This is a genomic window from Hyphobacterium indicum (assembly GCF_003129605.1).
In the GTDB taxonomy this organism is placed as follows: Bacteria; Pseudomonadota; Alphaproteobacteria; order Caulobacterales; family Maricaulaceae; genus Hyphobacterium; species Hyphobacterium indicum.
Genome location: NZ_QBDX01000004.1, coordinates 1,131,283 through 1,185,235, shown reverse-complemented (window position 1 = coordinate 1,185,235; position 53,953 = coordinate 1,131,283). Strand labels below are relative to the sequence as shown.

Sequence of the window (53,953 nt, the reverse complement as noted above, 5' to 3'; positions counted from 1 at the left end):
CCCTGCGCCTCAAGCGCGGTGAAGTGGCCGGTCTGCTCGGCCCCAATGGCGCCGGCAAGACCACCTGTTTCTACATGATCACCGGCCTGATCGAAGCGGATTACGGCCGTATCCTGCTGGACGGCGAGGATATCACCCGCCTGCCCATGTATCAGCGTGCCCGGCTCGGCATCGGCTATCTGCCACAGGAAGCCTCGATCTTCCGGGGCCTGTCGGTGAAAGACAATATCATGGCGGTTGCCGAGATCGTCGAGCCGGACAAGACAACCCGCAAGGAAACGGTCGCCCAGCTGATGGAAGAATTGCGGATTTCGCATCTCGCCGATGCCGCGGCCCTGTCGCTTTCGGGTGGCGAACGCCGCCGCGTCGAGATTGCCCGGGCCCTGGCCACGCGGCCATCCTTCATGCTGCTGGACGAACCCTTTGCCGGGATTGATCCGCTTGCCATTACCGATATCCGTGACCTGATCCGCTTTCTCAAGAATCGCGGCATCGGCATTCTGATCACCGACCACAATGTCCGCGAGACGCTGGAAATCACCGACCGTGCCACCATCATCCATGAAGGCGAAGTGCTGTTCGAGGGATCGCCCTCGGCGATCCGCGCCGACCCTGATGTGCGCCGCGTTTATCTCGGTGAAAGTTTTGGCTGATTAACTCCAGGTCTGATTCATCGGACTGGAGGCATCCCGTTGGCGGGACTTCATCAGAAACTGGAAATGCGGCAGGGCCAGTCACTGGTCATGACGCCGCAATTGCAGCAGGCGATCAAGCTACTGCAATTGTCGAATATCGAATTGTCGGCCTTTGTCGAGGAAGAGCTGGAGCGCAATCCGCTGCTGGAGCGGGATGAGCGCTCCGACGAGCCTGAAGCGGTGGAACTGAAGGCAGCGGACAGCCGCAAGGAGCTGGAACTCGACGGCTCGGCCCATGCCGAAGCCAATGACGCTGTTGATGTTGATGCCGATGTTCTCAATTCGACGGATTCGAAATCCGACATGGCCGGGATGGATGCCGGCATGTCATCGGCCTCCTGGTCCGGGGCCAACAAGGGCGGTTCCTTTGATGGCGGCGATTATGACGCAGCGGCCAATTCCTCGCGCGAGAAATCGCTGGCCGAACATCTGCATGATCAATTGTCGCTGGCCGGGGCCGACCCTGTTACACGCCTGATTGCCGCACATCTGATCGATCTTGCCGATGATGACGGCTATATGCGCTCCGATCTGGACGAGGTGGCCGAGCGCCTCGGCGTGAAAACCGGCAATGTCGCGGCGGCGCTCGACATGATCCAGGGATTTGAACCGGCCGGCATCATGGCGCGGGATCTGTCCGAATGCCTGGCCCTGCAGTTAAAGGACCGCAACCGTCTGGATCCGGCGATGGCGAAATTGCTGGATCATCTCGACCGGCTGGCCAAGCATGATTATGCCGCACTGCAATCCATCTGCGGTGTCGATGCCGAAGATCTCGACGACATGATTGCCGAACTGCGCTCGCTGACGCCGAAGCCGGGCCTCGCCTATGGTGCCGACAATAGCCGGGCGATCGAGCCGGATGTCTTCGTGCGGGAAAATCCGGACGGGAGCTGGCGCATCGAGCTCAATACCGACACGCTGCCGCGGGTTCTGGTCAATCAGTCCTACGCCGCCGAAATCAGCGCAGCGGCGCGGTCCGAGGAAGACAAGACCTTCATCACCGATTGCGCCCAGAATGCGAGCTGGCTGGTGAAATCGCTGGACCAGCGCGCACGGACGATTCTGAAAGTCGCGTCCGAAATCGTGCGCCAGCAGGACCTTTTCCTCGCCAAGGGCGTCGCCTTTCTGCGGCCGCTGAACCTGAAGACGGTCGCGGACGCCATAGAAATGCACGAATCCACCGTCAGCCGCGTGACCTCGAACAAATATGTTGCCACGCCGCGCGGCCTGTTCGAGCTGAAATATTTCTTCACCTCCTCGATTCCCTCATCTGGCGGGGGCGAGGCACATTCGGCCGAGGCGGTGCGCTATCGCATCAAGGCCCTGATCGACGGCGAGACGCTGGACGAGATCATGTCCGATGATGCGCTGGTCGAACGGCTGCGCGATGAAGGAATAGATATTGCCCGACGGACCGTGGCGAAATATCGTGAAGCCATGAATATTCCGTCGTCCATACAGCGGCGGCGGATGCTGAAAAGGGCCAGCTGACATCCCTTTTTGCGGTGTGATTGACATTTCAGATCGCGCCAATAGGTTCCGCCCGCTCTCGCCGGGAGGCAGATTTCCCGCCGGGTGCCCCGTATGCTAGGGTCGTTTAACGATGCAAATTCAGATCGTCTCCAAGGGTATTGATGTCTCCGGCGCGCTGCAGGAAGAAATCTCCGGCCGTGTCGAGGACGGTGTGTCCAAATATTTCAGCCGGCCGAGCGAAGCCTATGTGGCGGTTTCGCGCGAAGGATCAGGCTTCAGGGTCACCGTCTCCCTGCACTTGCCGTCCGGCGTGATGCTGCAGGCCCAGGGCGATGACAATGATGCCTACAAGGCAGCTGACAAAGCCGCGGACCACCTGGAAAAGCGCCTGCGCCGTTACAAGCGCAAGCTGAAGAACCACCATAACGAGAACAAGTCCGAGCTGCCCGCCGAGACCACGCCGATCACGGTGTTCCAGGGTCAGCCGGATACCGATTTCGATGATGATGACGAGGCCGAACTGCACGGCAGCGAGCCGGTTATTGTCGCCGAAACCCCCGGGGAAATGCGGGCCATGACGGCCAGCATGGCTGTGCTGGAGCTGGAAGCGGCCGGAGCGCCCTTCCTGATCTTCCGCAATATTGCGCATAATGGCGTGAATATCGTGTACCGGCGGCCCGACGGGCATGTCGGCTGGATCGATCCGGATCGCGATAAATCCCGCTAGCCCTTTGAAGCCTTTCGGGCTAGAGCGCGAATTGCGTATGCCCGAACCGAAACCGGACCCTTGTCATGGCCTTATCCGACCTACTGTCGGCCGATTCAATTCTGGGAAGTCTGAGCGCGACCAACCGCAAGCAGGCGCTACAGATCATGAGCGAGGCCGCTGCGGCCAAGCTCGACATTGATTCCCGCCTTATTTTCGATGCCGTGATGGAACGCGAACGGCTCGGCTCGACCGGCGTCGGCGATGGCGTTGCCATTCCGCATGCCCGTCTGGAAGGACTGGATCGTGTTTTCGGCCTGTTTGCGCGGCTCAAGACGCCGATCGATTTTGATGCCATAGATGGCCGGCCGGTGGATCTGATCTTCCTGCTTCTGGCGCCTGAAACCTCGAGCGCCGAACATCTGAAAGCGCTGGCACGGATATCGCGGATTTTCCGGCGCGAGGATTTGCGGTCGCATTTGCGCGCCACGGATACGCGCGACGGCATGATTGCCCTTCTGACACTTCAGGACGAAAGCAACGCGGCCTGATTCAAGGCGCGGCGCGGCCTCGACAGCCTTCGCTCGAATTCAATGTGCGGCTTGCCAGCCTCTGCTGCGCTGAAGCTTCGCAGGCCACCTCTTCGCCTGTGCCGCCTTCGGGCGGGCGAAGCCACCCGAAGCCGGAGGCGAAGGGTGGTGGAGCCAGGCGGAATCGAACCGCCGACCTCGTCATTGCGAACGACGCGCTCTCCCAACTGAGCTATGGCCCCGACCGATTGGGAGCAGATTCCCTAGAACCGGCGTCTGTTGGCGTCAACCTCGCCATCATCAGGGACCGGGCTTGCCACCGGCAGGCACACCGGAGATTGTGTTCGTCAGCCAGCGGATTGAATGTTACGGTTTTCGCGGAACGCAGCGGGGAGGCGATGATGGAAACCGCACTTACGGGGCTGGTCAGTTCAGGATTCATGCCGCATGGCATGTGCTTTCTGTGGACGCCCTGGATATTATGGACCCATGTCACCGCCGACATCGTTACCGGGCTGGCCTATTTTTCCATTCCTGTCGTCATGGCGCTGTTTGCCATCGGCCGGCCGGATGCGCGGTACAAACCGACACTCTATCTGTTCATCGCCTTCATTCTGCTTTGCGGGGCAACGCATTTTCTGTCCGTGGTGGTGATCTGGACCCCGGTTTATGAAATCCAGGGTGTGCTGAAAGCGCTGACGGCCATCGCCTCACTGATCACGGCGATCGTGCTGTGGCCGCTCCTGCCCAAAGCCCTGGCGGTTCCCACGACCGAACAATTGCAGGCCAAGAATCTGGAACTGGCCGGAGAGGTGGAAAGGCGGCGGTCGGCGGAGGCGGAGCTGACCGCTCTGACGCGGTCGCTGGAAGCCCGCGTCGAGGAACGCACGCAGGAACTGACCCAGACCAATGCCGCGCTCCGGCAGTATGCCGCCACCGCCTCGCACGACCTGCAAGCGCCGCTACGGCATATCTCGATGTTCGCCCAGCTGCTGGAGCGGGAAGCCTCCGCTGAAATGAGTGACGGTGCCCGTGAAATGGTCGGCAATATCGTGGCCAGCACTTTCCGTATGCGGCGGATGATCGAAAGCCTGCTCGAATATTCTAAGCTCGTGGATCACGACTTGCGGGCCGAGGCGCTGGCGCTTGACGGGATCGTGAAAACGGCGCTCGCCGATCTGGGTCCGGATATCAAGGCCACGGGAGCGCGCGTCGAAACGGCGCTGACGGCGGATGCGATTGCGGGTGATCGCGAGCTGATCCTGCGCCTGTTCGACAATCTCATCGACAATGCACTGAAATACCGCTCCGATGCAGCACCGGTGATCCGCATTTCGAGTCAGGTTTCTGGAAACCATATACAGGTTTCTGTCGAGGATAACGGCATCGGAATTGATGAAAAATTCTCCGTCAGGGTTTTCGAAATGCTGAAACGCCTGCATGCTGAAAGCGATATTCCGGGGACGGGTATCGGGCTTTCACTCTGCCAACGGATCGTGGAGAGCCACGGTGGAAAGATCTGGGTTGACAACACTTACCGGGAGGGTGCGCGCTTCTGTTTCACCCTGCCGCTGGCAAAAGGAATGACGACATGAATTCCAAGAAGGTCGGAAAAACACCGGACAAACCCTTCCGCGTTCTGGTAGTGGATGATGATCACCAGGATGCCTATTTCGTCACGTCGGCCCTGAAGGAGGCCGGTGTGGAGGAAACCGAAATTGTCATGTCCGGTGCAGCGGCACTGAAGACGATCCGCGAGGCACGGCATGATCTGGTGATTCTCGACCTCAATCTTCCCGGCATTTCCGGCCGCGATGTGCTGAGTGAAGTGCGCAATGGCGACACGCCTATGAATACACCCATTGTCGTCCTGTCCGCCTCGGCGCAGCGCATGGATATCGAGGATTGCTATGCGCTACGTGCCAATGCCTATGTCGTCAAACCCTATGATCTCGGGGAATATGACGAGATTGCGCGCGGCGTGCGGGATTTCTGGAAGGATATCTGCCGCCTCCCCGGCGCCCTGCCCGCGGTATGACGGCGCAGGCTTGCCGCCGCGCCCCGAAAACGGATAGAGCAGGCGCAGAAACGCTGCCGGAGACGTCCTTGTGAACCTGTCATTCATCGATGCGCTGATTGTCTATTTTGTCGACCCGGTTCTGGGTCTCTTCATTTTCATCCTGATCGCCGCGATCATCCTGAGCTGGCTGATCAGCTTCAAGATCGTCAATCCCTACAATCCGGTCGTCGGATCCCTCTGGCGCATGACCTCCATGCTGACCGAGCCGGTCTTGCGGCCGATACGGTCCATTCTGCCAAACCTTGGCGGTTTCGATTTTTCCCCGCTGGTTGTCATTCTTCTGATCCAGTTCATCCGCGGATGGCTGTTGCCACAGATCATGACCGCCTTCTGATGACCGCCCGGCGGACGCCGGACGGGTTTGATCTTCCGGTCCGGCTGACACCGGGTGCCCGGCGGGACAGGCTTGATGGCTGGGATACGGATGCGGACGGGCAGCCTGTCTTCCGGGCGCACGTCCGCGCCATACCGGAAAACGGCAAAGCCAATACCGCCCTTGTCAAACTGCTCGCCAAACGGCTCGGAATCGGTAAAACCCGGCTGCATGTGGTCCGGGGCCAGACCAGCCGGATCAAAACCATTTCGGTGGATTGCGATGCGGCCGAAGCCGATTCACTGATCGCGAAACTGACGGAGGCGGAGACATGACAGCCCGGATCATAGACGGAAAAACCATTGCCGCCGGTATGGATGAGCGGGTTGCTGGCGCTGCCGCGCAACTGGAGAAGCTGCTGGGCCGCAAGCCCGGTCTGGCCGTGGTGCTGATCGGCGAGGATCCGGCCAGCGAAGTGTATGTCCGCAACAAGGTCCGCCGCGCAAAGGCGGCGGGTATGGAGTCAACCGAGATCCGCAAGCCGGCCTCCATCAGCCAGGCCGAGATTGTCGGAATCGTCGCGCAACTGAATGCCAACCCAGCGGTGGACGGCATTCTCGTCCAGATGCCGCTGCCCGATCACATTGATGCCGGTGTGGTCATCAACACGATTGATCCGGACAAGGATGTGGACGGGCTGACCGCGGTCAGCGCCGGCCGCCTTCTGGCCGGAGAGCCCGGCTTGCGGCCGTGCACGCCGGCGGGTTGCGTGTGGCTGGCCGAGCAGGCGATGGGCGATCTGTCCGGGAAATCCGCGCTGATCATCGGCCGTTCGATCCTGGTCGGCAAACCGGCCGCGCTGCTCTTCCTGGAGAAGCACTGCACCGTGACGATGGCCCATTCCCGGACCACGAATCTGCCCGAACTGGCGCGCAGTGCCGATATTCTTGTGGCCGCGATCGGCCGGCCGGAAATGATTCCCGGCGACTGGATCAAGCCCGGCGCCTGCGTGCTGGATGTCGGCATCAACCGGATCGACGCGCCCGGGCGCGGCCCGGGCCAGACCCGCCTGGTGGGCGATGTGGCCTTCGATGCCGCGTCGCAGATTGCCGGCTGGATCACGCCGGTGCCGGGCGGGATCGGCCCGATGACAATTGCCATGCTGCTCAGAAACACGATCACGGCCGCGGCGCGCCGGGCGGGGCTGGACGCGGCAGAAATCGTCTGATCCGCGCGTCATAAAGACCGCGTTAAGGAAATCGGGCGCACAAGGTGCGGGTCAAAAAAAGAGGCTGACCATGACCGCGTTGAATGTGCTTCACGTCGAAGATGATTTTGCCGATGCGCTGCTGGTCCAGAATACGGTCTTTGAATCCGGGGATTATGATATCGGATTTGAAGTGGTCCGCGATCTGCGCGAAGCGCGCCGCAAGCTGAAAAACAAGAATTATGATCTGGTTCTGCTGGATTTGCGGCTGCCGGATTCGGTCAATCCCGATGACACGCTGACGACGATGCAGTCGCTGTGCCCGGTCACACCCATTGTCGTTCTGTCCGGTTCTGTCCGGGTTGATAACGGAACCGTACCGGAAGGTATCAACCGGCTCGACAAGAACGAATATCTCTGCGGGCGGGCCGCCGCTGGCAGCAAGCCACTGGCGCAGGTCTTGCGCCTTTCGGCCTCCAATGACGACTTTGAAGCCATCTGATCGCTGAAACCGGCGCAGGTTTTGCGCTGTCTGAACCGTTCTTTATCGAAGCGGTTCAAAATGATCCATGCTGACACTTATGGCGTAGACGCGCTTTCGTGCGCCGATCTGGCCGACTGGCGCGCTCTGGCGCAGGGGCCGTTTGCCTCGCCGCTGCTGCAGCCGGAGTTCGCCGGCCTCGTCGCCCAAGTGCGCGATGATGTGCGGGTCTCGGTTTTCCGCAAGGGCCAGGAACGGCCCGGCTTTCTCGCCTACCACAAGCGGCCGGGGCGCCTCGCGCGATCCCTCGCCGCTCCCTTCGGTGATGTCCAGGCGCTGGTGTCGGCGGCGGATTTCATGGCGACCGGTCCGGAGGCGCTGAAAGCGGCCGGGCTGCGGGCTTTTCAGTTCGATGCATTGCTTGATCCCTATGGAGTCTTCGGAAGCGCTGATGGTGATGTCCATGACGCGCATGTGATTGCGCCGGGCCCGGATGCGGATGCTTTTCTGGAGCAACAGCGGGCGCTTCACGCAAAACGCTTCAAGAATCACCGCCGTCTGGCGCGCCAGATGGAGCGGGATTGCGGCCCGGCCCGCTTCACTGCGCCGGACAGGGATGGTGAGGCGCTGACACAGCTGATGGGTTGGAAACAGGCGCAATTCCGGCAAACCGGCCGGCATGATGTGCTCGCTGCGGACTGGGTGCAGGCCCTGATGCGGCTCACACACGAAACCACTCGCGGCGGGGTGCGCGGCCTGTTGGTCAGCCTGCGGGTCAATGACCGGATTGTCGCCGGGCTGTTCGGTGTACGCAGTGACACGGTCTTCAATCCCTGGATTGCCGCCTATGACCCCGCCTATGCCGCCTGGTCCCCTGGACAACAGGTACTGCATGAGCTGATCGCTGCCATGCCGGCTCTGGGGCTGGAGCGCTGCGATATCGGCGCCGATCATGACCACTACAAGAAGTATTATGCGGCTGATGCTCTGCCGGTGAAAAGCACACTCGTGACCGCCCCCGGACGCGATCTGGGGATTACGCGCGTGCGTTCGCTGTTGTGGTCAGCGGCCCGCTATACGCCGGCCGCGCCGCTGGCGTCGAAAATACACCGCCGGCTTAACCAGATTTCAGCGGTTGAGCTGGATACTGGTCACCGTATTTCCGGCTTGGTCCGTGCCGTCACCCGGAGGACAAGGCCAGCCGCAGGGTAAGCGACATGTCTATGCAGGTTTCCGTCATCATCCCGACCTTCCGCCGTCCCGACGGCTTGCGGCGCGCGGCAGACAGTATTCTGGCCCAGGCCAATCCCTGCGGACTGGATATCGAGCTGATCATTGTCGACAATGATCCCGAGGGATCGGCGATAGCGCAAGGGCAGGCGATCGCAAAGGAAGCCGCCCTCCCGGTGACCGTCGTTCACATGCCTTCGCCCGGGGTGGCCAATGCCCGTAATGCGGGACTTGCTGCCAGTTCGGGCGAGCTGATCGCATTTCTGGACGATGATGAAGAGGCGCCCGGCACCTGGCTCTGCGAGCTGGTAGGGAGTTTGCGGTTTTATGACGCCGATGCGGTATTCGGCCCGGTACGGACCCGCCTGCCGGACAGTGTGACCACGCATCGCGAATACTATTCGCAGTTTTTTTCGCGGTCAGGGCCGGAGGAGAGCGGCCATATCGATCATTATTATGGTTGCGGCAATTCACTGATCCGGCGCGCGGCCCTGCCATCGGCCCAGCCCTTCGATGCGGCCCGCAATGATATCGGCGGGGAAGACGATCTGCTGTTTGCGCAGATGCAGGCCCGCGGCGCAGTGTTTGCGTGGTCGGCTGAAGCCTGGGTCTGGGAGGATCCGCTAAGCCATCGCGCGAGCCTGAATTACACGCTCAGGCGGGCTTTTGCCTATGGACAGGGGCCGAGTGCAGCCTGTGCCTCGCGCCGGCCGGTGAATCTGCCGGGCATTGTCTTCTGGATGTGTGTGGGCGCCGCTCAGGCCCTTGTTTACGGGAGTGCCGCAGCGGTCCTGTGGGCCATCGGTGCGCCGCGGCGTGCGCGCATGCTCGACAAGGCGGTGCGTGGTCTTGGAAAAGTGTTCTGGGGCGGTCCGTTCAGCCTCGGCTTTTACGGTTCGGCGGCCCTGGGCCGTCAAGCAGCGGCGTCCTGACCGCCAATGGCGTTGAGCATGGTCTCGATATTTGAAAGCTTGGCGCGCTGGGTGTCGGCGCGGGCTTCTTCGAGGCCGGCTTCGGACCGGATCAGGCGCACCGCTTTCTGCTGGGCAGCGGCGGCGCACTTGCCGGCCGGAATGGCCTGGCAGGTTACCAGTTTCAGAAGTGAGGCGGCGCGATCAAGCACAGGTTGATCGCTGTTGGCAATCGTGTCCAGCAAGCCGGAGCGGTCCAGAACCTTCTGCCCCAGCGCATCAAATGCTTGCGAGAGACCGGCCTTGTCCTCTTCGGGATAATTGCCCTTCAGCGCCCTGACCTGAAACCCGGTGAGCCGGTGCAAGCGGTCAATCGCCCGGCCTTCACCGGATACGAACCAGCCTTCCGTCTTGTGATTGCCCAGCGCCGCCCGGATGTATCCCGCGAGCTTTTTCTTGTTCTGCGCGCCGACGATGTTTTCTTCCAGCGCCAGGAGTTTCTCGATCTCGTGGTCCGGATTGCGGCACTGATCAAGATAATCACCGATGGTTTCGGGCGTCAGCAGACGCGCAGAGCGTTTTGAAAACGCATCCTGAAGGGCATCAACCGACAGATCCGGCCCCTGGGCCATGACCAGTTGCTGCGCCAGCTTCCGGGCCAGCTTCACCTCTTCCAGAACATCCTTGGGCCGCATACGGCGTGGCCGCCGCAGCCGCTCCAGCAAGGCGATGGCGATCGTGGTGCGGCAGGCGGGCAGAACGCCCGATTTCATCAGCCGCGTGAGGGTGCGGGCGTCGGCCGGGGCGTCAGCGAGGCTTTCAGCCTCCGCGGCCCCGACAAACATGTCGGAGAGGCGTTGTACCTCGTCCCCGAGCTCGGGAGCCGATCCAATGAGCGCCATCAGGCCGGAGTCGAAATTCAGGATTTCGGACAGGAAGATATCGAGCTGCTCGCAGCCGATTGTCCGGGCTTTCTCCGCCGCCGGCAACTCGCCGGCGAATTCCATCAGGACAGCGAGCTTCTTGCCAAAGCCGCGCTCGTCGGAGAGGCGGTCGGCCAGGGCGGCGCGGATCTTGTAAGGTGATTTCTCGTCAGCAAAATCCTCGACCAGCGAGGCATAGGTCCGGTATTTCGAAAATCTTGGAAGGCGGCCGGATTTCCCGTCCTTGTAGATGCGGTCAAACGCCTTCTGGGCCAGTTCATGCAGCTGTTTCACATAGGCGTGCACGGTGGAATCGCCCTCGCGCGCGCTGGCGACCGCGACCTTCTGGATGGCGTGCTGAAGCTCGGTGCCGCCGCTTTCCAGATCTTCTGCCTGTTCGGGGCTGTGCATCAGCTCCATCGGCGTGACCTGCTTGCGGACAAACCACTCGTTCAGGACGCGGCTCATCGTGTCGCGGGCCGACGGGTTGGTCAGGTCATCCGGTGACAGGCAGGGCAGTGTGCCATCCCCGGTTTTTTCCTTTTCGGCCTCGAACCTCTCTGCGCCCTCCTCCCAGATGGTGAAAGAGCGGAAAGCCCGCGTGGCCTCATCGAAACGCTCCTTGGACACGCGAACCGACCCCGTCGGCGTCGCCTCGAGGATTTTCTGCGCGAATTCAATGGCATCTTCACGTTCCGGGCGGGCCTCGACCAACGCCCAGCCGGCCTTGCGGTGCTTCTTGACGAAGACCTCGTAATGAACCTTGGCTGCCGCCATCAGGCGCACTCCATGCAATCAGGCGGAAACAATGCCACTGAAACATTTAAGGCGCGGTGAACCCTAACGCTTTCGCTTCGCGTCAAGCTTGTCTAAGGTTTGGCAAAACGGGAATGAGGAGGCGCGTTCATGGCCACAATTGCGCTGGTCGATGACGACGAGAATATCATCACTTCGGTATCCATTTTTCTGGAAGGCGAAGGCTACAAGGTGCGGACGTTCAATGACGGGGCCACCGCGCTGGAATCCCTGACCGATGATCCGGCGGATCTGGGGGTATTCGACATCAAGATGCCGCGCATGGATGGCCTGGAATTGCTGCGCCGCCTGCGGCAGTCCTCCAACATGCCGGTGATTTTCCTGACCTCGAAGGATGACGAGTTCGACGAGGCGCTCGGCCTCAATCTCGGTGCCGATGACTATATCACAAAACCCTTCTCCCAGCGTCTTCTGGGCGAAAGGGTCAAGGCCGTTCTGCGCCGCGCCCGGCCGGATCCCGTGGGGGATCCGGGCAAGCCCGGCGGCGAGTCCAAGCCGATCATGCGCGGCCGCCTGTCACTCGATCCCAACCGCCATTCCTGTTCGTGGGAAGGCGAGCCGGTACGGTTGACCGTGACCGAATTCCTGATCCTGCAATCCCTGGCGCAACGCCCCGGCTATGTGAAAAGCCGCGACGCGCTGATGGATGCGGCCTATGATGATCAGATCTATGTCGACGACCGGACCATCGACAGCCATATCAAGCGTGTCCGCAAGAAATTCAGAGAAGTCGACAAGACGTTCGACGCCATTGAGACGCTTTATGGTGTTGGATACCGTTACAAGGAGAGCTAGCCGGACGCTCCGTTCGGTCCGCGGGGGCTCCTTTTCCCGCCTGGCGTGGATCATTCTCGCCTCCAATGGCCTGGCCCTGCTGGTCCTGATCGTCGGCATGCTGGCTGTGTCCGAAACCCGGCGCGGACTCGTCAATGCCAAGGTTGAAGCGCTCCGCGTTGAAGGCGAGCTGATCGCCAATGTGATGGCGGAAGGTGCGGCCGAAAGCGATCCGTCTCCCCGCCTGCTGGATGGCGATGCGCGGCTGATCCTCCGTGATCTCTACCTGCCGGACGATGTGCGCGCGCGCATCTATAACAAGGCGGCGCAAATTGTGGCCGACAGCCATTTGCTGGCGAACCGGTTTGATGTCACCGAGCTGCCGCCGCCGGGAGAGATGCTGCCCGGCGATTTTGCCGAGGATGCGCGCAGCCTGCTCTCGCGCCTGATGGACGGGTTTGGCGGCTGGTTCCGGACCGAGGAGGAGCGCGCCGCGCTAGACCGCACGCTAGAAGAGGAAATCGCCGGGGCAATTGGTGGGGAAACCATTGCCGGCGTGCGGCGGCAACCGGATGGCTCGCGCGTGGTCTCGGTGTCCGTGCCGATCCAGCCGGTCCGCGCCGTGGTCGGTGTGGTGACGCTGGAATCCTTCGATCTCGACGAGATCATCGCCAGCGAACGCCGGGCTTTGTTTCCCTTTATCCTGCTGGCCGCGCTGGTGAGCATTCTGTCATCACTGGCGCTGACCGTGTTTATCGCCCGCCCGATCCGGCGGCTGGCGAAAGCGGCGCGGCGCGTGCGCCGGGCCAAGGGACGGCGGGTGGAAATGCCGTCCCTGGCCGGGCGCCGGGACGAGATCGGCGAGCTCGGCGAGGCGATGCGGGAGATGACGGCAGCGCTGTATGACCGCATGGACGCGATCGAGCAATTTGCGGCCGATGTCGCGCACGAGCTGAAAAACCCGCTGACCTCGATCCGGTCGGCCGCGGAAATCCTGCCCCGGGCGAAAACCGCTGACCAACGCGAACGGCTGCTGGCGGTGATCGCTTCGGATGTGCGGCGCATGGACCGGCTGATCACCGATATCTCCCGCGCCTCCCGGCTGGATGCCGAATTGTCGCGCGAGGATGTGGGCCAGGTCGATCTGGTGCAATTGATGCGCGACACGGTCAGTGCCTACGAGGCCTCGCGGGCGGACGAGCCGGAACTGGTCTTTACCTCGACCCTGGATCAAGCCTTTGTGGAAGGCCGGGCCGTGCCGCTGGGACAGGTCATCCGCAATCTCATCGACAATGCCATCACCTTCTCGCCCGCGGACGGAAAGATCCGCATCGCGCTCAGCCTGTCAGAGGCCGGGCTGGTGAAAATCACCGTCGATGATGACGGCCCCGGAATCCCGCCAGACAATCTGGAAACCATTTTCAAGCGCTTCTACACCGAGCGGCCGGCCGGGGCGGAATTCGGGGCGCATTCCGGCCTGGGTCTGGCCATTGCGCGCCAGATTGTCAGCGTGCATGGCGGCGATTTGCGCGCCGGAAACCGGCTTGACACGCAGGGCCGCGTGGCCGGCGCCCGCTTTACCCTGACCCTGCCGCGCGCTGCGCAAATGTGACGCTTGCGTGAAAAAACCGCTTTCCGCCAGCCCGACTCCACGATTTAATCAAGCCTTCCAGAGGTGAGGCATGATCGGTTTTCTGATCGTTACACATGGCAATCTCGCGCGCGAATTTGTCGCTGCGACCGAGCATGTCGTCGGTCCGCTGGCGCAATGCGAAGCAATGTGTATCGGCCCCGACGATGATCTGGAAGAGCGCCGGAATGACATCCGCGACCGTATCAAGGCGCTGAATTCCGGTAGCGGCGTCTTGATTCTGACGGACATGTTCGGCGGCACGCCGTCCAATCTGGCCATTTCCCAGATGGTGCCCGGACAGGTCGAGGTGCTGGCGGGAATCAATCTGCCGATGATGATCAAGCTGGCGGAATCGCGCAGTACGCTGCCGCTGGACGCGCTTGCCGAAGCCGGTGAAGCCGCGGGTCAGCGCTATGTCGCGCGGGCGGTGAAAGTGCTTGAAGGCTCGGCCAAATAGTGCCGGTATCGAAAACGGTCCGGATTACCAATCAGCGCGGCCTGCACGCCCGGGCCTCTGCCAAATTCGTCGATATGGCGGCCGGGTTTGCTGCCGTCATCCATGTCCGCCGCGGCGAAGAGACGGTGGAAGCCTCCTCGATCATGGATTTGCTGATGCTCGCCGCCGGGCCGGGCACGGACATCACCATCATTGCCGACGGTGCCGAAGCCGGGCCCGCCCTTGAAGCGCTGGTTCAGCTGGTCGAGGACAAATTCTACGAATCCGTCTGACGCGGTGTTTCGCTGTCTTCCGCTTCGGGCGCTTCCGGTCCGGAGGGTTCCGGTGACATGAAGGGGTCGGAGACATCGTCGCTGGCCGCCGCATTGCTGACGGAGGCCGGAGGTGTCACCGGAGCCGCATCCGGCGCATCGGGGGCATCCGGAGCCTCTTCGGCATCGGCAATCTCGCGCGACGACATCAGCGTTTCACGCCCGGCGGAGTCCGCGGCAGCAAAGGCATGAACATCTTCCGGCGCAGGTGTGTCGGCGGCAGGTTCTGTCGACGCGGCCGGGGTTTGCGGCTCGGGCGTGGGTGCCTGCATGGCGGACGCGGTGGCCGTGGCCGGTGTATCCGGCGTTTCAGGGCCGGTATCGGCGGCCGCTTCGCTGGCAGGTGCCTGTGCCTGTGGTTCTGCCGGTGCCGGTTCCGGCGCCTGCATGGCGGATGCGGTCGCTGTGGCAGCCGCATCACCGGATTCGGCCGCGCCATTGACCGCACGGTTCGCGAGCGGCGGGGGCGGCGGCATGACCATGTCACGATCTGACGTCTCGTCCACGCCCAGCTCCTCCGGGGTCGAACGCAGGGACGGGGCCGGAGCCGGATCGCCGTCCTCCGCATCAGCGCGGGCCGCTGCGAGATCGTCATCGCTGGGCAGATCATCGGCCTCGGCGGGTATGGTGTCTGCCTCCGTTGGCGCATCTTCATCCGCCGACGCGGCTGCGGTTGCAAGCGCGGCTCCGGCGGCAACAGGCGCTGCGACTGTCTCGGCCGGCGGGTGGCGGAGAATATTCTCGCTCAAACGGGCGATACGCCCTTCGAGGCGGCCGGAATCGCGGGTGCGATTGATAAAGCCGCCGACACAGAAGAGCAGCGCCACACCGCCAAGGGCCAGCATGGCCGGAACCAGGGGCGCGGCAGCATTCAGCGCCAGGCCGGTGGCAATCGCTGCCGCGGCATAGACCGGTGCCCAGAGGATACGCCAGGACCGGGCCAGATAGGTAAGAAGGGCCAGAAATGTCAGCGGCAGGGCAAAGGCCAGGGTCTGAGCCGGCAACCAAGACGGCAGGCCGGCCTGTTCCACGAGGCCGGTAAAACCGGGAATGGCGGCGGCGAGGTCAAATCCCGGCAGTGCGGGGATCATGTCCACTGCGAAGGCAAAGAGATTGATATCGGGAAGCGAGGCAAAAATGCCGGGATCGACTTCCAGCATGAACAGGCGGATGTCCGGCCAGGCCAGAGCGATCGCTGTGACCATGAATAACAGCATGGCCATCCACCAGTTGAGCGACCGTGTGATGCCGCTGCGGGCCAGAACTGTCGTGGCGTCCGGCGCCGTGCGGGTCCAGGCACTGCGGTCATGATTGATCACCGCGACCGGGCGGGATCCATGATCCGGTCCGCTTTGCGCGCGCAGGACGGTGACGGTTTCTCCGGATTCCAGTGGCGTGTCAGGACGGGACAGGCGCATGGTGTGCGTGGCCCCGTCCGCATCGCGGATTTCATGTTCGCCACGGCGCGGCCCGTCTCCGGCGGTGACGCCCGGAGAGGCATAAAAATCAATACGTTTGCGGCCAAAACCGAGGCTGGCGTGCGCCCCTGGAATACTCGACATAACCCCACCCCTTAATACAACTCTGCGCGGCGTTTCCGCTCTGCGCCATGGCCCAGAAACACGGCCCTGCCGGAACTATACAAGATTTGGGCCGCAAGAGTCATGGGCGTCACAGAAACTTTGTCTGCGGCCGGTCAGCCCCTGCATTGTGCCCGGCGGTTCTGCATGCTAACGGGCAGCGCATTGCTGTCCCCTGTCCGGCCGGGAGTCCCCGCCCCGGAGGGCCCAAGCTCTCCCGATCATCCTGATGGAAGGACCTTTTATGTCTGATTACCAAGTCAAAGACCTGTCCCTGGCCAAATGGGGCCGTACCGAAATCGACATGGCGGAAATCGAAATGCCGGGCCTGATGGCGCTGCGCGAGGAATATGGCGCCGCGCAGCCGCTGAAAGGCGCGCGTATTGCCGGATCGCTGCACATGACCATCCAGACCGCCGTGCTGATCGAAACCCTGACAGCGCTGGGCGCGGAAGTGCGCTGGGCATCCTGCAACATCTTCTCGACTCAGGACCATGCCGCGGCCGCGATTGCCGAAACCGGCGTTCCGGTGTTTGCGCACAAGGGCGAGACGCTGGAAGAATACTGGGATTTCGCCGACAGGATCTTCACCTGGCCGAATGGTGAAACCGCCAACATGATCCTTGATGATGGCGGCGATGCGACGCTGTATCTGATCCTCGGCGAGAAAGCGGAAAACGATCCGTCCCTCCTTGGCGAGCCAAAATCGGACGAGGAAAAATATCTCTTCGCCCAGATCCGGAAGCGGATTGCCGAGACACCGGGCTGGTTTGCCAAGGCCAAGGCTGCGATCAAGGGTGTGTCGGAAGAAACCACGACCGGCGTGATGCGGCTGTACCAGATGCAGAAGCGCGGCGAACTGCCCTTCCCGGCGATCAATGTGAATGACTCGGTGACCAAATCGAAATTCGACAACCGCTATGGCTGCCGCGAAAGCCTGGTGGATGCCATCCGCCGCGGCACCGATGTGATGATGGCCGGCAAGACCGCCCTGGTCTGCGGTTATGGCGATGTCGGCAAGGGCTCGGCGGAATCGCTGGCGCAGGCCGGCGCCCGCGTGGCCGTCACCGAAGTCGATCCGATCTGCGCGCTACAGGCCTGCATGGACGGGTTTGCGGTCGTGCGCGTCGAGGATGTCGTCAATGATTGCGATATCTTCGTCACCGCGACCGGCAACAAGGACGTTCTGACCGTCGATCACATGCGCGCCATGAAGGATATGGCGATCGTCTGCAATATCGGCCATTTCGATAACGAGATCCAGGTCGAAGCCTTGCGCAATTTCCAGTGGACCAATGTGAAGCCGCAGGTCGATCTGGTTCAATTCCCGGAAGGCAACCGGATCATCCTGCTCTCTGAAGGCCGTCTGGTGAATCTGGGCAATGCCAACGGTCACCCCTCTTTCGTGATGTCGGCCTCCTTCACCAACCAGACGCTGGCGCAGATCGAGTTGTGGCAGCGTGGTGCGGACTACAAGAACGAGGTCTATATCCTGCCCAAGCATCTGGATGAAAAGGTCGCCGCCCTGCATCTGCCCAAGCTGGGCGCACGGCTGACCGAGCTCTCATCCGAGCAGGCCGGTTATATCGGCGTCGAGCCGCAAGGCCCGTTCAAGGCCGAGCATTACCGCTACTAGGCGGTTTGGCCCAACTGCACGAGAGGCGCCCCGGACCCGTTCCGGGGCGTTTTCTTTTTGGCAAATGGCGCTAGCGTGCCGGTATGATCATCCGTCTTGCCAGCCTGTGCACCCTATTCGCCCTTGCCGCCTGTTCTTCCGTGGCCTCTCTGCCCGGGACTGGCCGGCTGGATCCGCGCTCGGACCCCTTCATGCCGTCCCAGCCCTTTCCGGTGCCCGCCAATGTGGAACGGCTGATCGGGCCGGAGGATTGTCAGGGTGCGCAGCTGGCGGCCCGCGAATTCGCCATGCCGGACTATCCGGCGCGGGCGTATTCCCGCGGGCTGCAGGGCTGGGTGGTGGTCCGCTTTCACGTTTATGACACCGGCCGTCCGCATCGTGTGCGGTCTGCCGAATCGGTGCCCGCCGGCCATTTCGATGCTGCGGCGGTGCGCGCGGTCGAGGACTGGCGCTTCCGTGAGTTGCCGGACGGGCAGGCGCTGTCGAACTGCGTTGTGCTGTTCGAGTTTCGCAATGGCACGGTTCGCGTTAGATAGCGTCCATGTCGAATGATGACTTTACCCGGCTGCTGGATGAAATTCCGCTGCTTTACAAGGTCCGCGCCTTTGCCGACGGCCTTTCCGATGCCCGCCTGTTCATGCGGCTGGGCGATCCGCTGGACAGGCGCGAGCGTGATCTGACCCGCACCTATCTCGATGGTCTGGGCTTTCCGCATGCCGAACCGGGGCTGCTGACCAATTGGGACGATGCTGCGAGCGCCGCCGAGGCCGTGGATTTCAATCCGGAAGGCTGGGAGGCCGAGGAAATGCTGCGCGCCGGGCTGATTTCCGAAGCCATGCAGCGGCTGGACGAGGACGGCATCCAGACGGTGCTGGAATATGTCGGGCTGAAAGCCGGCGAGGCGGCACAGGATGCGGTCGCCTATTCGGCCTCGCTGGGGGATATGCGCGACGAGGCCGTGCTGAATGCGGCCGCGGGGTCCGTGGTGCAGGCGGCCAATGGCGCCGCGCTGGTGATCATGGCGGAAGCCGAGGATGATGATCCGCCGCATCCCTTTCTCGCGCGCTGGCGGCTGTTTGTGCGCGGGCGCTGGCCGGTCGGACTGGCCGGGCTGACCTATAATATTCTGTGATTGGACGGACTTATGACCACGCTTTCGATTGCCAGCTGGAATGTGAACTCTGTGCGCCTGCGCGCCGTGCCGCTGATCGCGCCTTTCGTGGCCGCCTGCCAGCCGGATGTGCTGTGCCTGCAGGAGATCAAGTGCCAGAGCCATGAATTCCCGGAAAAAGCCTTCCGCGAAATGGGCTATGAGCATTTTCATGTGCGCGGGCAGAAAGGCATGCATGGCGTGGCCATTGCCTCGAAATATCCGCTGCAGGATCTGGGCGATGAAGCGATCTGCCCGCGCGAGGAAGCGCGGCATCAGCGCGTCGGTGTGCAAGGCATCGAGCTTCACAATTTCTATATTCCGGCCGGCGGGGACGAGCCGGATATCGAAATCAATCCGCGCTTTGCCCACAAGATGGATTTCCTGGCCTGCACGCGGGATTATTTCGCCGCGCGCGACACGAAGAATGACAAGATCGTCATTCTCGGCGATTTCAACATCGCTCCGCGCGAACATGATGTCTGGTCACACAAACAGCTTCTGAAAGTGGTCTCGCACACGCCGGGCGAGGTCGAGGCGCTGAATGCCATTCTGGCGGCGGGCGATTTCATTGATGTCGCGCGGGAAGTCATTCCCGAGCCGGAAAAGATCTACACCTGGTGGAGCTATCGCGCGAAAGATTACCGCGCCTCCAACCGGGGCCGGCGACTGGACCATATCTGGGTGACGCCGCCCCTGAAGGATGCGGCGCTGGCGCGCGGCCGGGACGGTTTCCGGATCTACGAGCCGGAGCGTGGCCGCGAAAAGCCGTCCGACCATGTGCCGGTCGTCCTGGATCTGGTGCTTTAGCTCTGCAGCCTGTAGCCGCCGCTTTCGGTAATCAGCAGGCGCGAGCGGGCCGGGTCGGGCTCGATCTTCTGGCGCAAACGATAGATATGGGTTTCCAGCGTGTGGGTGGTGACATTGGGGTTATAGCCCCAGACCTCATGTAACAACTCCTCCCGCGAGACCGGCTTGCCGCCCGAACGATAGAGGTATTTGAGGATATTGGTTTCCTTTTCCGTCAGGCGGATCTTCTTCTCGTCTGCCGTGATCAGAAGCTTCATGGACGGTTTGAATTCGTACGGCCCGATCTGGAAGACGGCATCCTCGCTCTGTTCGTGACTGCGCAGGTGCGCGCGGACGCGGGCGAGCAGGACAGAAAACTTGAACGGCTTGGTGACATAGTCATTGGCGCCGGATTCGAGACCGAGGATCTGGTCGGCATCGGTATTCTGCCCGGTCAGCATGATGACCGGGGCGGTCACGCCATTCTTGCGCATCAGGCGGCAGGCTTCGCGCCCGTCCATGTCGGGCAGGTCAACGTCCAGCAGAACAATATCCACCCGTTCATCGCGGGCGATATTTATGCCTTTGGTCGCATTGTCCGCATCCCGGACCGTGAATTCGTCATGAAACCCGAATTGTTCGATGAGGGTTTCGCGGAGATCGTCGTCGTCATCGACGCACAGAATCGTTTTTTTCACACTCATAGTCTGATCATGCCATTTTTTGTACGGGAGGCAATTCCTGCCGGGCGGCTGAAATTTCCCGGCAGGAATGACCGGACCGGCGTTCACGGTCAAGCACACAATCGCGTGTGCAAGGCGTCATCGATGCGTGAAAAATGGCCGCATTTTTGCATGGTTAACGCCTGACATGTCCGGTCCTGTGCGGGCTGCGGCATGACACCTCCGTGGTGGGGGAGGCGACCGGGACGCTGCCTTGGGTGCGCTTGCACCTGTCGGCGTCCCGCGCCGACCGCTGGACTTGTGCGCCAAATTCCGGAATTCCTGCCTGCATGACCCGTTTCACCGTGACATCCGATGGCCGGTTTTCGGCACCTGACGCCTTCTGCCGCGCCGCGCTCGGCAAGGGCGGCGTCAAACCGGAGGCCGGCAAGGTGGAAGGGGATGGGGCGACCCCGCTTGGCACATATGTGCTGCGCCGTGTGCTTTACCGGGCGGATCGTGGCGCGGCTCCGGAGACCACGCTGCCGGTGCGTCCGATCCGGCCCGATGATGGCTGGTGTGATGCGCCGGATGATCCCGCCTATAACCGGCCCGTGCGCCTGCCCTATCCGGCGTCTTGCGAGGAAATGACACGCGCGGACGGACTTTACGACGTCGTGGTCGTGCTGTCGCATAATGATGATCCGCCGGTTCCGGGGCGCGGCTCCGCCATCTTCCTGCATTGCGCGCGGCCGGATTATGCGCCGACCGAGGGGTGTGTGGCGCTGGCGAAAGCCGATCTGGAAGCCGTGCTGAAAGGCGCGGCACCCGGCGATACACTCGAGATCAGGCGGTAGGCCGCTCGCCGAACAGGGCGGAGCCGACGCGCACGCTGGTGGCGCCGAATTTCACCGCGGTCTCGAAATCCCCGCTCATCCCCATGGAGAGTTTTTCGATGCCATTGGCCGCCGCAAGGTCTGCGAGCAGGGCAAAATGCGGTCCGGCGGGGTCTTCGACCGGCGGAATGCACATCAACCCCTCGATTTTGAAGCCATAATCCTCGCGCATCTGCTTCAGAAAGTCCGCGACGGCGGGCGGGGCAATGCCGGCCTTCTGGTCTTCCTCGCCGGTATTGACCTGGACATAGAGGCGCGGCTGCCTGCCCAGCTTTTCCATTGCCTTTTTCAAGGCCCCGGCGAGCTTGATCCGGTCAAGCGTCTCGATCACGTCAAACAGGGCGACCGCCGCTTCCGCCTTGTTGGTTTGCAACGGGCCAATGAGGCGCAATTCGAGATCGGGAAAATCTGACCGGCGTTCCGCCCAGCGGCCCTGCGCCTCCTGCACCCGGTTCTCGCCAAAGACGCGGTGACCGGCGGCAAGGGCGGCCCGGATGCGGCTGTCCGGCTGTTTCTTGGAGACGCCGGTCAGTGTGACCGATGACGGGTCACGGCCTGCGGATTCCGCGGCCATGGCGATCCGCTTCAGGATTTCATTCCGGCGGGCGGCAAATTCGTTTACGGATGTGGTCATGTCCTCCCGCACCTATTCCCAAGCGATGCTGCTGGCAAGGCTGGCCGCCAGATGGCCCGGTGTTCCGGGCGTGCTGCCGCCGCTGATTGCCCTGACCGATCCCGAGCGGACGCCGGATGTCGCCGCTTTTGCCAATAGCCTGCCGGATGGCTGCGCGCTGATCTACCGGCATTTCGGCCGCCCGGAGCGGTTCTCCGAAGCCGCCCGTCTGGCCGGGATTGCGCGGGAAAAACGGCTGGTGCTTCTGATCGCCGCGGATCCGGACCTGGCGGACGCCTGTGATGCCGACGGCGTGCACTGGCCGGCGCGGCTGGCCGGACCGGCGCGAAAATGGCGGCGGGGACGGACCGGTCAGATCATGACGATGTCGGCGCATAACCGGCGCGAACTTACCCTGGCCGCAAAAGCGGGGGCGGATGCGGCAGTATTATCGCCGGTGTTTGCAACCCGGAGCCATGCGGGTGACACGGCACTCGGCGTGCACCGCGCCCGCGGGCTGGCCCGGGCGTGCGCAATCCCCGTCTATGCGCTGGGCGGCATAACGGCAGACACGGCAAAGAATCTGTCAGGATCAGGATTTGCGGGTGTGGCCGCGATCGGCGGGCTGAAACGCTAGAAACGCCAGCCGGTTTCGAACTTGACTTCCGGTGCGCGCTCATCGATCTGCGGGCCCGTCACCAGATTGTCCGGATTGGAGAAGCGGATCGACCCGCCAAAGCGGAAGCGGTCATTGAGATCGACATAGACGCCGGCATCAATGGAATCGAATTCCCGGCGCTGCTCGTCATTGCGGTCAAAGCCGAGGGTGAAGCCCCAGCCATTGCCGGGGCTGAATTCAACCTGATTGTCCGGGAAGTCGAGATTGACGCCAGGCGCCACATTGGAATCCAGCGTGTAGGTCTCATACCAGGCCTGGGCATCGGCATCGCTGGAGGCGCTGACCGCATCCTGGAACGCAAAAGCGCCCGGCGCGGAGGCAACACACCCCGCGACCGCAGCAGCGATCGTCCATGATTTCAACACCTGGCTCATGCCATAAAGCCCCTCATTACCCTGCCAATATAGCCAATCTCGCGCAAAAGGCGAAGGGCTGAATCTCAGGGTTACAACGTTTTAAGGCGCCTCCCTGGTCCGGTCAGTGCCGGAATGTCAGCTCAAGGAAGGCTCCCGTGCCATTTTCACTATTGTTTACAGCGCCTTGTGGAGAAAGCGCCGTGAAATCACGATTTGTTGAGTGTAATCCAAAGGTCACAGTGTGATGGTCGCCGACAAGCCGGGAGAGGGTAAATTGCAGTGCAGTTTCCGATTCCTGCAGATAATCATCCCTGGATGTGGCGGCTTCCGCACCGAAGCTCCAGTCGCCCACATCATAGCGCGCCGCCGCCGCGAGTGCCTGATAGCGTCCGTCTGACACCGCATTGTCGGCCCACAGGCCGGAGACGCCGAAGGACAGCCCGTCCCGCGACCAGCGGACTTGTGCGCCAAGGGCGGAATAATTGTCCTGAAACTCCACTGATAGCGGTTCTCCGGTGACGACATTCAGCGCCGCTTCAATCCGTCCGGTCCCGGCGAATGTGTGATCGAAACTCGCCCCCGCCTCGAACACGTTTTCGAGGCTGGATGATCCGGCCCCGCCCGGGTGGGCATCCGCCAGGCAGATATCGACCCCGCAAAAGCGGGCTTGCGGCGCAAAGGAGGCCGAGGCTCTCAATCCGATGATACGCGGTGTGGAATAGACCAGAGACGGGCCAAATCCGGCGCCGGTATTGGCGGTGCGCGTCATCACCTGGCGGCCCAGCCCCAGGGGCCCGCCATCCAGGCGGACAAAGGCGGAACCGGTGGGCAGAGTGATGGCTTCCACCTGAGCTGCGCCCGGTGTCAGGCCCAGCCGCCATTCTCCCCAGCCGGCTTTCAGAAAAACATTCAGCCGTTCTGCCGCAAAGGCCTTGCGGCCGGAAGCAGCCGCGCCGCCACGATACCGGCCGGTGGCGAGCGAGCGCTGCGGGACCGTCAGAACCGGGCCGGCGGCATTCGCGAATCCCTCGCGCGCGATATCGCTCTGGGCGTGCAGGCCGAGCTCCAGCCCCCAGCGCCAGCCATTGCCGGAAATCGCTTCCCATTCGAATCGTGTGTCGAGATCGGCGAGGATGTTGCCGCCGTAATTTCCGCCGCCAGCCACCAGGGCTGCATCGGTACGCAGGCTGACCTCAACCGCAGCAAAGCGGTCCGGGCCGGTATCGGAATTCTGCAGAGAATGCGCCGGCGCGGCCGCGAGGACTGCAGAAAGCGCGGAGAATATTATCGCGCTCTTGGTCTGCGTCATTGTGCCTCTCGCGGCCCCGCCGGTCGGCCCCGTCCCCCCGGACGAGACGCCAATCCACACCGGGGGCACCGGTATCGTCAAGCGGATGGCGCGGCAAATATGGCAAGAAAAAGGCAGATGTGACGCGAAAGCCACGATGGCGGAATCCCGGCCCGCAATGAAACAGGTGTCGCCCATGGCTGGCCATGCGCGTTTCGCATGGTATAGAACACGTCGCCGTCGGGCCAACGGGCCTGATTTGCCACACTGTTTCTCATGGAGACCGAGAGATGACGTTCAGCCGCTCCCTAACCTTGCCGGTTCTTGCGCTTTCCATGCTTGCGCTCGCGGCCTGTTCCTCGTCCCGTGGCGCCAATACGGATGGCGAAAACCGCGGCGGACTGCGGCTGCCCGGCTTTTCGAACGCGGCCAGCGACCAGCGTCCGGCGGGCATTGGCGTCAACAGTTTTCTGTGGCGCGCCAGCCTTGATACGATCAGCTTCATGCCGCTGGATCAGGTCGATCCTTTCGGCGGCGTGATCATCACCGACTGGTATGCGAATCCAGAACTGCCGAGCGAACGTTTCCAGGTGACGGTCTATATCCTCGACACGCGGTTGCGCGGCGATGCGCTGTCCGTGCGGGTCTTCCGCCAGGAACGCAATGAAGCCGGCGAATGGAATGATGCCTCGGTGACGCCGCAGACCGCGATCGATATCGAGAATGCGATCCTGACGCGGGCCCGGCAACTGCGCATTTCCACGCTCGACAACTAATCTTTTCGCCCGCGCGGAGCGCGGGTCCGGGACTTTTCCATGAGCCGATACAATCCCAGAGAGGCCGAGCCGAGATGGCAGAGCGTCTGGGCCGATCAGGGCGTGGACCACGCCGCACGCGAAGCGACTGACCGGCCGAAATACTATGTCCTCGAGATGTTTCCCTATCCGTCAGGGAAAATCCATGTCGGCCATTCCCGCAATTATGCGATGGGCGATGTGGTGGCGCGCTATAAACGCGCAAAGGGATTTGATGTCCTGCATCCGATGGGCTGGGATGCGTTCGGCCTGCCCGCGGAAAACGCCGCGCGCGAGCGCAATGTGCATCCGCGTGACTGGACGCTGAAGAATATCGAGGTGATGCGCGGCCAGCTGAAACGGCTGGGCCTGGCGCTGGACTGGGATCGTGAAATCGCGACCTGCGAGCCGGACTATTACAAGCACCAGCAGGCGATCTTCCTGAAATTCCTTGAAAAAGGCCTGGTCGAACGGCGCAAGGCGAAGGTCAACTGGGATCCGGTCGACAATACCGTTCTGGCCAATGAGCAGGTGATTGACGGCAAGGGGTGGCGGTCCGGCGCGCCGGTGGTGCAGCGCGAGCTCGACCAGTGGTTCCTGAAGATCACCGATTATGCCGACAGCCTGCTGGACGGGCTGGACCAGCTCGACCGCTGGCCGGACAAGGTGCGGCTGATGCAGGCCAACTGGATCGGCCGGTCACGCGGGGCGCATGTCACCTTCCCGTTTGCCGATCCGGCCGACAGGGACCGATTCGGCTGCGAGGGCATCACCGTCTTCACGACACGGCCGGACACGCTGTTCGGGGCCAGCTTTCTGGCGCTGGCTTCCGATCACGCCATCACCACAGCCCTGGCGGCCGATGATCCGCTGATCGGGAAATTTGCGCGCGATTGCGCGGCCTCCGGCACGACGGCGGAAGAGATCGAGAAAGCCCCGAAAAAGGGCATCGATCTGGATGTGAAGGTTCTGCACCCGTTCGACCCGGACTGGGAGCTCCCGGTCTGGTCCGCCAATTTTGTCTTGTCGAGCTACGGGACGGGCGCGATTTTCGGCTCTCCAGCCGGGGATCAGCGCGACCTGGAATTTTCCCGCAAATATGATCTGCCGGTGACACCGGTTGTGCTGCCGCCGGGCGCGGATGCGGCCACGCACAGCATTGATGACGAGGCCTGGACCGGGCCGGGCACGATCTATAATTCGCGCTTCCTCGACGGGCTGTCGACAGAAGCGGCGATCGAACGCGCCATCCAGGAGCTGGAGAAGCGCAAGCTGGGCCATGGCGCCACCAATTACCGGCTGCGGGACTGGCTGGTGTCGCGGCAGCGTTACTGGGGCTGCCCGATCCCGGTCATCCATTGCGATAGCTGTGGCGCGGTGCCGGTGCCGGAGGACCAGTTGCCGGTGGAATTGCCACGCGATGTCACCTTCGACACGCCGGGCAATCCGCTCGACCGGCATGAGGGCTGGCGCCATGTCGATTGTCCGAAATGCGGCCAGCCGGCAAAACGCGAAACCGATACGCTGGATACTTTTGTCTGCTCGTCCTGGTATTTCCTGCGCTTTGCCTCGCCTTGGCCGGAGGACAAGCCTTTCGATCCGGCAGAAGCGCAGCGCTGGATGCCGGTCGACCAGTATGTTGGCGGCATTGAACATGCCATTCTGCACCTCCTGTATGCGCGCTTCTTTACCCGCGCCCTGCATGATTGCGGACTGATTGACCTGCCCTCCGGGGAACCCTTTGCCGGCCTGTTCACGCAAGGCATGGTCACGCACGAGACCTACAAATCGGAGACCGGCAAATGGCTGGCCCCGACCGAGGTCGAGGACCGCGACGGCCAGCTGATCGAGATCGAAACCGGACGCCCGGTGACGGTCGGCGCGATCGAGAAAATGTCGAAGTCGAAAAAGAATGTCGTCGACCTCGATGACTTCATCGACACTTACGGGGCGGATGCGGCGCGCTGGTTCGTTCTGTCGGACTCACCACCCGAGCGCGATGTCGAATACACGGATGGCGGCGTTGACGGCGTCTGGCGGTTTGTCCAGCGCCTGTGGAGCGTGGTGGACGGATTTGAGGGCACGTCCGGCGGCGATATGAACGGGGTCAGCCCCGAAGGCCTGGAGCTGCGCAAGACTGCCCACCGCACCGTCCGCGATGTCACCGAGGCGATTGAGGGCTTCCGGTTCAATTCGGCGGTGGCGAAAGTGCATGACTTCGTCAATGCCTTGCGCAAATTCCTGCCGGCAAACGAGGCGGACAAGGCCGCGCAAGGCGAATCCCTGCGGCTGCTGACGCAGCTCATCTCACCCTTCATGCCGCATCTGGCCGAGGCCTGCTGGGAGCGGCTGGGTCAGGACGGGATTGTTGCGGCGGCGGCATGGCCGGAAGCCGATCCCGCCCTGTTGATCGATAATACGGTCATCCTGGCGGTTCAGGTCAATGGCAAGCGCCGCGGCGAGATCGAATTGCCCAAGGGGGCAGACAGGGACATGGCGGAAAAGGCCGCCCTGGACGATCCGGGGGTGGCGCGTTCGCTGGAAGGGCTTAATGTGCGCAAAGTGATCGTGGTCCCCGACCGGATCGTCAACATCGTGGCGGGCTAGTTATGAAACGCAATGCAGTCCTTGTTCTGATGGCCGGTGCCCTGATGGGCCTGTCCGCCTGTGCCTTCCAGCCCTTGCATGGCTCGCCGCAACAAATCCGGGCCATGGACGGGATTGTGGTGGCCGTCGATGGCCAGACCCGGATCGACCAGATACTGGACGAAGCCCTGAATGACCGTTTCGGCACGCCCTCGGGCGGGCGGTACCGTCTTGCGGCGGTCACCAGCATGACCGCTTCCGGTCTGGGCGTGGGTGCTGATGATGTGGCGACCCGTTCGGCGATTTCCCTGACGGTTGATTTCAGCCTGATCGATGCCGGATCCGGCCTGCCGGTGCTGACCGAAACCGTCCGCGCCGAAGCCACGGTCGATATCCCCCAGCAACCCTATGCTGCGATCAGCGCCCGCCGCGATGCCGAAGAGCGCGCCGCCAGCCAGGCGGCCGACCGGATTGCCCTGCGCGTGGCGCGGTATATCAACCGCGGCGGCCAGTGAAGGCGACAGCCCGCGATGTGAATACGCGGCTGGCGCAGCCGGACCGCGAATTGACCGCCTGGCTGATCTACGGGCCGGACCGCGGTCTGGTCCGCGAGCGCGCCAATGTGCTGGTCCGGGCGCTGGTCGAGGACCCGGATGACCCCTTCAATGTCACCAAGCTGACGGATGAGGATCTGAAGGCCGATCCGGCCACGCTGGCGGATAATATGGCGGCGCTGTCGATGCTGGGCGGGGACCGCCTGGTCCGGGTGCAGATTTCCAGCGAGGCCGGTGGTGCGCCAGTGGCCGATTTCCTGAAGGATTACGAAGCCGGAAAGGCGCCGGCCGAAGCCTGGCTGGTGGTCGAGGCGGGCGATCTCAAACCGGCCGGAAAATTGCGCAAGGCTTTCGAGCCCGCCAAAAAAGCCCTGGCCGCGCCCTGCTATGCCGAGACCGGGCGTGATCTTGCAGACTTTGCCGATGAGGCGCTGGCGGCAGAAGGCCTGACGCTGGCCGCGGAGGCGCGCGCGCGTTTCCTGCCGCTGATCGAGGGCGATCGCGGCGTGGCGCGGTCGGAAATCGACAAGCTCATTCTCTACAAGGGGCCGAAGGATATCCGCCCGGATGGCGAGGACAGCATCACCCTCGACGATATCGAGGCCTGTGCGGCCTCCGGCGGTGAGGCCGCGCTCGACCGGGTGGTCGAAACCGCCATGTCCGGACGGGTCAGGGAGGCCGATGCCAGCCTCGCGCGGGCGCTCGCCGGCGGGGCCAGCGGTGTCGGCCTGGTCCGCACCATCCAGCGGCGGATCGATCTTCTTTCCGAGCTCAAATCCGGCGGGCCGGATGCCGCCATGCGATTGGGCGCCCCGCGCTTTGGCCCGGCGGCGGATGCCTTCAAGCAGCAGGCCGCGCTGTGGACGGACCGGGCGCTGGATCAGGCACGGCAGGCGGCGTTCGAGGCCGAGCGCCAGATGAAGCGGGCCGGGGCCGCTCCGGCCGAGCTTCTGGGCGGGGATTTGCTGTTGAAACTGGCCCTGCGCGCCGAAGCCATGTCAACGCGGCGCTAGACGTGATTGCACCCCCGCCCGCATTGGGTTATTCCACGGCGCGAACGCACCCATAGCTCAGCTGGATAGAGCGCTGCCCTCCGAAGGCAGAGGTCAGAGGTTCGAATCCTCTTGGGTGCGCCATTTTTTCTTGTCCTCCTTCGCCTCCGCTCAGTCGGTCCTCGCTAAAGCTGCGGGCGCGCGGTCGCGCTTGCGAACCCTTGCGGGTTCGGGACGCTGGCGGGTTTGAATTTGCCAGCAACCGGGCTCGCCGGCCCCTCACTCCATCGTGAATTGCGTCTTCGCCGGACCGGAGGAAGTCTGGACGGATGATGGTAACCCACCTTATTGCCGTTTTCCGGCCTGTCCTGCTGGGGCTCGTCCTGGCCGCCTCCGCGCCCGCCGCGGCCCAGACCGTCGCGCCCGCCACCGACGCCGAAGTGCGCGAAGCCTATGGCGTTTTCCTGGACTGGGTGGCCGGCTGGCAGGACGAAGATCATTACGCGCAATACCGGCTGACCGACCGGCGGATCCGCCAATGGTGGCCGCGCGAACGTTATCTGCGCTTCCTGACCGACAGCCGCCGCCGCACCGGCGCGCTGACCTCGATCGAGGTCTTGCAGGCGGGTGCCATTGAGGCGGAGACATTGCCCTGCACCGAGCGGGGTCACTGTTACCGGCCCGGACTGCGCTATGTCTTCCTGCTGTTCCGCACGCGCTATGAGCATGTCGAGGGCGAGCTGACGGAATACGCCGTGATGGCGGAATCGGGCGAAGGATGGCGCTTTGGCGGCGGCAATATTCTCAACCGCCCTATGGGGGAGACCTCGGTGATCATGACGCTTCAGGATGAAAGCCGCTACCGGCAATCCTTCCAGTAAGGGGCCGGGCAATTCACCGGATTTCCCATTCACCCGGGGCCGCGACTCGACTATGCTGCAGCGCAAGCAAGAGGGGCTGAACATGATCCGGCTGATGACAATCATACTGACCAGCGCAAGTCTGGCCGCGTGCTCCGGTGGCGGTGACTCTGCCGGGGGCGGCGACATTCTCACCATTCATGGCGAGATCGGAACGGTCGATCGTGGCCCGATGGAACCCGGGCTGGAACCCCTGTTCCGCGCCTATGGCATCGATTTCGAGCAGGCCAGCGTCATGCCTTTCGCCAGCCTGGCGGACATGCCGCAACACACCGTCCGGGTGGCCTATCCGGAGGGCGGAGAGACGCACAGCTTCTCCGGCCCCTTGCTGCGCGATGTCCTGGCGGCCGCCCTGCCGGAGGGCGATATGCTGACCGTCACCGCGCTGGACGGGTATCAGCGCGATATCGAGCTCTCCCGTATCCAGGAACATGATGTCATCCTGGCCATCCGCATGGAGGGCGATGCGCTGAATATCGGCGGTTTCGGCCCGGCCATGATTGTCTGGCCGCGCGACACGGATGATGCGCTGGACGGCATGGATGACAGCGACTGGGTGTGGGGCGTGTTCTCGATCGAGGTACGCTAGCGCCACCTGTTTGCCGCTTTTTCGAACCGTGTAAACGGTTTCCGTCCCCGCATCGGCGAGGACAGGCTTTCCGCTGAAATGCCCTGCCAGGCTGCCGGACTGGCACACGATTGTGTCAGTGACCGGAAAAAGCCGTTGCGTCCGCGCCATTGCTTCCTAAGCTGCCGCGCAAGCAACTCTTGGGGAGAGATATGGACGCTGAAGCCGCAACAATCGGCCAAACCGTTTCCGAGCTGGTCGGGGTGGTTAACGGGTTCGTCTGGGGGCCGCCCATGCTGGTCCTGCTTCTGGGAACCGGCCTCTATCTGACGGTTTTTCTGAAATTCATGCCCTTGCGGAAAATCGGCTTCGCCTTTGGCGAGCTGATGAAGGGCCGCAAGCCCGAGGGTGAGGGGGATGTGACGCCTTTCGGCGCGCTGATGACCGCCCTGTCCTCGACCATCGGGACAGGAAATATTGCCGGGGTTGCAGTGGCGATCGCCATTGGCGGTCCGGGTGCGCTGTTCTGGATGTGGATGACGGCGCTGGTCGGCATGGCCACGAAATTCGCCGAAGGCGTGCTGGCCGTGAAATTCCGTGAAGTCGATGCCGATGGCCGCCGGGTTGGCGGACCGATGTATTACATCAAGAACGGCATGGGCAAGAAGTGGATCTGGCTCGGCGGGCTGTTCGCCTTTTTCGGCGTCATGGCCGGGCTGGGCACCGGCAATGCCATCCAGACGGCCGAGGTCGTGCGTACGGTCAATGACACCTATGGTGTGGAATACTGGATGACCGGTACCGTGATCGCCGTCCTGGCTGCGGCTGTCATTCTCGGCGGCATCAAGCGGATCGCCACCGTGGCCAGTGCGCTGGTGCCATCCATGGCCGGGATCTATATCCTGGTCGGTCTGATCGTGGTCGGCATGAATGTGGATGCCATACCGGCCGCCCTCGGCGCCATTTTCACCAATGCGTTCGGCTTTGACGCTGCCGCCGGCGGTTTCTCCGGCGCGCTGCTGATGATGGCCATGCAGCGCGGCGTGGCACGCGGGATTTTCTCCAACGAAGCCGGTCAGGGTTCGGCCCCGATCGCGCACGCGGCGGCACAAAATGACAGCCCTGTTGATCAGGGCATCATCGCCATGTTGGGCACCTTCATTGACACGATCCTGGTGTGTTCGATCACCGGTCTGGCGATTCTGACCTCCGGCGTCATCCCGGCGGAATGCAATGCCGGGCTGATCGCGATCTCCGGAAACCTGCCCGAGGTCTGCGAGACCGGGGCCCGGATCACCGCGGCCGCCTTCGGCGCGAACCTGCCCTTCGGTGACCAGTTCGTCACCATTGCGCTGGCGCTGTTTGCGTTCACCACCATTCTGGGCTGGTCCTATTATGGCGAGCGCTGCGCGGAATACCTGCTCGGCGTCAAGATCGTGCTGCCCTTCCGGCTGGCCTGGATTGTGATGATCCTGGCGGCCACCGGCCTGCTCTATGCCGGCGACAATGTCACCGCGCTGATGAATACGGTGTGGCTGACCACCGACACGCTGACGGGTCTGATGGCCGCGCCGAACCTCATCGCCCTGCTGGTGCTGTCCCCGCTGATCTTCAGGATGACGCGGGAATACTTCGCCAAGCTGGAAGCAGGTGAAGGCAAGGAAGCCGCGGCGCAGGCGGCGATCAATGTCGATGTGAAGGATACAGGTGACGGCCCGCCCCGAACCTGACCTTCACGGGATATGAATGGAAAAGGCCCCGTCATCCGGCGGGGCCTTTTTCTATGCCCTGTCCAGCGCCGCAAGCGCGGCTTCGACATGGGCGTTGAACTGGCCCCAGCGCTTGTACGCCAGCGCATCCTCCGAGGCCGCGCGCCAGCTGGCGGCAAAGGCGGCGCGGTCGGCCGGATCGGCCAGGGCGGTGCGGATCGGGTCCAGGCAGATGCGGATGCAGAAGAGAATGGCGTTCGTGGCCTCCAGCCGGACGAGGGTCTGGCGTTCGACGCGCAGGGCCAGCCGGTCGATGGCCTCGCGGGCCGGTGTCGTCTTCAATTGTTCGCGCATGGCCGAGCCGTGCGGCCAGTGCCGCTCCATGCCCAGTTGCACGGTCCAGTTAAAGCGCTCGAAGACTTCGCCTGACGGCATGCGGTCAAAGACGCGGGCAATCTTTCCCGCCAGCGAGGGTGAGCCGCTGGGCACAGGGGCATGCAGCTGGTGCAGTTCGCGGTCGAAGGCATCGTCGAGCGAAAAGAAGGTCGGCTGGGTCAAAAGCAGGCTGGTGGCGATCCAGCCGTCTCCGGCCTTTTCCATGACCACAAGATCGTCCGAGACCAGCCGCCCCGCCGCGATCAGGGCCGGTTCGGTGCGGCCCGTACGGGTCTGGCCGGTCGCCGCCTCGATCCGGGCGAGCGCTTCGGCTTCGGCAGCGGCCGCAGACGGGAGGGCGCGGTAATAGGTGTCCGGCGTGGCATCGAGGCGTTCCGATTTGAGCGCCAGCCAGCCGGCTTCCGGGTCCGGCGTCAGCCAGTCTTGCGGCGCGATGCGCCTGAGACCGACTTGGAAACGCGGCGGCCCGTCATAGAAGGGTTTATAGGGCGGCCGCTTCACGGCTTGCGCAGCCCGGTCAGGGCCACCAGCACCAGCGCCAGCGCGATTCCGGCGGCGTCGGCCACCACATCGGCAAAGGACATGGTGCGTTGCAGGACGGGCGAAGCCTGGATCAGCTCGATCAGCAGGCCGTGGGTGATCATGGCCAGCGCGATGAACCAGAGCGGCAGGCGGCACCAGCCAAAGGCGGCGAGCAGGGTGAGGACCAGGAAAGCGGCGGCATGTTCCAGCTTGTCCGTCCCGAGGAGCCGCGGCGGCGCGGCCGGGCCGGGCAGGAGCGCCAGAATGGTGATGGCTGTAAAAGCCAGCCAGAACATGCCCTTGGCGGCTTGCCGCAAAGCGAGGCTCTTTCTAGGGTCCGGACCGGAAGAAAACGGGTGAAATGACATGCCGGCCACTGTCCTTGATATCGAGACCTTGTCAAAGCCCCGCTTTGACTGGACTGCAGACGAGGCGGGCCGGATATACCGGGCTCCGTTTAACGATTTGCTGTTCGCGGCGCAAAGTGTGCACCGGAGGCATCACGCGGCCAATGCCGTGCAGAAATCCCAGCTCCTGTCGATCAAGACCGGCGGCTGTGCCGAGGATTGCGGCTATTGCAGCCAGTCCGCCTTCCACGAAACCGGCCTGAAAGCCTCTAAACTGATGCCGGTGGACGCGGTCCTCGCCGCAGCCCGCAAGGCCAGGGCCGGCGGAGCGACACGCTTTTGCATGGGCGCAGCCTGGCGCTCTCTGAAAGACCGCGATGTCGATGCGGTGTGCGAGATGATTGAAGGGGTCAAGGCGGAAGGCCTCGAGACCTGCGTCACGCTCGGCATGCTGGAAGCCGAACAGGCCCGGCGGCTGAAGGTGGCGGGACTGGATTATTACAATCACAATCTGGATACGAGCCGGGACTATTACGACACGGTGATCACCACCCGCACCTATGACGACCGGCTGGAAACGCTGGGCCGGGTGCGTGAGGCCGGCATCAATATCTGCTGTGGCGGCATTATCGGCATGGGCGAGAGCGAGGATGACCGGATCGGCCTGCTGGTCGAGCTCGCCTCACTCGATCCGCATCCCGAGAGCGTGCCGATCAATCATCTGGTCGCGGTCGAGGGCACGCCGCTGGGGCATGCCAAACCGCTGGACGGGTTTGATTTCGTGCGGGCGATTGCCGCCGCGCGCCTGATGATGCCGCGCTCGGTCGTGCGCCTGTCGGCGGGCCGCGAAGGCATGAGCCGGGAATTGCAGGCGCTGTGTTTCCTGGCCGGGGCGAATTCCATCTTTGTCGGCGAGGAATTGCTGACCACGCCGAATCCGGACCTGGAGGCGGATGGCGCGCTGTTCAGCGATCTCGGCCTGGAGCCGATGGCGGCGCCGTCTTCGCCAGCGGAACGCGCGGCGGAGTAGGCAGCACATATTTCCCCTCCCCTTGATGGGGAGGGTCGACGAGCCGTAAGGATCGGCGGGGTGGGGTGATCAACGCCGCGACTGTTTATTGCCCCCACCCCTACCCCTCCCCACACAGGGGGAGGGGAAAGCGGGCAACCCCCAAGATAAACCCGTACCGTCTTCTTCCGGCTTGACCGGACGACCTCGATGACGAAGAGGCCCTCCGGTCAAGCCGGAGCAAATCGCGCTATAGAACAGACGGTTTATGTGACGCCTAATCCAGCCCGGCGAGTTCGCGCAGATAATCCCAGGTGAAAAGACCGGAATCATGGCCGTCATCGAACACGATCTGGACGGCATAGCGGCCGACCGGATGGGCGGCGGTCACGCCGACATTTTCCTTGCCGGTGATGGCCTTTTTCTGACCCACACCATGACCCTGCACCTCGGCGCTGGGCGATTCAGTGCGCAAGCGTTCAAAACTGACTTCGCCGGTCCGGCCGTCATCAAAGTCGATGGTCAGCACTTTGCGGGACTTTGAAAAGTCCAGTTTTTGCGGCCAGGCGCGGCTCATTTCGCTTCCGCGTCGCTGAGCTCGCGGGCCTCCTCCGGCAACATGATCGGCACGCCCTCGCGCACCGGATAGGCCAGACGCGCCTTTTTCGAGACCAGCTCGCCCGCCTTGCGGTCATAATGCAACGGCCCGCGCGTGACCGGGCAGACCAGCACTTCCAGCAGTTTGGGATCGACGTCTTTTTGCGGGGTTTCGATGTTTTCGCTCATGTCTTGATATCTAGCGCCGCTGGCGGCAATTTGCCAGACGGGTCACGCATCCAGGTCGGTCTCATCCACGTCATAGTCAATGATATCACCGGGGCGGCAATCGAGCACGAGGCAGAGTTTCGACAGGGTATCAAAACGCATTCCCCGGACTTTGCCGTTTCGCAGCAGGCTGAGCTGCGTTTCCGACAGGCCGATTTTCTCGGCGACATCACGCGCCCGCATTTTGCGCCTCGCCAGCATGACGTCGAGTGTGACCCGCACCGGCATCAGACGAAACCGTCCAGCTCGGCACGAATCTGCCGGCCCCGCCGCGCCAGAAGGATCAGCGTCAGTCCGGCAAATGCGAGCACCAGATTGGCGAGGGTCAGATCAAAGCGGACTCCGGTCATCACCGTAAAGCCGTTCTGCACGAGATGACGCAAAGCCGGTTCCGCGAGAATGGCCACCCATGCCCCGAGCATCAGGCCGGCACCCATCTGATTGAGGCCCGATAACAAAGCCGGGCCAAATCCTGCTGCGTCTCGGGATTTCGAAAACACTTCCGCACCGGACCAGAAGGCCCAGAGATAGAAAACGGGCGCCGCCAATCCAATCCAGTCCGCTCCAGCTTCCGAGGCCGGATAGATGGCAAGGTGTTTAAGCCCTAGCAGGACCGCCACGATCAAAACAAAAATCCGCAAGGCAAGCGCAATGGGTGAGGCCGACAAGGCAGGCATGATTTCTTCTTTCAGTTAAATATCATCAACTGAAACGCTAATTATTTTAAGTTTTATATAAAGTCAATACAGTCAGTTCGGCGTGCCGCCCGCACCTTCGGCCAGTTTCTTTTCCAGCAGCGCCGTCATCAGATCATAGCGGGCGCGGCCGTCCTCGGCTTCCAGCAGGGCCTGTTTTTCCTTGGCGGCAAAGGGGGCGGCCATGGCGATCTGGTCGACAATGCGGATGACGGGGGCGGCATCCACCGTGCCCCAGTCACACTTGATGCCTTCCTGCGCGAACCAGCCGCGCAACAGGGCGGTGAAGCGCGCGCGGTCGGCGGTCAGCAGGGCGTCGGGCGCGGCGCGGTCGGCGGTAAAGAGCGACCAGTCGACCTGCGCGGTGCGATAAGGGGTCTTTTCGTCCAGCTCGGCGCGGATCTCGAAACGGGAGAGGCCTTCGAGCTCGATCAGATAGCGGCCATCATCGGTTTCGGCATGGCGGGTGATGCGCCCCGCCCCGCCGATCGCCTCGACCAGCGGGCGCTCCGGCGTGCCACCGGCCCGCGTCTGGACAATGCCGATCAGCTTGTCTGTCGCCAGCACGTCATCGACCATGTTGAGATAGCGCGGCTCGAAAATATTCAGCGGCAAGGCCTCGCCGGGCAGCAATATGGCACCGCCCAGCGGGAAAATCGGCAGAATGGATGGCAGACGGATCATACCCAAGAGCTAGGGTGAATGAGCGGCTCTGCCAAGGGGGTCAGGAAAACAGCAGGGTGGACAAGCGCCGCCGCCCGGTCTTCGCCACCGGCGAGGCAAAGCCTGCGGCCTCGAAAATCTCCAGCAGCCTTGCTTTGGCCTTGCCCTCTTCCCAGTCCGCTTCGGCTTCCAGAATGTGGAAGAGCTGATCACTGGCGCCCTGCAGATCGCCCTTGCCGGCCAGCGCATTGGCCAGTTCGAAGCGGGTGGCGTGATCGCCGGGATTGTCCGCCAGTTTCTGTTCCAGCTCGCCGGCCTCACCGGCATCGCCGGCTTCCTCGGTCAGTTTCAGCGCAGTCAGGGCGGCCTGCACGGCCGGATCGGATTTTTTGTCCTCCGGCACGTGCTGGAGGAGTTCTTTTGCCTTGTCCGGTTCGCCACCGGCGAGGAAGACCCGCGCCATGCCGGCAATCGGGGCGATATTTTCCGGATCGGATTGCGCCGCCAGCGAGAAGTCCTGGGCGGCACCGCCGAGATCCCCGGAGGCGAGGCTTTCCTCGGCGCGCTTCAGCAGCGCCTCGATCTCGGCCTTGTCCGGCCCGTCGCCCGTCAGGCGCTTGATGAAATCATTGATCTGGCTTTCCGGCAGCGCGCCCATGAAACCGTCCACCGGCTGGCCGTTGCGGAAGGCAAAGACGGCGGGGATGGACTTGACCTGAAGCTGGCCGGCGACGCCCGGATTCTCGTCGATATTGATCTTGACCAGACGCACCTTGCCCCCGGCCTTGCGCACGGCATTCTCGATCATCGGGCCGAGCTGGCGGCAGGGGCCGCACCAGGGGGCCCAGAAATCCACCAGCACCGGCACTTCTTTCGAGGGCTCGATGACATCGGCCATGAAGCCCTGGTCCGTGCCCTCCTTCACCAGATCGGCGGCGCCCTGCGGGGCGGACGGGGCGGCATTCGGGTTGGTGGTGAAAAAATCGCTCATGGCACAAATCCGTCTTTGATGTCTTCGGGTCTACTTGGCGCGGGCGGGCGGTGTTTACAAGGTCAGTCGTCTGCCGCCAGCGCCGCGAAATCCACAATCAGCGGGTCATGGCCGGTGGCCTTTGCAAATTTCAGGAGGTCGTCGCGCGCAATGGCGGTGGTGGCGTCATTTTTCAGCGGGTGGAAATTGACCGGATCGGTGGCCAGCAAGGCGGCGTCAACGACGAAGGTGACCTGCCTGCCGGTATCATTCATCAGCGCAAAGGCGGTGACCGAGCCGGGACGGACGCCCAGCACTTCAAGCAGGTCCGACTCGCGGGCAAAGGACAGGCGCTGGCAACCGATCAGCTTGTGCAGACGGTTGACGCGGACCGGCGTATCGCCCAGCGCCGAGACCAGCACGAAGCGGCCTCTCTTGTCCTTGAGGAAGAGATTCTTGGTATGCCCGCCGGGCAGGCCGGCCTTGATCGCCTGGCCCTCATCCACCGTGAAGACCGGCGCATGATCCAGCGTTGAATGGGCGATGCCCAATTCATCGAGAAACGCGAACAGGTCGGTGCGGGCCGCAGGCATGACCTGCCTTATGCGGCATGGAGCACATGGATCAAGCGCAAAATTGCGATAGTCTCCGCCTCCGGCCATAAGGATCTGCCCATGACGACGACTGTCTGCTTTTTTGCCTTCCGCAGCCCCTATTCGCGCATCGGCCTCGCCAAGCTGAAGGCGGCGGGTGTGGCGCCGGTGGTCATTCCCTTTACCGGACCGCCGGACGGGGCGCCCTTCTTCAATCCCACCGACAGCCGCCCGAAGCTGGACTATTATCTGGAAGACATTCCGCGGATGACGGCGCGGGCCGGGCTCAAACTGGCCTTTCCCGACCCGTTCGAGCTGACCTCGCGCCTGCCCAATCTTGCCTTTCACCTTGCCGATCAGGCGGGCAAGGGATTTGAGTTTGCCTGTGCGGCGTCGGAGGCGCGCTGGGGCGAGGGGCAGGATCTCAACCGGCATGACGTGCTGGCCGGCATCGCCGCCGGGCTGGGTCTGGATCTGCCGGAGGCGGAGGCGCTGAAAAGCGCGGAGGGTCTGCGCGCGGCGGAGCAAGAGGCGCGCGCCGCGGTCAATGCCCATGGCGTGTTCGGCGTGCCCTTCCTGATCGCGGACGGGCAGAAATACTGGGGGCAGGACCGCTTTGATCTCTATCTGGAAGCGATCCGGGCCAGCTGAATCTGGCGTCTTGCCATCGGGCCGGGATTGCGCGATATACGCCGCCTCCCGGCGCAAGCCGGAACCCCGGACATGAGCGGGCGTAGCTCAGGGGTAGAGCGTCACCTTGCCAAGGTGAATGTCGTGAGTTCGAATCTCATCGCCCGCTCCATTCTTTTCAATGACTTAGAACGAATTAGTTGAACTGTAGAAAGTTCCGTTCCACTGCGATTCCACCACCGCAGCCCTTAATTGGTTTTCACAGGCATCTGTCTGAAAGTGGGGGTGCCGCAGGGGGGCAACGGGGGGCGCTTTCATTTGCAAGTGATGGCATGAATTTTTCTCGGAGAAATGCCCGGTCTCCAATTAATCTAGTCTACCAATCGCCGGAACTCGAACAGTCGAACTCATCCGATTGGTAAAGAGCGGGGTCACGGTTTTCCAGATAGCAGCTCAAGAAATAATTGGGGTCTTGTGGGCGGTTTCGATAAAATATTCCGCTGAGGTAATCTATTAAGAGGACGTTAGACGGAATCGAAACGTCGGATATATCTGCTCTATCAAAACATTGCGCTGCGATCATCATATAGAGGATGGATTCCGGCTCTGGCCTCATATTCTCGCGATCCTCTAGCGCCTGTCGTTCGTCCTCTATAGGCTGCCAACCCAATGGATTGCCTGCTGTGCCCGCGAGCGCATAGGGGACCATTGACGAACTCAACTGATCAACTGACAAGTCGGAACAATCAACGCGCATGTATGATTTTATGATAGAGAACTGCATTGGGACGCCGGGAGTTCTTCTTGCCATAAGAACCCATCCTCCCTCCTGCTCGGTATAATCCGAGTATCGAAACAGCACGCCATCGGTTCGATCCGAGAGCATTTGCACCCAGCCCGGCACCTGTTGTTGATCACCCTGAGCAGCCGAGTGGCCGGTCGTCAATCCGATTAAAGAGAAGATCAACAGAGCTAGACGGATCATATTTTCTAATCCCGTGCAAAAAAAGAACGACCCCCGAAGAGGCCGTTCCATTTTGTGGTCTAAACCTTGTTACCGGAAAGACCGCATATCCAGATCAGCTAAATTTGGACTTTTCTACGCTACTGTTTGCAGGCAGAGGCGTCAATATGCTTAGATTGTAGAGGTTGTAGGAAAGAAATCTGGATGACTTGGCGATTAGGGCTGGATGTCGGGACAAATTCTGTTGGCTGGGCAGCGCTTGGGTTGGGTCCGACCGGGCCCGAAACTCTCATTGGTACAGGCGTTCGGATTTTCTCGGACGGTCGCAATCCCAAGGATGGTTCTTCGCTCGCGACAAAGAGGCGCGAACCTCGATCTGCCAGACGAAACCGTGATCGTTATCTGAAACGTCGTAGCGAGTTCATGGAGCGACTTGTCGCATTTGGCCTGATGCCAAAGGACGAATCCAAACGAAAAGAGTTGGAACATCTAGACCCCTGGATACTCCGCTGTCGCGCTCTGGATGAACCCCTGACAGCTCATGAAATCGGGCGTGCGCTCTTTCACCTTCAACAGCGCCGGGGCTTTAAATCGAACCGGAAGGCGGATCGGGGAGATAGTGACAAGGGTGCAATCGCTGAGGCCCGAGAACGAACACTCGACAGGCTTGCAAATGAAGGCGCGCGAACTCTGGGTGAACTGTTTGGTCGCAGGCGCATGGACGCCGCGCAAAATAATGCGGTAACGTCAAAGGGTGCACGCCAACCACAACCCGCCGCCAGAGTGAGTCCTTATCAAGACGGCGCAAAGCTTGCCTATGATTATTATCCGACACGCGAACTGATACAGCAGGAATTCGATCTAATCTGGGAGTCACAGGTCAGTTTTCAGGGCAAAGACACGTTGACAGACGACGCCCGTAACGCGCTTGCAGACACGCTACTTTATCAGCGCAAGTTGAAGCCTCAGCCGGTGGGTAAATGTTCGCTGGACCCCACCCAGACGAGAGCAGAACGCGCCCTCCCGTCCATCCAAAGGCTCCGTATTTATCAAGATGCCAACCACCTTCATGTGCTGGTTACAGGAGAGCCATCGCGTTCACTGACGCTTGAAGAGCGCGACATTGTCGTCGACAGGCTTCTCGGGTCGGCAAGAGTTTCGTTTTCTGGTCTGCGCAAAGCATTGAAACTCCCCGCAGACAGTCGCTTCAATCTGGAAAGCGAGAAGCGCAGCTTTCTCTTAGGCGATGAAACAGCTGCCGAACTCGCCAAGGAGAAGCGCTGGGGCAAAGAATGGCGGAAAATGCTTTTCGCGGACCAAGAGCGAATTGTGCGTCAGTTGCTGGATGTGGAAGAAGAAGAAGAACTGAGACGCTGGCTGACAGACGAATTCGGTCTAGGCGCAACGGAAGCAAATGCCGTTTCAGATGCCTCGTTGCCAGAAGGTCATGCCGCTATCTGTTCCGACGCAGCCGGGCGGCTACTTACAGCGCTTCAAGGTGCGGTGATCACCTATGACAAAGCGGTCATTGAGGCCGGGTTTCTGTCACATTCGCGGCTGGATCATCATGGCGAAATTCTGGATCGCCTCCCCTATTACGGCAAGGTGCTACAGCGACACGTTGCCTTTGGGAGTGGTGAACCATCTGACAAGGCGGAAAAGCGATACGGCAAGGTCGCCAATCCAACCGTCCATGTGGCCCTCAACCAGATTCGACATGTTGTGAATGATCTGGTCAGACGCATTGGATCGCCTGAAGAAATCGTCATTGAACTCGCTCGCGATCTGCCGCTATCGGCTCAAGGCAAACGGGATCTTGAGAAAAGGCAACGCGAAAACCAGAATGCAAACGAAAAAAGACGAGAGGATTTGAGGAAACTCGGTCGATCTGACACCTATGAAAACCGAATGCGGTTGAGATTATGGGAAGAACTTAATCCCGAAAACGTTCTTGATCGGAAATGCCCGTTTACCGGCGAACAAATCGGAATTGAGCGCCTTTTTTCTGATGAGGTCGAGATAGAGCATATCCTGCCGAAGTCCCGAACACTTGATGATAGTCCGGCAAACAAGACGCTGTGCATGCGCTCTGCCAATCGAGAGAAACGCGAGCGGTCGCCCTATGAAGCTTTCGGTTCTTCACCCGGCTCATATTCATGGGGTCATATCGTCGCGCGGGCAGCTAATATGCCGAGTAATAAATCCTGGAGATTTGCACCCGACGCCATGGATCGGTTTGAATCGGAGGAACGTGACTTTCTGGACCGGCAGCTGAGCTCCACGCAATACATAGCGAGGCTGACAGCCAATTATCTGGTCTGGTTGGTAGGCGACCCCGGAAAGGTTCATGTCACCCCCGGACGTCTGACAAGCGACCTACGACATCATTGGGGGCTAAATTCTGTTCTGCGCGGACACAATGAGGCCGAGCCGGAGGCGATTGGTCAGAAGAAGAACCGCAATGATCATCGTCACCATGCGATTGACGCCATTGTGGTTGCCCTCACCGACAGAGGCCTTCTAAAGAAAATTGCAACTCAGGCGGCCCGGAATCAATCCAATAGTAGCGGGCAACTTATTGATACAATCGACACGCCATGGGCCAGCTTTCGGGATGATGTTGCAGCTTGCCTGTCGTCGATCATTGTCTCCCACAAGGCAGATCATGGCGTACAGGGCGCACTTCACAATGATACCGCCTACGGATTAGCAAGCGACGCTGACAAGACCGGTAAACGGGACGTTGTTCATCGGGTTCCGGTAGCAAGCCTTGATACCCTCAAGAAAATCGAACAGGTGCGCGATCCGCTCATCCGTGATGCGTTCATGGATGCCGCAGCGGGATTAACCGGCAAGGACGTTGTGACAGCCGTAGTGACCGCTGGCGAGGCCATGACGCCTCCCGTTCGTAAAGTCCGAGTGCTGGAGAGGATGAACGTTATCCCCATCAATGACAAAGATGGCCAAACATACAAAGCCTATAAGGGCGACGGAAATTATTGTTACGATATTTACGCGAATGAAAAGGGTGGATGGACCGGAGAGGTTGTCTCGCGGTTTGACGCCAATCAGCCGAGCTTTGAGGCCAATGGATCTATTTCGAGAAGCGGCACCCCTTTGATCATGCGGATTCGCGGCGGCGATACGTTATTGATTGATCAAGGGCAAGGCGAACGTTTCATGCGCGTGGTCAAGTTCAGCTCTGGTATGATCTGTCTTGCTGAACATTTCGAGGCAGGCTCGTTGAAGGCTCGCGACACCGATCAACATGATGATTTCAAATATTTAATTGTCGCGCCCAGTCGCCTGCAAAACTGGGGCGCTCAGATCGTTCATGTTTCGCCCTCCGGGCATGTATTCCGGTGACCGAAAATGCGAAACCGGTTTATCGAGATCACGACAGAAGGGAGTTTGCTATCTGTTGATCGTGGATTCCTGAAAATTCGCTATCAAGAAGAGGAGATCGGCCGCGTCCCGCTCGATGACCTAGCCGCCGTAATCGTTCATGCCCACTCAGCCACGTTCACAAGCCATCTGGCAGAACAATTAGCTGCGCGTGGTTGTCCATTGGTTCTGAGTGATCGATCACATAACCCCGTGGGAGTGGTTTGGCCTATTGATGGCCATCATGAACAGGGGCTTATCATGGAAGCCCAAGCTTCAGCATCACGGCCGACCCGTAAGCGACTTTGGCGGGACATTGTAAAAGCGAAAATAACGGCCCAAGCGGCAATATTAGAAGCGTTGGGGAAGCCAAATGTTCGGCTTTCCAGAATGCTGGCAAGGGTTCGGTCCGGAGATACGGAAAATATTGAGGCTCAAGCGGCGAGGCATTATTGGCCCTTGCTTATGGGCGATAGTTTTCGACGTAACCGGAGTTCCGACGGTATTAATGGCTTCCTTAATTTTGGCTACAGTATTTTGAGGTCCGCAACAGCACGGTCGATCGTTGCTGCCGGTCTGCACCCTTCTCTGTCGTTGCATCACATCAGTCGCGGTTCAGCTTTGCGGTTAGCGGATGATTTAATGGAGCCATTTCGACCTTATGTCGATTTCACTGTCGCCAGATTGATGCTTTCGGGGCAAACGGAATTGGACAAGGCAGCAAAAGGCGAACTGGTATCCACTATGTCCATGGATATGATCGGACCACGTGGCACTGCTCCACTTCAATCCTGCCTAGACAGGCTGGCGTCCTCATTGGCAAGGGTGTTTCTTGGCGAATGCAAAGACCTGGAGCTGCCGCAGCCGCCACTCGAACTCAGCCTCGCCAGCGTGATAACGAAATGAGAGCTCTCAGTGGGTATCGGTTGATGTGGATGATGGTCGTTTTTGATTTGCCTGTAACCGAAATTGAGCCGCGAAAAGCAGCTAACCGGTTTCGACTTTTTCTGAAAGACCTTGGCTTCGAAATGGCCCAGTTTTCGGTTTATGTCCGCCACACCCCGGGCAAGGAAGCGATCCAATCCTTGTTGTCTAAAATCGAGGCGGCTTTACCGGCAGAGGGAAAAATCGATATCTTGCAATTCACGGACAAGCAGTATGAACGAATCATTTCCTTCAGAGGAAGATGCCGTGGACCTGATAAAAAAGCTCCAAATCAATATGAGATGTTTTGATCCAAACCGATTTTATGAAATAGATTCAGCAAATAAGGGCGATATTTCAACACCCTATTTGCTGCTCTAGTTTAGCTGATCTGAGTATGCGGTCCAACCGGAACATAAAGACAGCGGTGCGCCACGCGCAGATCAGTTTAGCTGATCTGAGTATGCGGTCCAACCGGAACCTGCCGGCCATGCGGGCCGCGCCGAGCGTGAGTTTAGCTGATCTGAGTATGCGGTCCAACCGGAACGAATGGCGCGGAACGTCTCGTCGCAGAGTTAGTTTAGCTGATCTGAGTATGCGGTCCAACCGGAACTGATTCGGGGCGCAGATGCGGCCAAGGCATAGTTTAGCTGATCTGAGTATGCGGTCCAACCGGAACACATTGCCGATGCTGTTCTGACCGCCCAGGAGTTTAGCTGATCTGAGTATGCGGTCCAACCGGAACTATCCACGGTCTGACGGTCCAGTGTGTCGGAGTTTAGCTGATCTGAGTATGCGGTCCAACCGGAACTCCGGAGACCAGCACCGGATGGGAATATTCAGTTTAGCTGATCTGAGTATGCGGTCCAACCGGAACTAACCGGGATTGGCGGTGTGATCAAAACGCAGTTTAGCTGATCTGAGTATGCGGTCCAACCGGAACGGCCCGTGGTGTGGCCGCGCAGAAAAGCAGAGTTTAGCTGATCTGAGTATGCGGTCCAACCGGAACACGCCCCGCACACACCCTTAGAGCGCCACAAGTTTAGCTGATCTGAGTATGCGGTCCAACCGGAACGGTCCAGCTGGCGCACACTGGCCGAAGCCGAGTTTAGCTGATCTGAGTATGCGGTCCAACCGGAACAGGGCGATTGTCCTCACGGGTGGCCGGGAGAGTTTAGCTGATCTGAGTATGCGGTCCAACCGGAACTAGGCTGAAAGCTGCTGCTGCACCTGCGGAAGTTTAGCTGATCTGAGTATGCGGTCCAACCGGAACGTATCCGCCGCCATCTACCGCCTCTCGCAGAGTTTAGCTGATCTGAGTATGCGGTCCAACCGGAACCCAGCCCTCGGGCGCTTCCCCATAGGTGATAGTTTAGCTGATCTGAGTATGCGGTCCAACCGGAACAGATTCGGGTCCATCATGATGTGCTGGAATAGTTTAGCTGATCTGAGTATGCGGTCCAACCGGAACAGATATGCGGATACTGCTCTGCCCGCTTTTAGTTTAGCTGATCTGAGTATGCGGTCCAACCGGAACAGCTCTACTATGTGAACGGCACGGTCCGGAAGTTTAGCTGATCTGAGTATGCGGTCCAACCGGAACTGTCGATAGCCTTTTGAGCGTTCGATACTTAGTTTAGCTGATCTGAGTATGCGGTCCAACCGGAACCTAGACTGGCTTGGAACGCCGGGAGGAGAGAGTTTAGCTGATCTGAGTATGCGGTCCAACCGGAACCTGGACGAATCGCTAGGACCGTCTCGGCTTAGTTTAGCTGATCTGAGTATGCGGTCCAACCGGAACTTAGATGGAGCCCTCTCATGGCTATCACTGAGTTTAGCTGATCTGAGTATGCGGTCCAACCGGAACACACGTGACAAGCGAAAAATCAGCTTGCATAGTTTAGCTGATCTGAGTATGCGGTCCAACCGGAACTGAAGGTGGCGAGGCGTTGGCGAGTGCGGTGAGTTTAGCTGATCTGAGTATGCGGTCCAACCGGAACTGACGGGATGGTGATGGTTCCGAAAGAGCCAGTTTAGCTGATCTGAGTATGCGGTCCAACCGGAACGCTTCATGTCAGTCCTCCTGTGATGTGGGGAGATTAACTGATCTGAGTATGCGGTCCAGAGTGTCGAATGAGCTTATTCCCCCTACTATGAAGAGAAACAGAGAGTGGTAAGCTAAGTGTATAGCTAGGCGCTCAAATCACCCCTGATATCTCTCCACACCCCTACCTACCACATCTCTCCTATAACCGGCTCTCCTCCTACGACACTTAGATAGTGGTAGTGCATTCTGTCTAACAACCAGTCCCTTTCATCCTGCCTTACGATAAAGCCATCATGGATAGAGAGGAGGGTCTTGGATTCAGTCAATCCATCAAGCATGATGCGCAAGGCAATCTCTGACTCAATCCGGGAAATGCTCAATCCTTCCTGTGAGAAGAAGCGATGCCTGATGGGTTCATTGTGGGCTGTGAGCAGGTTCAGCGCCTCGTCGATGGTTGCAATTCGATGGATGGCGAATGCGTCTTCGTAATCTTTGGTGCTTCCGCGACCCTTTGAATTGAGCAGCCGGTTGAAGAGCTCTTTCATGCCGTTTCGTAATTCCTGCCAGTCGAGACCAGCCGCCTCTGCACGAGCAACTAGGTCTGGCGGGGAGTAGGGGCAGTCTGGCGCTTCCTGCTTCTCCTGAGCGTACAGAACTCGGGCATTGAAGGCGGAGTAATCCAGTCCGCCAACTGGCTGCCCATCTATGCGAATGGCATGACGGTCTACCGACTTCATATTCAGCCACCACGGCCCGTAGAAGCGACCATTCTTCTCTAGGTCATCATTGTTGAAGATGCGCTTATAGGCCCGAAAGGCAGGGTTTTGGGTAATGAGTGACCCATAGTGTCGAGTGATCTCGGCCCTTTCGTCTATGGTGAAATCTGCATCGCGCAGGGATTGATTGATCGCCAATAGCTGATCAAGAATTTCCCGGATTTCTGGTATATCTGGATCGAATTCCACCTTCTTTTTCTTGGCGTCCTTGATCTCGACAAAGCCGGGTTGGGAAAGGTCAAGCGGTACCCAGGAATCGAGAACGTCCAGCGCCTGGAACAATTCGGCACCCGCGTCAGTAAGGCGGAATGTGGACAGCCTTCCCTCTCCCCCAAAGTTGTCCCATACGCCCATCGTCAACTCGATAAGCCCTTCGGAGGCCAGTACATCCAAGCAGGTTGTGAATACGCCTCTACCGGGGGCATTGTTCCGGTAGATTGATGGTTCATAGCCAGCCCAAGAACGGGAGTAACAAACGCTTCGGCGTTCTTCCGGACGAGTGTTGTTTAAAAGGTTTGCGAGAATGGATCTGAGTGCGTGTTCATAGCTGAGCCGCGTTCTCTTCCCGAAGCCCCTTTCGTAGTGTTGCTCACGATGGGCGACAAGCAGAGGAATAAGATGCTCCACCAATAGGTCGAGCTCTGGTGTTTGTCTCTGGAGGTCATGTCTAAAACGTGGGTCACGTTCGAGACTTAGGGGATCGTTATCAGGCTCACACGGTACCAATGATGATAGATTGTCTGGTTCGTTCATTCTTCTACTATTTCTTTAATAATCATAATATATTCAGCCAGTTAAATGTTCGGCCCTACCGCCCAATCAAGTGACACAGACGGTTTCCATAAAATCATCAAACATATCCTGTCTGTAACGCGGACAGCGTTCTCCGACATAGATCGGGTCAATTGCCAACCAGTGATCTTCGCCATGCTTTCGCTTGTGCCGCTGAACGCGTACCCAAGATGCCGACATTCCCAGTTGCTCTGCGATTTCAGTGTCGTTCATCAACTTCATTTTTTTGTCCTATCGCTTTAAATCTATCTTCCATCGCTATGGCTGCAGCCTGATGATTAAGCGGCTGCGCATAGTGTTTCTGGAGCATGTTCAAATCAGCATGCCCCGCAAATGACTGGACGGTCCTGAGGTCAACATTATCGGCCGCCAGCCAAGTCAGACACGTCCGCCGCAAATCATGCAGCCTGACGTCCTCAATTCCGCAAACATTCCAAAGATGTTTGAGGGTTCGAGTCACAGTCGAGAGCGAAATCGGGAATATCCTCTGATCGCCCTCCTTTCTCGGATAATCCTGCATCCGCTCGAGAATGCCCAGCGTGGTCGAACCAAGCGGAATTGTTCTTGGTTTGCCGGTCTTGGACTGAGAAATGCGCGCTAATGGTTGATTGCTTGTCCGGTCAATATCGGACCATCTTAGCCTGAGTGCTTCACTCTTGCGCATGCCCGTCATCAATTGCCATTTGATGTAGTCTTCCAGCCAAGGTGCGGCATGTTTCCATGGTTCGTCCTTGGCTTTGATGTTGTCCAGTTCGCGAGCTTTCTGGAGTATTGCGCTCACTTCCTCTCTGGTCAGATGTCGGGTGCGCGGTTCGATGCCCCTGATCGGATCGGCATACTTCACCCAATTGCGGTCCAGTGCGCCCTTTCTGACCTGATAAGCCATGATCGTGCTGAACGTGCCCCTGATCCGCTTTACGGTGGCCGGGCTGAGGTCTTCGATCAACTTGGCTTGCCATAGGTGTACGCGGTCAAGGTCAATCTGGTCGAGTGGCAGGTTTCCAAAACTTGGCAGCAGATAATTCTCGATATGCCCTTTCATAAGGGTGTGACTGGCCACGTTACGCTTGGTCTCGAGCCAAGTAAGCGCGGCTTCTCGAAACGTTTCTGTCGCTTTTTCTTCAAGCGGTTCGCCCCTGTCAGCGCGCCCCTGAAGACGGTCTCGCTCCTGAATGATCTGATCCCAAGGCCAGGACGATAATCGCCCCAGTGAGACTTCTATAGCGGAACCGGGCTTGTAATATTTTTCCCGATATTGTCCGCCTCTTGGCAATCGTATTTTTAAATAGACAGTTTCAGTTTTATCTCCGCACCGGATGCCAATCCCTTCAAGATACTTTGCGCGTGAGGGTCGGTGCGTCTTTACATCTTCTTGCAGCTTATAGAATCGAGCATACCTGCCCGGACGTGATCGCGGCATTTGTTCTCCTGATTTGTTTGAAACAAGAGGAAGATTCACCTTCAACTCTACCCTATTATAGTACACCATTTTTGGTTGAAAGTCAAGTTTTTTCTTCCACCAGTGTTCCACTCGGAACGTCCCTGCAGTGGAAAAACATGGCTGTCTTTCCAGAACAATGCGTCAGACGTTTCACAAGAGATTCAATAACATGAATGCATGCAAGGAACGAGGGTAGCGGGCGTCAATACCTTGCCAAGGTGAATGTCGTGAGTTCGAATCTCATCGCCCGCTCCATTCTTTTCCTCGATATTTGACGATGGCTGTGGACGGGCCATGCTGCGCCCGGGGCAGCGCACAGGAAAACGGCGAAGGCCTTGTCCGCCCTCGCCGCTGTTTGATGCCGCGATCGTCCCGCCCCTGTGCCGTCTGGCGTAGCGCGTCCGCCACACCCGTGAGGGTGCCCTGCAGGGCGGCAAGGTGGGCTCGGCCGGTCCGGTGCGCTATTCGCCAGCCAGCCATCTCGCCGGTTTATTCGGGACAGCTATAGCTGAAAACCTCGTTATTATAGCCAATGGTCCGGCAGAAGATCGTGGTCTCGCTCATATTGACCGTTGAAATATTCTGGACGCCCGAGAGGCGCGCGCCGGTCAGATCCGCGCCATAGATATAAGCCCCCTGCATATTGGCCCCGCTGAAATCGGCATTGGTCAGATTGGCATTTGTGAATTGCGCACCGGTCAAGTCCGCGCCGACAAAGCTGGCGCCGGTCAGGTCGGCACCGGTGAAATTCGCCAAATCCAGCCGGGCATTGTTGAACAGTGTGTTGTGCAGGGTGACGCCGGCGAAATCCATCCGCGAGAATGACTGTCCCGAATAGTCGCGATTGCTCTGGTCCATTGCTGCCCCGGGCAGGGTTTCTGAAAGCCATTCGCCCATACGCCTGTGCATATTCAGCTCGGCCTGACAGGTGGCCCGCCACGCTTGTCCCGGCCGCTCAGTCTGGCTGCACGCCGGACCCTCCTGGGCTATCGCCGCCGGGCTGCCCGCGGCGGTCCAAATGAAACTGGCAAAAAGGAATGCGACAATATTCTGTTTTTTATTGATGAATTGCATTCTCGGGTCCCGCCTTTATTTAAAACTTTTGTATGTCAGGCACGAACATAAAGACAGGCAATTCGTACCGGTGTGTCTCCGGCCGCCTTTCGACTCCCCACGGGCATTGCGCTGGGCGCTGCGCACGTTACACCGCCGCCCCATGTTGACGATTTCAAACCTTGATTACCGGATCGGCGCGCGCGCCCTGTTCGAGAACGCCTCCGCCCAGATCGCGGCGGGCTGGAAAGTCGGCCTCATCGGCCGCAATGGCACGGGCAAATCCACCCTGCTGCAGCTGATCCGCGAGGAGATCGAACAGCCCTCCCCCGACAGCCCGATCCGGCTGAACAAGGGGGCGCGTATGGGCTGGGTGGCGCAGGAGGTGCAGCCCTCGGACGACACCATACTCGACGTGGTGCTGGCCACCGATGCCGAGCGCCACGCCCTGATGCAGGAGGCCGAAACCGCGCTGGATCCGGACCGCATCGGCGAGATCCACATGCGGCTGGCCGATATCGATGCCTGGTCGGCCGAGGCGCGGGCGGCGGAAGTGCTGACCGGGCTGGGCTTTAGCGATGACGATCTGGCCCGTCCGACGCGGGAGTTTTCCGGCGGCTGGCGCATGCGCGCGGCGATTGCCGGTGTGCTCTTTGCCCAGCCCGACCTCCTGCTGCTGGACGAGCCGACCAATTATCTTGACCTGGAAGGCGCGGCCTGGCTTGAAACCTATCTGAAGAAATATCCGCATACCGTGCTGATCGTCTCCCACGACCGGGAGATGCTGAACCGCTCGGTCACCCACACGCTGGCGCTGGAGCACAAACAATTGTCGATCACGCCGGGCGGCTATGATGCCTGGCTGCGGCTGCGCGCGGCCCGGACGGCGCTGCTGGAAAGCGAGCGCGCCAAGCAGGAAGCCGACCGCGCGCATCTGCAGGCCTTTGTCGACCGCTTCCGCGCCAAGGCGTCGAAAGCGCGGCAGGCGCAGTCGCGGGTGAAGAAGCTGGAGAAGATGCAGGAGATCACTGTGCCGCTGGCCGAGCGCACGACGCCTTTTGTGTTTCCGAACTCCAAGGACAAGCTCTCGCCGCCGCTGTTGCAAATGCGCAATGCGGTGCTGGGCTATGGCGCGGAGGCCGTGATCCTGAAAGGGGTCGATCTGCGCCTCGATCCGGAAGACCGCATCGCCATTGTCGGCGCCAACGGCCAGGGCAAAACGACGCTGGTCAAGTCCATCGCCGAACGGCTGTCGCTGCTGGCGGGCGAGCGGGTGGCCCCGCGGGCGCTGCGCATCGGCTATTTCTCGCAGGACCAGATGGATGAATTGCGGCCCGGGGAAAATGTGCTCGACCATATCCGCGACGCCCTGCCCGAGGGGGCGCCCCCGTCAAAACAGCGCGCCGTGGCCGCGGCCATGGGCTTTCCGCACGAGAAGGTGGAGACCGCCATCGAGAACCTCTCCGGAGGCGAGAAAGTGCGCCTGCTGCTCGGCCTGATGGCCATCGACAAGCCGCATATCCTGATCCTCGACGAGCCGACCTCGCACCTGGATATCGACAGCCGCGAGGCGCTGATCTACGCGCTCAATGATTATGAGGGGGCGGTGGTGCTGATCACCCACGACGTCTATCTCGCCGAAGGCACGGCCGATCAGCTCTGGCTGGTCAAGGATGGACGGGCGGCGCGCTATGACGGCGATCTCAATGATTACCGCAAACTCGTCCTGCAGGCCGACCGGGCGGCGGTGAACGCCTGAGGCGGCGGACGGCGCGGTCCGGCCCAGGAAAGCCGATCTGCGCGCAGAAAAAGGCCGGATCCCATGGGCTCCGGCCTTTCATCTGACAAGCAGGGCGAGGAGAATTAGCGACGGCGTTCATAACCTCCGCTGAACTCCCAATCGCCGCGATGATTGCGGCACATTTCAAACTGGCCGCGATCATAATCGCCATAACCCGACCAGGATTCCGATTCGAAACTGGCGCAGGTACGGCTGCCGCGGTCATAGTAATCGCGGGGGCGGACAACCCCGCGCGCTCCTGAATTGGGGTTTTCCCAATAGGTTGTGCTGCGGGACTCAGCCGACCAGCCCGATGCCCAGCTATATTGGCGGTGGTCACAATCGTTGAAGCGGCCGCCAAGCTGCACATCTACGCCGAGTAAAGGGCCGGCATCAAGAACCGCGCCGAGGCCCAATCCGCCAGACGTACGCGTTTCGCATGCCTGGCGATTGTAACGGAAGGACCGGTGGTCATAGCCGCGATCATGATAGCTGTGATGATAGCTGAAGTGAGACGAATGTCCGGACTGGGCTTCAGCCGGGACGCCCGCAAACATCGCCACGGGCAAGGCTGCGATCAATATAAATTTCTGAATTTGCATGACATCCTCCTTTGCAATTGGCGTCTTGCAAGGAGGACAACGAATGGGTGGCCGGATTTATTCCATCCAGTCGAGACGTGCGGCTGTTTCTATTGCTTCGGTATCCAGTGGCTCGCCGTCGATCAGGCCATCGACACTTTCCAGAACCATTGGCGGCAAGGGCGAGCTGGCGAGCTGATACTCGCCCGCACTGGTCCCATCGCCGGTGACGAGTAATTGCACCTGCCAGCCATCATCCTGACGGCATGCCAGACCGGCGGTGCCGGTTTCAGCCCCCTGGAATGCCCGGCAATAGCGCCCGGTATCGTCCCGGAACGTGACAGGAATTTGCCAGCTGGTTGTGCCACCGGCGGCGTTGAGGGCCGTGGCCAGTTGCGCATCAGCCCGCGTGGTCTCGCCGGAAATACCGTTTTCAACCGGTACAAATTGCACGCCGACGAGAATGCCGATCGCCAGACTGGCCATGGCCGACGCGCCAGGCATGGCCAACGGGTGAGAGAACCAGCTTTTTAGCTGATCTATGAACATATTGGCTGCCGCCGCATCGTCATCAGAGGCAAGCAAATTGGCAAACCGGTCCGGCACGGCTTCATTGGCAACAGGTGCATAATGGGATTTTACCGAATTGCTCAGGCGCCGGTGAGTTTCCGTGCGGGCGGCGAGATCAGCATCGGCGGCAAGAGCGGCTTCGAAACGGGCGCAGTCGGCGGCCGGCATTTCACCATCGACATAAGCGATGATGTCTTCGTCACTGTAATTCATGTGGACTCTCCCGCCTTGCCGGCCAGCTGGTCTGCCAAGGCCTGCCTTCCACGGGCGAGGCGGCTTGTCAGCGTGCCCATCGGCAAATCCAGAACGCTCGCGGCCTCCTTGTAGGACAAACCCTCGACGAGAACGAGTGATACAGCAATCCGCTGGTCGTCAGACAGGGTTTCCATAGCACGTTCCACCGACATGGCCCGAACTTGCCTGTCAAAAGCAGGGTCCTCCGCACCGACTCCCAGACCAGCCTCTTCCGGGGCAAAGGTTTGAGCGCGGCGATTGCGGGCGCGAATTTCATCAATCCAGATATTCTTGATCATCCGGTACATCCAGCTGTCCAAACGCGTTCCGGCCTGAAACTGATCAGACCGTTTCAAAGCCCGCTCCAGCGCTGTCTGCAACAGATCGTCAGCGTCCGCTTCATGCCGGGCGAGCGACCGGGAAAACCGCCGCAAGCGCGGCA

At 60.7% G+C, this 53,953-nt stretch carries 58 protein-coding genes, 3 tRNA genes and 1 CRISPR repeat array (2 of these 62 running past the window's edge); of the genes, 37 read left to right on the top strand and 24 right to left on the bottom strand.

Annotation, left to right across the window (positions count from 1 at the left end):
• From lptB to ptsN, 4 genes are all read left to right on the top strand, one after another.
• Positions 1 to 653, top strand: the 3' portion of a protein-coding gene (gene lptB / locus DBR16_RS13720; RefSeq protein WP_109261785.1) for an LPS export ABC transporter ATP-binding protein. The gene continues 118 nt to the left of window position 1, outside the view; 653 of the gene's 771 nt are visible here — the last part of the coding sequence; its start codon lies beyond the left edge, outside the window; it ends in the stop codon at positions 651 to 653.
• Positions 654 to 692: 39 nt separating this feature from the next.
• Positions 693 to 2,189, top strand: coding sequence for an RNA polymerase factor sigma-54 (rpoN, locus tag DBR16_RS13715; protein WP_109261784.1), 1,497 nt, complete (start codon positions 693 to 695; stop codon positions 2,187 to 2,189).
• 112 nt (positions 2,190 to 2,301) lie between these two features.
• Positions 2,302 to 2,898, top strand: coding sequence for a ribosome hibernation-promoting factor, HPF/YfiA family (gene hpf / locus DBR16_RS13710; RefSeq protein ID WP_109261783.1), 597 nt, complete (start codon positions 2,302 to 2,304; stop codon positions 2,896 to 2,898).
• Positions 2,899 to 2,963: 65 nt separating this feature from the next.
• Positions 2,964 to 3,428, top strand: a complete 465-nt coding sequence (gene ptsN, locus DBR16_RS13705; RefSeq protein ID WP_109261782.1) for a PTS IIA-like nitrogen regulatory protein PtsN — start codon at positions 2,964 to 2,966, stop codon at positions 3,426 to 3,428.
• Between the two features lie 145 nt (positions 3,429 to 3,573).
• Here ptsN and DBR16_RS13700 read toward each other — a convergent pair.
• A tRNA-Ala gene (locus DBR16_RS13700) sits at positions 3,574 to 3,649 on the bottom strand.
• Positions 3,650 to 3,808: 159 nt separating this feature from the next.
• Here DBR16_RS13700 and DBR16_RS13695 point away from each other — a divergent pair.
• The 8 genes from DBR16_RS13695 to DBR16_RS13660 all read left to right on the top strand — a co-directional run bounded on the left by DBR16_RS13695 (position 3,809) and on the right by DBR16_RS13660 (position 9,650).
• On the top strand, positions 3,809 to 5,002 hold the full coding sequence (locus tag DBR16_RS13695; protein ID WP_161539524.1) for a sensor histidine kinase: 1,194 nt from the start codon (positions 3,809 to 3,811) through the stop codon (positions 5,000 to 5,002).
• Positions 4,999 to 5,445 (top strand): response regulator, encoded by a 447-nt coding sequence (locus DBR16_RS13690; RefSeq protein ID WP_109261780.1) that lies wholly within the window; start codon positions 4,999 to 5,001, stop codon positions 5,443 to 5,445. The genes DBR16_RS13695 and DBR16_RS13690 overlap by 4 nt, the downstream gene beginning before the upstream one ends.
• 70 nt (positions 5,446 to 5,515) lie before the next feature.
• Positions 5,516 to 5,821 carry a YggT family protein gene (locus DBR16_RS13685; RefSeq protein ID WP_233347849.1) on the top strand — a complete coding sequence of 102 codons (306 nt, stop codon included), beginning with the start codon at positions 5,516 to 5,518 and terminating at the stop codon, positions 5,819 to 5,821.
• Positions 5,788 to 6,135: a DUF167 family protein gene (locus DBR16_RS13680; protein ID WP_233347847.1), complete on the top strand. Its 348-nt coding sequence runs from the start codon at positions 5,788 to 5,790 to the stop codon at positions 6,133 to 6,135. The genes DBR16_RS13685 and DBR16_RS13680 overlap by 34 nt, the downstream gene beginning before the upstream one ends.
• The gene (gene folD / locus DBR16_RS13675) at positions 6,132 to 7,028 is read left to right on the top strand and encodes a bifunctional methylenetetrahydrofolate dehydrogenase/methenyltetrahydrofolate cyclohydrolase FolD (RefSeq protein ID WP_109261778.1); all 897 of its coding nucleotides are present in this window, start codon (positions 6,132 to 6,134) and stop codon (positions 7,026 to 7,028) included. Before DBR16_RS13680 ends, folD begins: the two co-directional genes overlap by 4 nt.
• Before the next feature lie 70 nt (positions 7,029 to 7,098).
• The gene (locus tag DBR16_RS13670) at positions 7,099 to 7,509 is read left to right on the top strand and encodes a response regulator (RefSeq protein WP_109261777.1); all 411 of its coding nucleotides are present in this window, start codon (positions 7,099 to 7,101) and stop codon (positions 7,507 to 7,509) included.
• 60 nt (positions 7,510 to 7,569) lie between these two features.
• Positions 7,570 to 8,700 carry a GNAT family N-acetyltransferase gene (locus tag DBR16_RS13665; protein WP_125184578.1) on the top strand — a complete coding sequence of 377 codons (1,131 nt, stop codon included), beginning with the start codon at positions 7,570 to 7,572 and terminating at the stop codon, positions 8,698 to 8,700.
• A 5-nt stretch (positions 8,701 to 8,705) separates the two neighbouring features.
• Positions 8,706 to 9,650, top strand: coding sequence for a glycosyltransferase family 2 protein (locus DBR16_RS13660; protein ID WP_233347845.1), 945 nt, complete (start codon positions 8,706 to 8,708; stop codon positions 9,648 to 9,650).
• Here DBR16_RS13660 and DBR16_RS13655 read toward each other — a convergent pair.
• Entirely contained in the window at positions 9,632 to 11,329 is a 1,698-nt protein-coding gene (locus DBR16_RS13655; protein WP_109261774.1) for a hypothetical protein, read from the bottom strand. The two genes, DBR16_RS13660 and DBR16_RS13655, sit on opposite strands and share 19 nt — an antisense overlap.
• Positions 11,330 to 11,458: 129 nt before the next feature.
• On the opposite strand from DBR16_RS13655, the gene DBR16_RS13650 reads away from it, so the two are divergent.
• The 4 genes from DBR16_RS13650 to DBR16_RS13635 all read left to right on the top strand — a co-directional run bounded on the left by DBR16_RS13650 (position 11,459) and on the right by DBR16_RS13635 (position 14,504).
• The gene (locus tag DBR16_RS13650; RefSeq protein ID WP_109261773.1) at positions 11,459 to 12,163 is read left to right on the top strand and encodes a response regulator transcription factor; all 705 of its coding nucleotides are present in this window, start codon (positions 11,459 to 11,461) and stop codon (positions 12,161 to 12,163) included.
• Entirely contained in the window at positions 12,132 to 13,754 is a 1,623-nt protein-coding gene (locus DBR16_RS13645; protein WP_109261772.1) for a stimulus-sensing domain-containing protein, read from the top strand. Before DBR16_RS13650 ends, DBR16_RS13645 begins: the two co-directional genes overlap by 32 nt.
• A gap of 70 nt (positions 13,755 to 13,824) precedes the next feature.
• Positions 13,825 to 14,232 carry a PTS sugar transporter subunit IIA gene (locus DBR16_RS13640; RefSeq protein WP_109261771.1) on the top strand — a complete coding sequence of 136 codons (408 nt, stop codon included), beginning with the start codon at positions 13,825 to 13,827 and terminating at the stop codon, positions 14,230 to 14,232.
• A complete protein-coding gene (locus DBR16_RS13635; RefSeq protein WP_170108339.1) occupies positions 14,232 to 14,504 on the top strand; it encodes an HPr family phosphocarrier protein in 273 nt (90 codons plus the stop codon). Before DBR16_RS13640 ends, DBR16_RS13635 begins: the two co-directional genes overlap by 1 nt.
• Here DBR16_RS13635 and DBR16_RS13630 read toward each other — a convergent pair.
• Positions 14,489 to 16,105: a hypothetical protein gene (locus DBR16_RS13630; protein ID WP_109261769.1), complete on the bottom strand. Its 1,617-nt coding sequence runs from the start codon at positions 16,103 to 16,105 to the stop codon at positions 14,489 to 14,491. The two genes, DBR16_RS13635 and DBR16_RS13630, sit on opposite strands and share 16 nt — an antisense overlap.
• A 262-nt stretch (positions 16,106 to 16,367) precedes the next feature.
• On the opposite strand from DBR16_RS13630, the gene ahcY reads away from it, so the two are divergent.
• From ahcY to xth, 4 genes are all read left to right on the top strand, one after another.
• Positions 16,368 to 17,759: an adenosylhomocysteinase gene (gene ahcY / locus DBR16_RS13625; RefSeq protein ID WP_233347843.1), complete on the top strand. Its 1,392-nt coding sequence runs from the start codon at positions 16,368 to 16,370 to the stop codon at positions 17,757 to 17,759.
• Positions 17,760 to 17,842: 83 nt separating this feature from the next.
• Positions 17,843 to 18,295: an energy transducer TonB gene (locus DBR16_RS13620; RefSeq protein WP_109261767.1), complete on the top strand. Its 453-nt coding sequence runs from the start codon at positions 17,843 to 17,845 to the stop codon at positions 18,293 to 18,295.
• A gap of 5 nt (positions 18,296 to 18,300) precedes the next feature.
• Complete coding sequence (locus tag DBR16_RS13615) at positions 18,301 to 18,891, top strand: hypothetical protein (protein ID WP_109261766.1); 591 nt, start codon at positions 18,301 to 18,303, stop codon at positions 18,889 to 18,891.
• Between the two features lie 12 nt (positions 18,892 to 18,903).
• Positions 18,904 to 19,719: an exodeoxyribonuclease III gene (xth, locus tag DBR16_RS13610; RefSeq protein WP_109261765.1), complete on the top strand. Its 816-nt coding sequence runs from the start codon at positions 18,904 to 18,906 to the stop codon at positions 19,717 to 19,719.
• Here the strand turns inward: xth and DBR16_RS13605 are convergent.
• On the bottom strand, positions 19,716 to 20,402 hold the full coding sequence (locus tag DBR16_RS13605; RefSeq protein ID WP_109261764.1) for a response regulator transcription factor: 687 nt from the start codon (positions 20,400 to 20,402) through the stop codon (positions 19,716 to 19,718). The genes xth and DBR16_RS13605 overlap by 4 nt on opposite strands.
• A 308-nt stretch (positions 20,403 to 20,710) precedes the next feature.
• Here DBR16_RS13605 and DBR16_RS13600 point away from each other — a divergent pair, with 308 nt between their 5' ends.
• The gene (locus DBR16_RS13600; protein WP_109261763.1) at positions 20,711 to 21,217 is read left to right on the top strand and encodes a L,D-transpeptidase family protein; all 507 of its coding nucleotides are present in this window, start codon (positions 20,711 to 20,713) and stop codon (positions 21,215 to 21,217) included.
• Here the strand turns inward: DBR16_RS13600 and DBR16_RS13595 are convergent.
• Positions 21,207 to 21,890 (bottom strand): YggS family pyridoxal phosphate-dependent enzyme, encoded by a 684-nt coding sequence (locus DBR16_RS13595; protein WP_109261888.1) that lies wholly within the window; start codon positions 21,888 to 21,890, stop codon positions 21,207 to 21,209. The two genes, DBR16_RS13600 and DBR16_RS13595, sit on opposite strands and share 11 nt — an antisense overlap.
• On the opposite strand from DBR16_RS13595, the gene DBR16_RS13590 reads away from it, so the two are divergent.
• Positions 21,889 to 22,506: a thiamine phosphate synthase gene (locus tag DBR16_RS13590; protein ID WP_161539523.1), complete on the top strand. Its 618-nt coding sequence runs from the start codon at positions 21,889 to 21,891 to the stop codon at positions 22,504 to 22,506. The genes DBR16_RS13595 and DBR16_RS13590 overlap by 2 nt on opposite strands.
• Here the strand turns inward: DBR16_RS13590 and DBR16_RS13585 are convergent.
• Both DBR16_RS13585 and DBR16_RS13580 read right to left on the bottom strand, forming a co-directional pair.
• Positions 22,503 to 22,922 (bottom strand): NtrZ family periplasmic regulatory protein, encoded by a 420-nt coding sequence (locus DBR16_RS13585; protein WP_109261761.1) that lies wholly within the window; start codon positions 22,920 to 22,922, stop codon positions 22,503 to 22,505. The two genes, DBR16_RS13590 and DBR16_RS13585, sit on opposite strands and share 4 nt — an antisense overlap.
• Before the next feature lie 103 nt (positions 22,923 to 23,025).
• Positions 23,026 to 24,213: a porin gene (locus tag DBR16_RS13580; protein WP_125184576.1), complete on the bottom strand. Its 1,188-nt coding sequence runs from the start codon at positions 24,211 to 24,213 to the stop codon at positions 23,026 to 23,028.
• 269 nt (positions 24,214 to 24,482) lie between these two features.
• Between DBR16_RS13580 and DBR16_RS13575 the strand changes: the two genes are divergently transcribed.
• The 8 genes from DBR16_RS13575 (at position 24,483) to DBR16_RS13540 (ending at position 32,336) form a co-directional block, all read left to right on the top strand.
• A complete protein-coding gene (locus DBR16_RS13575; RefSeq protein WP_109261759.1) occupies positions 24,483 to 24,968 on the top strand; it encodes a DUF3576 domain-containing protein in 486 nt (161 codons plus the stop codon).
• A gap of 39 nt (positions 24,969 to 25,007) precedes the next feature.
• Positions 25,008 to 27,593: a leucine--tRNA ligase gene (gene leuS / locus DBR16_RS13570; protein ID WP_109261758.1), complete on the top strand. Its 2,586-nt coding sequence runs from the start codon at positions 25,008 to 25,010 to the stop codon at positions 27,591 to 27,593.
• A gap of 2 nt (positions 27,594 to 27,595) precedes the next feature.
• Positions 27,596 to 28,087 carry an LPS assembly lipoprotein LptE gene (gene lptE / locus DBR16_RS13565; protein ID WP_109261757.1) on the top strand — a complete coding sequence of 164 codons (492 nt, stop codon included), beginning with the start codon at positions 27,596 to 27,598 and terminating at the stop codon, positions 28,085 to 28,087.
• The gene (gene holA, locus DBR16_RS13560) at positions 28,084 to 29,139 is read left to right on the top strand and encodes a DNA polymerase III subunit delta (protein ID WP_109261756.1); all 1,056 of its coding nucleotides are present in this window, start codon (positions 28,084 to 28,086) and stop codon (positions 29,137 to 29,139) included. Before lptE ends, holA begins: the two co-directional genes overlap by 4 nt.
• Positions 29,140 to 29,185: 46 nt before the next feature.
• Positions 29,186 to 29,262, top strand: a tRNA-Arg gene (locus tag DBR16_RS13555).
• Between the two features lie 188 nt (positions 29,263 to 29,450).
• Entirely contained in the window at positions 29,451 to 29,999 is a 549-nt protein-coding gene (locus DBR16_RS13550) for a hypothetical protein (RefSeq protein WP_161539522.1), read from the top strand.
• Between the two features lie 82 nt (positions 30,000 to 30,081).
• Positions 30,082 to 30,627 carry a molybdopterin-dependent oxidoreductase gene (locus tag DBR16_RS13545; RefSeq protein WP_161539521.1) on the top strand — a complete coding sequence of 182 codons (546 nt, stop codon included), beginning with the start codon at positions 30,082 to 30,084 and terminating at the stop codon, positions 30,625 to 30,627.
• A gap of 191 nt (positions 30,628 to 30,818) precedes the next feature.
• The gene (locus DBR16_RS13540) at positions 30,819 to 32,336 is read left to right on the top strand and encodes an alanine/glycine:cation symporter family protein (protein WP_109261753.1); all 1,518 of its coding nucleotides are present in this window, start codon (positions 30,819 to 30,821) and stop codon (positions 32,334 to 32,336) included.
• Between the two features lie 51 nt (positions 32,337 to 32,387).
• On the opposite strand, the gene DBR16_RS13535 is transcribed toward DBR16_RS13540, so the two are convergent.
• Positions 32,388 to 33,212 carry a heme-dependent oxidative N-demethylase subunit alpha family protein gene (locus DBR16_RS13535; protein ID WP_161539520.1) on the bottom strand — a complete coding sequence of 275 codons (825 nt, stop codon included), beginning with the start codon at positions 33,210 to 33,212 and terminating at the stop codon, positions 32,388 to 32,390.
• The gene (locus DBR16_RS14030) at positions 33,209 to 33,601 is read right to left on the bottom strand and encodes a VanZ family protein (RefSeq protein ID WP_161539519.1); all 393 of its coding nucleotides are present in this window, start codon (positions 33,599 to 33,601) and stop codon (positions 33,209 to 33,211) included. The genes DBR16_RS13535 and DBR16_RS14030 overlap by 4 nt, the downstream gene beginning before the upstream one ends.
• Here DBR16_RS14030 and bioB point away from each other — a divergent pair.
• Complete coding sequence (bioB, locus tag DBR16_RS13530) at positions 33,600 to 34,610, top strand: biotin synthase BioB (RefSeq protein WP_109261751.1); 1,011 nt, start codon at positions 33,600 to 33,602, stop codon at positions 34,608 to 34,610. The genes DBR16_RS14030 and bioB overlap by 2 nt on opposite strands.
• A 256-nt stretch (positions 34,611 to 34,866) precedes the next feature.
• On the opposite strand, the gene DBR16_RS13525 is transcribed toward bioB, so the two are convergent.
• From DBR16_RS13525 to DBR16_RS13495, 7 genes are all read right to left on the bottom strand, one after another.
• The gene (locus tag DBR16_RS13525) at positions 34,867 to 35,166 is read right to left on the bottom strand and encodes a gamma-butyrobetaine hydroxylase-like domain-containing protein (RefSeq protein ID WP_109261750.1); all 300 of its coding nucleotides are present in this window, start codon (positions 35,164 to 35,166) and stop codon (positions 34,867 to 34,869) included.
• Entirely contained in the window at positions 35,163 to 35,375 is a 213-nt protein-coding gene (locus DBR16_RS13520) for a Trm112 family protein (RefSeq protein WP_109261749.1), read from the bottom strand. The genes DBR16_RS13525 and DBR16_RS13520 overlap by 4 nt, the downstream gene beginning before the upstream one ends.
• A 42-nt stretch (positions 35,376 to 35,417) precedes the next feature.
• A complete protein-coding gene (locus DBR16_RS13515; protein ID WP_109261748.1) occupies positions 35,418 to 35,642 on the bottom strand; it encodes a helix-turn-helix domain-containing protein in 225 nt (74 codons plus the stop codon).
• The gene (locus DBR16_RS13510; RefSeq protein WP_109261747.1) at positions 35,642 to 36,091 is read right to left on the bottom strand and encodes a hypothetical protein; all 450 of its coding nucleotides are present in this window, start codon (positions 36,089 to 36,091) and stop codon (positions 35,642 to 35,644) included. The genes DBR16_RS13515 and DBR16_RS13510 overlap by 1 nt, the downstream gene beginning before the upstream one ends.
• Positions 36,092 to 36,163: 72 nt before the next feature.
• Entirely contained in the window at positions 36,164 to 36,793 is a 630-nt protein-coding gene (locus tag DBR16_RS13505; protein WP_109261746.1) for an LON peptidase substrate-binding domain-containing protein, read from the bottom strand.
• A 40-nt stretch (positions 36,794 to 36,833) separates the two neighbouring features.
• On the bottom strand, positions 36,834 to 37,763 hold the full coding sequence (gene trxA, locus DBR16_RS13500; RefSeq protein WP_109261745.1) for a thioredoxin: 930 nt from the start codon (positions 37,761 to 37,763) through the stop codon (positions 36,834 to 36,836).
• Positions 37,764 to 37,825: 62 nt separating this feature from the next.
• Positions 37,826 to 38,335 carry a prolyl-tRNA synthetase associated domain-containing protein gene (locus DBR16_RS13495; protein WP_109261887.1) on the bottom strand — a complete coding sequence of 170 codons (510 nt, stop codon included), beginning with the start codon at positions 38,333 to 38,335 and terminating at the stop codon, positions 37,826 to 37,828.
• A gap of 81 nt (positions 38,336 to 38,416) precedes the next feature.
• Between DBR16_RS13495 and DBR16_RS13490 the strand changes: the two genes are divergently transcribed.
• Together DBR16_RS13490 and DBR16_RS13485 are read left to right on the top strand one after the other, a co-directional pair.
• A complete protein-coding gene (locus DBR16_RS13490; protein WP_161539518.1) occupies positions 38,417 to 38,986 on the top strand; it encodes a DsbA family protein in 570 nt (189 codons plus the stop codon).
• A 76-nt stretch (positions 38,987 to 39,062) separates the two neighbouring features.
• Positions 39,063 to 39,137 (top strand) — tRNA-Gly (locus DBR16_RS13485).
• Between the two features lie 204 nt (positions 39,138 to 39,341).
• Here DBR16_RS13485 and DBR16_RS13480 read toward each other — a convergent pair.
• Positions 39,342 to 39,950: a hypothetical protein gene (locus DBR16_RS13480; RefSeq protein ID WP_109261743.1), complete on the bottom strand. Its 609-nt coding sequence runs from the start codon at positions 39,948 to 39,950 to the stop codon at positions 39,342 to 39,344.
• Between the two features lie 183 nt (positions 39,951 to 40,133).
• On the opposite strand from DBR16_RS13480, the gene cas9 reads away from it, so the two are divergent.
• The 3 genes from cas9 to cas2 are packed head-to-tail and all read left to right on the top strand — an operon-like array spanning position 40,134 to position 44,548.
• Positions 40,134 to 43,295, top strand: a complete 3,162-nt coding sequence (gene cas9, locus DBR16_RS13475) for a type II CRISPR RNA-guided endonuclease Cas9 (protein ID WP_109261742.1) — start codon at positions 40,134 to 40,136, stop codon at positions 43,293 to 43,295.
• Positions 43,296 to 43,301: 6 nt separating this feature from the next.
• Positions 43,302 to 44,219 (top strand): type II CRISPR-associated endonuclease Cas1, encoded by a 918-nt coding sequence (gene cas1 / locus DBR16_RS13470; RefSeq protein WP_109261741.1) that lies wholly within the window; start codon positions 43,302 to 43,304, stop codon positions 44,217 to 44,219.
• Between the two features lie 23 nt (positions 44,220 to 44,242).
• Positions 44,243 to 44,548, top strand: coding sequence for a CRISPR-associated endonuclease Cas2 (cas2, locus tag DBR16_RS13465; RefSeq protein ID WP_109261886.1), 306 nt, complete (start codon positions 44,243 to 44,245; stop codon positions 44,546 to 44,548).
• 68 nt (positions 44,549 to 44,616) lie between these two features.
• Positions 44,617 to 46,303: a CRISPR direct-repeat array (repeat unit 36 nt; unit sequence AGTTTAGCTGATCTGAGTATGCGGTCCAACCGGAAC).
• Between the two features lie 166 nt (positions 46,304 to 46,469).
• Here the strand turns inward: cas2 and DBR16_RS13460 are convergent.
• The 4 genes from DBR16_RS13460 to DBR16_RS13450 form a co-directional block, all read right to left on the bottom strand.
• The gene (locus DBR16_RS13460) at positions 46,470 to 47,453 is read right to left on the bottom strand and encodes a hypothetical protein (RefSeq protein WP_109261740.1); all 984 of its coding nucleotides are present in this window, start codon (positions 47,451 to 47,453) and stop codon (positions 46,470 to 46,472) included.
• A gap of 426 nt (positions 47,454 to 47,879) precedes the next feature.
• Positions 47,880 to 48,074, bottom strand: coding sequence for a hypothetical protein (locus tag DBR16_RS13915; protein ID WP_161539516.1), 195 nt, complete (start codon positions 48,072 to 48,074; stop codon positions 47,880 to 47,882).
• Positions 48,052 to 49,383 (bottom strand): tyrosine-type recombinase/integrase, encoded by a 1,332-nt coding sequence (locus tag DBR16_RS13455; RefSeq protein ID WP_125184574.1) that lies wholly within the window; start codon positions 49,381 to 49,383, stop codon positions 48,052 to 48,054. The genes DBR16_RS13915 and DBR16_RS13455 overlap by 23 nt, the downstream gene beginning before the upstream one ends.
• A 399-nt stretch (positions 49,384 to 49,782) precedes the next feature.
• The gene (locus tag DBR16_RS13450) at positions 49,783 to 50,367 is read right to left on the bottom strand and encodes a pentapeptide repeat-containing protein (RefSeq protein ID WP_109261738.1); all 585 of its coding nucleotides are present in this window, start codon (positions 50,365 to 50,367) and stop codon (positions 49,783 to 49,785) included.
• 142 nt (positions 50,368 to 50,509) lie between these two features.
• Here DBR16_RS13450 and DBR16_RS13445 point away from each other — a divergent pair, with 142 nt between their 5' ends.
• The gene (locus tag DBR16_RS13445; protein WP_109261737.1) at positions 50,510 to 52,105 is read left to right on the top strand and encodes an ABC-F family ATP-binding cassette domain-containing protein; all 1,596 of its coding nucleotides are present in this window, start codon (positions 50,510 to 50,512) and stop codon (positions 52,103 to 52,105) included.
• 104 nt (positions 52,106 to 52,209) lie between these two features.
• Here DBR16_RS13445 and DBR16_RS13440 read toward each other — a convergent pair whose 3' ends face one another.
• The 3 genes in view from DBR16_RS13440 to DBR16_RS13430 are tightly spaced (at most 57 nt apart) and all read right to left on the bottom strand, a layout consistent with a single transcriptional unit that may run on beyond the window.
• Positions 52,210 to 52,728, bottom strand: a complete 519-nt coding sequence (locus DBR16_RS13440; RefSeq protein ID WP_109261736.1) for a hypothetical protein — start codon at positions 52,726 to 52,728, stop codon at positions 52,210 to 52,212.
• A gap of 57 nt (positions 52,729 to 52,785) precedes the next feature.
• On the bottom strand, positions 52,786 to 53,490 hold the full coding sequence (locus tag DBR16_RS13435) for an anti-sigma factor (RefSeq protein ID WP_109261735.1): 705 nt from the start codon (positions 53,488 to 53,490) through the stop codon (positions 52,786 to 52,788).
• On the bottom strand, positions 53,487 to 53,953 hold the 3' portion of the coding sequence (locus DBR16_RS13430) for a sigma-70 family RNA polymerase sigma factor (RefSeq protein ID WP_233347842.1). It continues 46 nt past the right edge of the window; 467 of the gene's 513 nt are visible here — the last part of the coding sequence; its start codon lies off the right edge, out of view; it ends in the stop codon at positions 53,487 to 53,489. The genes DBR16_RS13435 and DBR16_RS13430 overlap by 4 nt, the downstream gene beginning before the upstream one ends.

Excerpts from the sequence above, each read along its gene's own strand:
- DBR16_RS13660 (WP_233347845.1), top strand. The coding sequence starts at position 8,706 with ATGTCTATGCAGGTTTCCGTCATCATCCCGACCTTCCGCCGTCCCGAC.
- DBR16_RS13915 (WP_161539516.1), bottom strand. The coding sequence starts at position 48,074 with ATGAAGTTGATGAACGACACTGAAATCGCAGAGCAACTGGGAATGTCG.
- folD (WP_109261778.1), top strand. The coding sequence starts at position 6,132 with ATGACAGCCCGGATCATAGACGGAAAAACCATTGCCGCCGGTATGGAT.
- DBR16_RS13480 (WP_109261743.1), bottom strand. The coding sequence starts at position 39,950 with ATGATCCGTCTAGCTCTGTTGATCTTCTCTTTAATCGGATTGACGACC.
- bioB (WP_109261751.1), top strand. The coding sequence starts at position 33,600 with ATGCCGGCCACTGTCCTTGATATCGAGACCTTGTCAAAGCCCCGCTTT.
- DBR16_RS13520 (WP_109261749.1), bottom strand. The coding sequence starts at position 35,375 with ATGAGCGAAAACATCGAAACCCCGCAAAAAGACGTCGATCCCAAACTG.
- hpf (WP_109261783.1), top strand. The coding sequence starts at position 2,302 with ATGCAAATTCAGATCGTCTCCAAGGGTATTGATGTCTCCGGCGCGCTG.
- DBR16_RS13595 (WP_109261888.1), bottom strand. The coding sequence starts at position 21,890 with ATGACCACATCCGTAAACGAATTTGCCGCCCGCCGGAATGAAATCCTG.
- DBR16_RS13490 (WP_161539518.1), top strand. The coding sequence starts at position 38,417 with ATGACGACGACTGTCTGCTTTTTTGCCTTCCGCAGCCCCTATTCGCGC.
- cas1 (WP_109261741.1), top strand. The coding sequence starts at position 43,302 with ATGCGAAACCGGTTTATCGAGATCACGACAGAAGGGAGTTTGCTATCT.
- DBR16_RS13495 (WP_109261887.1), bottom strand. The coding sequence starts at position 38,335 with ATGCCTGCGGCCCGCACCGACCTGTTCGCGTTTCTCGATGAATTGGGC.
- DBR16_RS13510 (WP_109261747.1), bottom strand. The coding sequence starts at position 36,091 with ATGCCTGCCTTGTCGGCCTCACCCATTGCGCTTGCCTTGCGGATTTTT.
- lptE (WP_109261757.1), top strand. The coding sequence starts at position 27,596 with ATGAAACGCAATGCAGTCCTTGTTCTGATGGCCGGTGCCCTGATGGGC.
- ptsN (WP_109261782.1), top strand. The coding sequence starts at position 2,964 with ATGGCCTTATCCGACCTACTGTCGGCCGATTCAATTCTGGGAAGTCTG.
- DBR16_RS13435 (WP_109261735.1), bottom strand. The coding sequence starts at position 53,490 with ATGAATTACAGTGACGAAGACATCATCGCTTATGTCGATGGTGAAATG.
- DBR16_RS13590 (WP_161539523.1), top strand. The coding sequence starts at position 21,889 with ATGTCCTCCCGCACCTATTCCCAAGCGATGCTGCTGGCAAGGCTGGCC.
- DBR16_RS13545 (WP_161539521.1), top strand. The coding sequence starts at position 30,082 with ATGATCCGGCTGATGACAATCATACTGACCAGCGCAAGTCTGGCCGCG.
- DBR16_RS13645 (WP_109261772.1), top strand. The coding sequence starts at position 12,132 with ATGGTGTTGGATACCGTTACAAGGAGAGCTAGCCGGACGCTCCGTTCG.
- DBR16_RS13665 (WP_125184578.1), top strand. The coding sequence starts at position 7,570 with ATGATCCATGCTGACACTTATGGCGTAGACGCGCTTTCGTGCGCCGAT.
- DBR16_RS13525 (WP_109261750.1), bottom strand. The coding sequence starts at position 35,166 with ATGAGCCGCGCCTGGCCGCAAAAACTGGACTTTTCAAAGTCCCGCAAA.
- DBR16_RS13585 (WP_109261761.1), bottom strand. The coding sequence starts at position 22,922 with ATGAGCCAGGTGTTGAAATCATGGACGATCGCTGCTGCGGTCGCGGGG.
- xth (WP_109261765.1), top strand. The coding sequence starts at position 18,904 with ATGACCACGCTTTCGATTGCCAGCTGGAATGTGAACTCTGTGCGCCTG.
- DBR16_RS14030 (WP_161539519.1), bottom strand. The coding sequence starts at position 33,601 with ATGTCATTTCACCCGTTTTCTTCCGGTCCGGACCCTAGAAAGAGCCTC.
- DBR16_RS13695 (WP_161539524.1), top strand. The coding sequence starts at position 3,809 with ATGGAAACCGCACTTACGGGGCTGGTCAGTTCAGGATTCATGCCGCAT.
- DBR16_RS13505 (WP_109261746.1), bottom strand. The coding sequence starts at position 36,793 with ATGATCCGTCTGCCATCCATTCTGCCGATTTTCCCGCTGGGCGGTGCC.
- DBR16_RS13550 (WP_161539522.1), top strand. The coding sequence starts at position 29,451 with ATGGTAACCCACCTTATTGCCGTTTTCCGGCCTGTCCTGCTGGGGCTC.
- DBR16_RS13630 (WP_109261769.1), bottom strand. The coding sequence starts at position 16,105 with ATGTCGAGTATTCCAGGGGCGCACGCCAGCCTCGGTTTTGGCCGCAAA.
- leuS (WP_109261758.1), top strand. The coding sequence starts at position 25,008 with ATGAGCCGATACAATCCCAGAGAGGCCGAGCCGAGATGGCAGAGCGTC.
- ahcY (WP_233347843.1), top strand. The coding sequence starts at position 16,368 with ATGTCTGATTACCAAGTCAAAGACCTGTCCCTGGCCAAATGGGGCCGT.
- DBR16_RS13650 (WP_109261773.1), top strand. The coding sequence starts at position 11,459 with ATGGCCACAATTGCGCTGGTCGATGACGACGAGAATATCATCACTTCG.
- DBR16_RS13620 (WP_109261767.1), top strand. The coding sequence starts at position 17,843 with ATGATCATCCGTCTTGCCAGCCTGTGCACCCTATTCGCCCTTGCCGCC.
- DBR16_RS13440 (WP_109261736.1), bottom strand. The coding sequence starts at position 52,728 with ATGCAAATTCAGAAATTTATATTGATCGCAGCCTTGCCCGTGGCGATG.
- cas9 (WP_109261742.1), top strand. The coding sequence starts at position 40,134 with ATGACTTGGCGATTAGGGCTGGATGTCGGGACAAATTCTGTTGGCTGG.
- DBR16_RS13575 (WP_109261759.1), top strand. The coding sequence starts at position 24,483 with ATGACGTTCAGCCGCTCCCTAACCTTGCCGGTTCTTGCGCTTTCCATG.
- DBR16_RS13450 (WP_109261738.1), bottom strand. The coding sequence starts at position 50,367 with ATGCAATTCATCAATAAAAAACAGAATATTGTCGCATTCCTTTTTGCC.
- DBR16_RS13680 (WP_233347847.1), top strand. The coding sequence starts at position 5,788 with ATGGCTGTTGCCACAGATCATGACCGCCTTCTGATGACCGCCCGGCGG.
- DBR16_RS13640 (WP_109261771.1), top strand. The coding sequence starts at position 13,825 with ATGATCGGTTTTCTGATCGTTACACATGGCAATCTCGCGCGCGAATTT.
- DBR16_RS13615 (WP_109261766.1), top strand. The coding sequence starts at position 18,301 with ATGTCGAATGATGACTTTACCCGGCTGCTGGATGAAATTCCGCTGCTT.
- DBR16_RS13690 (WP_109261780.1), top strand. The coding sequence starts at position 4,999 with ATGAATTCCAAGAAGGTCGGAAAAACACCGGACAAACCCTTCCGCGTT.
- cas2 (WP_109261886.1), top strand. The coding sequence starts at position 44,243 with ATGTGGATGATGGTCGTTTTTGATTTGCCTGTAACCGAAATTGAGCCG.
- DBR16_RS13580 (WP_125184576.1), bottom strand. The coding sequence starts at position 24,213 with ATGACGCAGACCAAGAGCGCGATAATATTCTCCGCGCTTTCTGCAGTC.
- DBR16_RS13670 (WP_109261777.1), top strand. The coding sequence starts at position 7,099 with ATGACCGCGTTGAATGTGCTTCACGTCGAAGATGATTTTGCCGATGCG.
- trxA (WP_109261745.1), bottom strand. The coding sequence starts at position 37,763 with ATGAGCGATTTTTTCACCACCAACCCGAATGCCGCCCCGTCCGCCCCG.
- DBR16_RS13605 (WP_109261764.1), bottom strand. The coding sequence starts at position 20,402 with ATGAGTGTGAAAAAAACGATTCTGTGCGTCGATGACGACGACGATCTC.
- DBR16_RS13540 (WP_109261753.1), top strand. The coding sequence starts at position 30,819 with ATGGACGCTGAAGCCGCAACAATCGGCCAAACCGTTTCCGAGCTGGTC.
- DBR16_RS13515 (WP_109261748.1), bottom strand. The coding sequence starts at position 35,642 with ATGCCGGTGCGGGTCACACTCGACGTCATGCTGGCGAGGCGCAAAATG.
- DBR16_RS13655 (WP_109261774.1), bottom strand. The coding sequence starts at position 11,329 with ATGGCGGCAGCCAAGGTTCATTACGAGGTCTTCGTCAAGAAGCACCGC.
- DBR16_RS13600 (WP_109261763.1), top strand. The coding sequence starts at position 20,711 with ATGACCCGTTTCACCGTGACATCCGATGGCCGGTTTTCGGCACCTGAC.
- DBR16_RS13445 (WP_109261737.1), top strand. The coding sequence starts at position 50,510 with ATGTTGACGATTTCAAACCTTGATTACCGGATCGGCGCGCGCGCCCTG.